We start from the raw sequence: 57,671 nt of genomic DNA, 5'->3' as shown, positions 1-57,671 counted from the left end.
AACATAGGACTATTATAAACTTCCCAAATTTTTAATATGTTAGATTGGCCTTTTAGGGTTTTTACATCCAATTGGTTTCTTTTTATCATACGATCTATCTCTTTTTTAGTTGCCATTTTTCTTATTGTTTTTGAATAGTGACCACTATTAACCTTACTATATACCCAGTAATTGTACTTACGTTTTCTTTCTTTTCTCTTTTTAACTGTTTTTTTGATAATAGGCCGCTTGTAATTAAGTAAATCGTTTATGCTTTTAGAATCAAAGTGTGTATCATCTTTTCTATCTTCTATTTCAATTTCATCGTACTTAGAATTATCTATACCAGCTACTTCTTTTTCGTTTTCTTCAACAATATCACTGGTATCATTGTCTCCTAATGATATTTCAGTTATATATGGGTCTAGTAAAGGTTCATTACGAAATAGTACAATAATTATACGCTTGTCAAGAAGAACGACCTCTATTACATACCTGCCAATATCTAAGTCATAAAGAGGTATTGTTATTTTTTTGTCTTTTACTTCTATAGTTTCATCATAGTCCTTATTAAAAAGATTAACCTTATAGATGGTTCGTTTTGCCTCAAGAATAAGACTGTCTTCTGCTTTGTTTAAGTAGTGCTTAAGTTCTTTTGCTCTAAAATTGACGTTTTGTATCAATGTAGATTTTTGACCATAAACCATGGTCGATAAGAATAGTAAAGGCAGTATAATTTTTAAATTAAACAAGAGGTTTTTTAATTATTAGCTCAATATTATATTACTTTCGTAAGAGCGCGTAAAATTAAATTCTTTTAATTTAAATGATGAACTTTTATGCTATATAGTATTGTTTTTCAGTTAATCTGCTTTAATTTATCGTTTAAATAAAAATTAACTGAAAAGTTATGCTTCTGACTAATTATTAAAATTTATGTATGAGAAAATTTTTATTTGGCGTATTACTAACCGTAACAATTTTGCTTGTTTATAGAGAATGTACGCATGAATCTACTGTGGTTATAAACAACTCATCAGATATACTTCAAGAGCAGCTTAAAAATGTAAGCAAACTTGTGGTTACTGAGGGGCATTTTTCTGAAGTGTTCAACTATGAAAACTCTAAAGAGATATTAGGAGATTATCTTACTGCTGAGAAAAAAGCTATAGTTGTTGTTAATGCTAAAGTGTCAATTGCTTATGATTTAAGTCAGCTAGAATATAATATTGATGAAGAAACAAAAACCCTTAAAATATTGTCAATACCAGAACACGAAATTTCAATAAATCCAGATTTAGAATATTATGATATTCAAGATGATTTTTTAAACCAATTTGAAGCTGAAGATTATAATAGTATTAAGGAAAGTGTAAATACATCTTTACAAACAAAAATTAATAAGTCTAATCTGGTATCTAATGCAAAAAATAGATTAGTTAGCGAACTTGCCAAGTTCTACATTCTTACAAATTCCTTAGGTTGGAAGTTAGAATATAATGGTGAGCAATTAGATGCAGAAGCTGATTTTGAAAAACTCCTACTTTAACGCAGCTTTCATTGTAGAAATGCCACCACCATTAATTGCATCTATGCCGTTTGAGTTTAATATTTGAGAAGCTTGGGTAGAACGAATACCGCTTTTACAATGCGCAATAACAGGCTTGTTTAAATCTTTCACTTCTTTTAATCTAGATTTTAATTCTGAAATAGGAATTAGGACAGCACCTTCAATGTGGTCAGCATCGTATTCTTTTTGTGTACGAACATCCAGAATTACAGCATCTTTTTCTAGATATTCTTTAATTTGATTTGACTTCTTTCCAAATAAAAAACTAAATAATCCCATGTTTAATGCATTTCGTTTATAATCTCTAACCCATCATCAATTAAGTGTGCAATGTTGGGTTGACTAATCTTTTGTTCGTTTAAGTATAGCTGAACTTTCACTTTCAAATCTAAAACATCAAATTTATCAGCCAGTTCTAAAAGTTCTAAACTTAAAAGCCAATCCTGTTTATGATTCGACTTTAATGCAGTGAAAACAGATTTTAAATCACCTTCAGAAATAGTATCCTTTTCTCTTGAATCTCTTACGTTTTGGTATAATGCTTTGAGCTGAATTTTTGTTTTATCTGTTTCAGGTTGAATTGTTGTGTTCTCTGAAACATGATATAAATTTTCAAATGAGTGGTAGTCTGCACTACCTGCATAAGCCGAAACAATTGAAGAACCTACAGCCAAATCAAAAGTGCCATCTTCAGGTGTAAATAGAATCTCGTTATTGTATTTTACGGTACAATCTTCAAACTGTATTAATATCAATTTTCCTTGTAGATTTCTAATGCCTGTAATATTTAAACCTTCAACAGTAATACCACTTTCGTACTCAAATGCTATACGTTTGTTGTCATAAAAGTTATAGGCTTTTAAGTCGCGAGGCCCCATATCTTCGATAGCAAGGTTAATCCCTTTTAATTTTCCAATAGGTGAGCTAAATCCCTTAGGATGCGTTTCTGTACCATGGCCAATCAATTCTTTTTCACGATTAGCTAAAGCTGTTGGTCCTTCGGTTTTAAAGAATACGACTTGATTATCTTCATCACGAATCATTTTTGTAAATACGCCAGAAATTTGTAATCCAGTATTCAACTCAATGGTGCCTACTTTTTTAGACTCTATTAATTTGCTCAAACCACGCCAACCACCTTTTCTGAGAGCCATGGTATTTGCAAACTCATCTAGGACTTGCATTAAATACGAGAAATCTGGTGTCACAAAAAGCTGAGGTTGCGGTTTTGTAATATCAAACTCAGTTTCTGCAGCTTTTATAGAGTATGGAATTTTTTTCACCTCTTCAGACAAGCACCATTTGCTTTCGCCTATTGAAGATAGTAGTCCGGCACCATAGAGTCTTGGTTTATCAGTATCACCAATTAATCCGTATTCAACAGTCCACCAATGTAAGTTTCGTATTTGTGCCATTTCGGATAGTGGTACTTTTTTATTTTGAAGTTTGTAGACTTCTGCTTCTGCATTATCAATATCTTCTTGCTTGGAAACTTTAGCTTCTTTTAATATAGAAAGCCTTCGCACAGCTTCGTACATATCATTATCATGCGACGATAAAATGGCTTTAGCGCCTATTTCTCCAAAACGTCTTAGGTATTCAGCATAGTCAGGATTGGCTATAATTGGTGCATGTCCTGCAGCTTCATGAATGATATCCGGAGCTGGTGTGTATTCTATATTTTCAAGCTGACGAATATCTGATGCAATCACTAAGACTTTATAAGCTTGAAACTCCATAAAAGCATTAGGTGGTATAAAACCATCTACTGCAACTGCAGCCCATCCTATTCCTTTTAGGATACGGTTCATGCCGTACATACTCGGAATTTTATCTTTAGAAATTCCTGTTAAATCTAGGCCTTTGAGATAAGATTCATGCGCAACTTTACCTAAGTACGAAATATTTTTTCGCATAACAAAACGCCATACAGCTTGGTTTATTGGCGAATAGCTATCGTAATTTTGAGGTTTGATAAATTGCTTTAAATGTGGAGGCAATCGATCAATTAAAGGGTTGGTTTCAAAATTCTTGTTCATGCGTATATTTGTACAAAACGTAAAATTATTGTTTTAGAGTCAAGTTTTAAAGTAATAACTTACCAAATAACACATTTATTCTCGATTGTTAATGCAAAAAGAAACCCGAAAAGAAGAAATACTTAGAGTAGCGGCTCGATTATTTAAAAACAAAGGGTATAGCGCGGTAACCATGCGCGATTTGGCTACAGAAATGGGTATAAAAGCTGCTAGTCTCTATAATCATATTTCATCTAAGCAAGCCATATTGCAAGATATTGTTTTAGCTATTGCTGAAGATTTTACAGCCGGAATGCATAAAATAATTGAAGACGATTCTAATAGTATTCAAAAGCTAGAGCAGATTATAGATTTACATGTGAAGATTGCTATTGAAAACACTGATGGTTTAGCAGCATTGAATTCTGATTGGATGCATCTTGAAAGTAAGCTAGATTATTATTTAAAACTCCGACAAGATTATGAGAATAATTATAGAAGTATCATCGAGTCTGGTATAGAAAATAAAGAAATTAAGGCAGTAAAACCAGATGTGCTAATGTTTTCAATGTTATCGACACTTCGGTCATTGTACTTATGGATACCAAAAAAAGGCAATGTGAATCCTGAAGAATTGTCTGCATCATTAGCTCAAATTCTTATTAAAGGAATTAACACCTAGTTAAGAATATTATTTATTAACTTTGTATCGTTAACTAACAGTTGTTAGTTTTATGTATTCAAATTTTAAAATGGTAGAATTTCATAAATTAAAAGTTGAGGATATTTACAAAGAAACCGAAGATACATCGGTCATCACTTTTAATGTTCCAACAGAATTGCATAACGAATTTGACTTTCAGCAAGGGCAACACCTTACATTAAAGGCTAATATCAAAGGTGAAGATTTAAGGAGGTCATACTCTTTATGTTCAAGTCCTATTGATAAAAAATGGCAAGTTGCCGTAAAGCAGATTCCAGGAGGTAAGTTTTCTACTTATGTAAACGAAGAGCTTAAGCAAGGTGAGATGCTAGAAGTTATGGCACCAAGTGGGGCTTTCGGAGTAGAAGTAAATTCAAAAGAAGCAAAAAATTATTTGTTCTTTGCAGCTGGTAGCGGAATTACTCCAGTTTTATCAATGATAAAAACACATTTGGCTTTAGAGCCAAATTCTACCTGTAAATTGTTCTACGTCAATAAGACAGCAAAATCTATTATCTTTAAGGAGGAACTAGAACAACTACGAAACACCTATTTTGGAAGATTAGAAATCTACTATTTCCTAACTAAAGAGCGTCGGGATATCGAATTGTTCAATGGGCGCTTTGATGATGAAAAAATGAAAGTACTCACGGGTACCTTCATAGATATACCAGATACAAACGAAGTGTTTTTATGTGGGCCTGAACAGATGGTAAAGTATGTGAGTCAATATCTAATTGATGCAGGATTGCCTAAAGAACTCGTGCATTACGAATTGTTTGTTACGGGACTTTCAGAAGAGGATATTAAACGTGCTGAGCGTTTAGCACAGCAAAATGTTGAGGGTACTGAAGTAACAATAGTCGATGGCGGAAAAGAATTCTTATTCACCATGACAAAAGAGTACGACAATATTTTGGATGCTGCCCTTGGTGCCGGAGCCGATTTGCCATTTGCTTGTAAAGGTGGTGTTTGTAGTACCTGTAAGTGCGAAGTAAAAGAGGGTTCAGTAGAAATGAAAATTAACTATGCTTTAGACGAAAAAGAAGTATCACAAAACTTGGTATTAAGTTGTCAAGCTGTGCCAACCTCAGATAAAGTAGTTGTAGACTTTGATGTGTAAAAAATATTATCAGTCATTATGCGAAAATGGATTTTTATAATATCAATTATAATTGCTGGGCAATTACATTGTTTTGCAAAGACAACAGATATTTATTTGACTAAAGAAATAGTATTCACTTGGGATAATGAAAAGTATCAAATTATTGAGAATGAAAATTTTGATAATATCAAAAGAAATATTGTAAAATATCAACCAATCATTATTAGCAATATTAGTAATATTGAAGAAATCGATGTTCAGGTTTGTGGTAGCGAATCTGTCAAAATTACTTCTGGGATAATGGCTTTTTTACTATTAGAAAAGCTTAAAAATATCCCTTGGTATAAGGTTTTTAATATGCAATTTGATACATTTATTTTGCCCTGTCGAATTCCGAGTGGTTTATTAGAGTACATTTCAAAAAACCCCAATGAAGTAACACGTAAATTGAATGCATATTATGAAGAATGAGTAATATCTCGTAGCATTTTAAGCATTTAAACTGATAAATAATATATAGAAAAAGAAAAATTAACTCGCTTGTGGCCAACAGCCAACAGCTAAAAGCTAAAGAAAATGAGTGAAGAACAAATTAGAAGTTTGGAGCGTGAATTTGATGCAAAAATTGCACGTGATGAAAAGATTGAGCCTAAAGACTGGATGCCGGAGAAGTATCGTAAAACGCACATTAGACAGATGTCTCAGCATGCCCACTCTGAAATCGTTGGTATGCTTCCTGAAGGTAACTGGATTACAAGAGCGCCTTCTCTGAGGAGAAAAGTAGCGCTGTTGGCAAAGGTTCAAGATGAGGCTGGTCATGGATTGTATTTGTACTCAGCAACAGAAACATTAGGTATTTCTCGTGAAGAAATGTATGAGCAATTGCATACAGGTAAAGCTAAATATTCGAGTATCTTCAATTACCCAACAATCACGTGGGCAGATATGGGAGCTATTGGTTGGCTAGTCGATGGTGCTGCCATTATTAATCAAGTGCCATTATGTAATACCTCTTATGGACCTTATGCTAGGGCAATGATTCGCGTTTGTAAGGAAGAAAGCTTTCACCAACGTCAAGGTTTCGAGATTATGATGAAATTAGCCAATGGAACACCAGAACAAAAAGAAATGGCACAAGATGCTTTAAATCGATGGTGGTGGCCAAGTCTAATGATGTTAGGCCCAACAGATGATGTATCTGTTCATACAGAGCAATCCATGAAATGGAAACTGAAGCGTAAGTCTAATGACGATTTACGTCAGCAATTTATTGACCAAACAGTTCCTCAAGCAGACTTAATTGGATTGACTGTTCCAGACCCAGATTTAAAATGGAATGAAGAACGTGGTAGTTATGATTTTGGTGAAATTGATTGGGATGAATTTTGGCAAGTGGTTAAAGGTCATGGACCAATGAATAAAGAAAGAATGAAAGCTAGAGTTGGTGCATGGGAACGTGGAGAATGGGTTCGTGATGCAGCAATGGCACATGCAGAGAAAAAACAAGCAAGAAAAGAAAAACAAGTAGTTTAAACGATATAAATTATGTCAGCTAAAAATTGGCCCTTATGGGAAATCTTCGTAAGAAGTAAAAACGGATTAGAACACAGGCATTGTGGTAGTTTGCACGCTGCAGATTCTGATATGGCACTAGAGAATGCACGAGATGTATATACAAGACGAAATGAAGGTGTGAGTATTTGGGTTGTAGAATCTAAACATATTACAGCATCAAATCCAGAAAACAATGGCGAGTTATTTGAGCCTGCTCAAGATAAAGTATATCGTCATCCTACATTTTATGATTTACCAGACGAAGTAAAACATATGTAATAAATCTTTGATTTGTCATTCTGAAGTGTCACACTGAGCTTGTCGAAGTGTTGTTTCAGAATCTTATCAAGAAATGAATTAACATGAAAAACGAAAACTTATATAATTGCATTCTCGGCATTGCAGACAACAGCCTAATTCTTGGGCAACGCATGGGAGAGCTATGTGGCCATGGACCAAGTCTAGAAACAGACATTGCATGTACCAATATTTCTTTAGATTTATTTGGTCAAGTTCGTAGCTATTTTCAATATGCGGCTAAGCTTGCTGGAGATGGCAGAACAGAGGATGATATTGCAATGCTTCGTAAAGAGCGTGAGTATAAGAATGTACTGTTAGTAGAACAGCCAAATACTGACTTTGCATATACCTTAGGAAGACAATTTTTATTCGATGTATATCATTTAATGTTTCTTTCAGAATTGCAAAAAAGTACAGATTTAACGCTTGCAGCAATAGCGAATAAATGTATCAAAGAAGTAAGTTATCACGAGCGTTTTTCTTCGGATTGGGTAAAACGGTTAGGCGATGGTACTGAAGAAAGTCATCAAAAAATGCAAAACGCAATTGACGATTTATGGACGTATACAGACGAATTATTCCATCAAACAGAAGCAGATAAAGCAATGGTAGAAGAAGGAATTGGTGTTGATGTAACTAAACTGAAAGATAATTATTATAAAAATGTAAAGTCGCTTTTAGACGAAGCTACACTTAAGGTACCAGAATCTAAATATTTTCAAAAAGGCGGAAAAGAAGGTGTCCATACAGAACATTTAGGGTATTTACTTAGCGATTTGCAATATATGCAACGTACCTATCCAAATATGGAATGGTAGAATGACAAGTATAGAACAAAATATAGAACATAGATTAATTTCAATACTGGAACAGGTTTCAGACCCTGAAATTCCAGTTTTGTCTATTATGGATATGGGTGTTGTGCGTTCTGCAATTATTGAGGAGGGTGTTGTTAAAGTTGAAATTACGCCAACTTATAGCGGCTGTCCTGCAATGGATGTTATAGGTGATGATATAAAAAAAGCACTAAAAGATGCAGGCTACAAATCTGAAATTGATTTGATTTTGCATCCAGCTTGGACAACCGATTGGATTACACCAAGAGGACGTAAGGCATTAGAAGATTATGGTATAGCAGCGCCGTTGGAAGCCGATGCAGACAAAGATGCGCTGTTCAATGGAAAGCGAATTGTTAAGTGCACCAATTGCAGTTCGCAAAACACTAGACTAGTAAGCCAGTTTGGTTCCACGGCATGTAAAGCACAATTTCAGTGTGATGATTGCCAGGAACCTTTTGATTACTTCAAATGTTTGAAATAACAACTTGTTGTCGTCCTGAGTATATTTCAGGATTTCATCAAGAAAAAATAGTATTAAAAAAGAATTTAAGTCCAATTAAGGTATGAGCGACAAAAAATCTTTAATGTTAGGGTTACGAACTACCATTTATATGGTAAGCGATATTGTAGAAGGCACAGAATGGTATTCGAAAGCTTTTAATACCGAACCTTATTTTAATGAGCCTTTTTATGTAGGTTTTAATATTGGTGGATACGAATTAGGTTTGCAATCCGAAGAAAGAGATATCGATTCAAAAACGGAAAATGTATTTTCTTATTGGGGCGTTAACGATATGCAGGAAGTCTATCAACATTTAATAAATTTAGGTGCTACAGAGCACGAAGCACCTAATAATGTTGGCGATGATATTATGGTGGCTAGTCTATACGATCCATGGAAAAATATAATAGGAATAATTTACAATCCACATTTTAAACTTTAGTTTTCACGAAGGTGAGACTCTCATAAAAGACAATAGAGCATGAGTTCAATAGAACTAAAAATAGAAAATAAAGTAGCGCGTATTACTCTAAATCGGCCAGAAGTATTTAATAGCTTTAATCGTGAAATGGCTTTAAGTCTTCAAAATATTTTAGACGACTGCGAAGCAAATCCAGAAGTTAGAGCCATTGTGCTTACAGGAAATGGAAAAGCATTTTGTGCAGGTCAAGATCTAAAAGAAGTAACGGATCCAGAATTAAATCCTGGGTTTAAAAAGATTTTAGAAGAACACTATAATCCAATCATTACAAGATTACGCGCAATAAAGAAGCCAATCATTGGAGCTGTAAATGGGGTCGCAGCAGGCGCAGGAGCAAACATAGCTTTAGCATGTGATATTGTTGTTGCTCATGAGAAGGTAAGCTTTATTCAAGCGTTTAGTTTAATTGGTTTGGTGCCAGATAGTGCAGGAACCTTCTTTTTGCCAAGATTAATTGGTTTTCAAAAAGCTCAAGCCTTAGCAATGCTAGGTGATAAGATTTCCGCGGAAGAGGCAGAAAAAATGGGAATGATTTACAAGTCTGTATCGTTAGATGACTTTGAAGACACTATTAATCAACTAGCCAATAAGCTTGCTAATATGCCGACAAAAGCATTAGGCTTTATTAAGGAATTGTTTAATAAATCCATGACCAATACCTTAGAAGACCAATTGGCTTTAGAATCTAAATTGCAAATTGAAGCAGCGAGCAGTAATGATTATGCAGAAGGTGTTGCGGCATTTATAGAAAAGCGTAAACCGAATTTCAAAGGAAATTAATTGGATAAACAAACTCTCATAGAAGTCCATAACAGAATAAAACCATTTATTCATAAGACGCCAGTATTAAGCTCCAACTTGATAAATGAAATGGTTGGTGCAGATGTTGTATTTAAATGTGAGAATTTTCAAAAAATGGGAGCTTTTAAAATGAGAGGCGCAGCCAATGCTATTTTATCACTGTCGGATGACGAAAGGCAACGAGGTGTGGTAACACATTCTTCAGGAAATTTTGCTCAGGCAGTGTCATTAGCGGCACAAAAACTAGAAGTAAAAGCATATATCGTAATGCCGGAAAATGCACCTCAAGTCAAAAAAGATGGCGTAAAGACTTACCAAGGTGAGATTATAGAATGCGAATCTACACCTCAGGCTAGAGAAGCAACGGCGAATAAAATAAAGGAGGAAAAAGGAGCGTCTTTTTTACATCCATCAAATCAAGATGAGGTAATTTATGGCAATAGTACAGCTGCTATGGAGTTACTAGAGGAATATCCAGAATTAGATGTAATTTTAACTCCAGTTGGTGGTGGTGGATTGATTGCAGGTACAGCTTTGGCAGCACATTATTTTTCTGATAATTGTAAAATCATAGGTGGCGAGCCGATGGAAGCAGACGATGCATATCGTTCTTTAATTTCTGGTAAAATAGAAAAGAATGATAGTTTTCATACGGTTGCTGATGGCTTAAGAACACATTTGGGAGACCGCAATTTTCCGATTATTCAAAAGCATGTCGATAAGATTATCCGTGTTGAAGAAGATGAAATTGTAAACGCCATGCAGCTTATTTGGGAACGCATGAAGATAATTATTGAACCTTCGTGCGCTGTGCCTTTTGCTGCCGTATTGAAGAATAAAGAAGAATTTAAAAATAAAAACGTCGGTATCATTTTATCTGGCGGAAATGTAGATGTCAAAAATCTACCATTTTAATATAAAACTATGAACGTAGGAATTATAGGTTCTGGAACCATGGGAAGTGGCATTGCACAAGTTGCTGCAACTGCTGGTTGTCAAGTAAAGTTATACGACACTAATCAAGCTGCTTTGGATAAAGCTAAAGCGGTATTAGAAAAAGTACTAAGTCGTCTTATTGAAAAAGGTCGAATTGATGCAGACGAAAAAGAGAGGATTCAATCAAATATCTCTTATGTAGATAGTCTGAAAGATTTATCAGATGCTAACTTAACGATTGAAGCCATTATTGAAAACCTAGATATTAAAAAGAAAGTCTTTTCAGAATTGGAAGGCTATGTGGCAGACGATTGTATTATCGCCTCCAATACGTCAAGTTTATCTATAGCGTCAATAGCTGCATCATTGCAAAACCCAGAACGCTGCGTTGGAATTCACTTTTTCAATCCAGCACCTTTAATGAAATTGGTAGAGGTGATTCCTGCTATTCAAACATCTGAGGTTGTACTTCAGAAGTCAATTGAAACCATTTCTGATTGGAAAAAAGTAGTAGCAGTAGCAAAAGACACACCTGGTTTTATAGTCAATAGAGTAGCCAGACCTTTTTATGGTGAAGCATTAAGAATCTATGAAGAAGGTATTGCAGATTTTGCAACCATTGATTGGAGTTTAAAAACCATTGGAGGATTCAGAATGGGACCATTTGAATTAATGGATTTCATTGGCAACGATGTTAATTATACGGTGACTGAAACTGTGTTTACGGCATTTTATTTCGACCCAAGATATAAACCAGCATTTACACAAAAGCGATTTTCTGAAGCGGGTTATTTAGGGCGTAAATCGGGTAGAGGCTATTACGATTATTCTGAAGGTGCGACTAAACCAAGCCCAATAGAAGATAAAGGTTTAGCAGAAAAAATATGTAATCGTGTTTTAGTTATGCTAATTAACGAAGCAGCAGATGCATTGTTTTTAAATATAGCATCTGCTGAAGATATTGATAATGCCATGACCAAAGGTGTTAATTATCCGAAAGGTTTATTGGCTTGGGCCGACGAGATAGGCATCGATAAATGTGTGACTGCATTAGATAGATTGTATGATGAATACCACGAAGATCGATACCGTTGCAGTCTACTATTACGTAAAATGAATAGAGAACATAAAACATTCTTTTAATGCAAGGCGATAAAATTCCATATAAGATGCTATCACTAGACCCATTTAGCACCTGGATGGGGATTGAAATATTGGAATGTGAAGTTGGACGCTGTAAGGTGGGTATGAAAGTGAGAGGTGATATGCTAAATAGTATGGGTAAAGCACATGGTGGCATTAGCTATACCTTGGCAGATACAGCCTTTGGGTTTACGGCAAATACGCATGGTAAATATGCAGTGTCTATTGAGACCAGTATTAACCACATTGAAGCCCTTGAAGAAGGTGATTATTTAGTTGCAGATTGCACTATTGAAAAAGTAAATAACAAACTAGGTTTTAATATTATAGAAGTTAAACGAGAAGACGAATTAGTAGCACTTTTTAAAGGAGTGGTTTACAGGACTCAAAAAGATTGGACATGAAAAAAATCATTTTTGCATTATTAATATTCAACTTGACTTTTGCGCAAGAAAAATCAGGAAAAATTTCAAGAAGGATTCAACTTCAGGAGAGTTTTTCGATTCCAGGCTTCAAAGTACCAAGTAAAGTTTTGGTTTATTCTGGAGGAAATTTTGATTTAGCAACTAATTACAATAACCTTTTCAAGAAAATTGAAAAGAGAGCAAATAAGCCTAAGGATGATTTTAAATATTTATATAATGTAAAGGCAGATTTTCCAAAAAATTTAAAATCTTTTGATGAATTAGACATAAAGTTCAATAATGAAAAATATGATGCAATTTGTATACTTTTATTAGGTGAAGTGCAAATGTCAGAACCAGACAAAACTTCTGATGGAATTCATATGTATTATTCTAAAAGTCCGGAATACTATTATGATTTTTATGTACTAATGGTGGAGGCCAATACACATAAAATACTTTTAAAAAGAAAATATAATGTAAGGAGTATGGACCTTTTTAATAAAGATAGTAAAGAATTAGCCAAAGCAATAAGTAAAATTTTTACAGATTAGAATGAAACAAGCATATATAGTTGACGGTATTAGAACACCAATAGGAAATTATAAAGGAACCTTATCTGCTGTCCGCACAGATGATTTGGGAGCAATAGTTATTGAAGAAATCGTGAAACGAAATCCAAGCATTCCTAAAGAAGCTTATGATGATGTCATTATGGGTTGCGCTAACCAAGCAGGCGAAGACAATCGTAATGTCGCACGGATGTCCTCACTATTAGCGGGATTACCATTTACGGTTCCGGGCGAAACAGTCAACAGATTATGTAGCTCTGGTTTATCTGCAATCATTCATGCTAATCGTGCGATTAAAGCAGGTGATGGAGACCTTTTTATTTCCGGAGGAGTTGAGAATATGACACGTGGTCCTTATGTGATGGCAAAACCATCAAGTGCATTTGGTGGAGACTCTAAAATGTATGATTCAACCTTTGGTTGGAGGTTCATCAATCCGAAAATGCACAAACTATATGGAACTGATGGTATGGGAATGACTGCAGAAAACTTGGTTGAGAAGTATAATATTTCGAGAGAAGATCAAGATAAGTTTGCCTATTGGAGTCAGATGAAGGCCTCTAAAGCTCAAGAAAATGGGAGACTAGCCAAAGAAATAGTAACAGTTGAAATTCCGCAACGTAAAAAAGACCCAATTCAATTTTCAAAAGACGAATTTGTAAAACCAAGCACATCCCTTGAAGTATTAGGAAAATTAAGAGCAGCCTTTAAAAAAGAGGGTGGAAGTGTTACTGCTGGAAATGCATCAGGATTAAATGACGGTGCAGCTGCAACCATTATTGCTTCAGAAGATGCAGTTAAAAAATATGATTTAAAACCCTTAGCGAGAATTGTTAGTTCAGCAGTGGTTGGTGTAGAACCAAGAATTATGGGAATAGGTCCTGTCCAAGCATCTAATAAAGCTTTAGAAAAGGCAGGTTTAACTATGGAGGATATGGATATTATTGAACTTAACGAAGCATTCGCAGCTCAAGCATTGGCATGTACAAGAGCTTGGGGATTAGCAGATGATGACCCAAGATTAAACCCAAATGGAGGTTCAATTGCCATTGGCCACCCATTAGGAGTAACAGGAGCAAGAATAGCCTATTCAGCAGCTTTAGAATTACATGAGCAAAATAAAAAGTATGCTTTAATCACCATGTGCATTGGTGTAGGCCAAGGTTATGCAGCAATAATAGAACGTGTATAGATGAAGATTTTAGTTATAGGAGGAAACGGAACTATCGGAAAAAAAGTCAGTGAACGATTGACTCAAAAACATGAGGTGCTCATCGCTGGACGAAATTCTGGAGATGTGACTGTTGATTTTTCAGATTCAAGTTCTATTAAATCAATGTTTGAATCCGTTGGTAAACTAGATGCTATTGTTGCCATTGCTGGTGACGCGAAATGGGATAAGTTTGATAATTTGTCTGAAGACGATTTTTATATAGGTATAAAAAGTAAAATGATGGGTCAGGTTAATGTGGTTAGAATAGGAAAAGACTATCTAAATTCTGGAGGCTCAATAACATTGTCTACCGGAATATTAGCTGATGATCCAGTAGATATGACAACAAGTGCTGCTATGGTAAATGGTGCAATCAATAGTTTTGTAAAAGCCGTGGCTTTAGAGTTGGAAGATGGAAAGCGTATCAATGTCGTTTGCTCTGATTTGGTAGAGGACTCTTTTGAAAAATATAAGGACTATTTCCCTGGGAATACACCAGTACCAATGCACAAAATTGTAGATGGTTATGTGAAATCCATCGAAGGGAAAATTACAGGAAGAATTTTAAGAATAATGGCTTAAGTTATTATGGAAAAAATACAACATTACGTTCAAGGGAGTTGGACAACAGGAAAAGAAGAAGGGATACCAATTTTGGATGCCATTACTGGTGAAGCATTTACGAGTGTAGCCATTGAAGGTTTAGATATTCCTGAAATTCTTAACTACGGAAGAACAAAAGGAGGAGAGCAACTTCGTAAGATGACCTTTCAAGAGCGAGGGAACATGCTTAAGAAATTAGCATTATATCTTACAAAAAGAAAGGATGCGTTTTATGAATTGAGTTATAGAACTGGTGCTACCAAAGTAGATAGTTGGATAGATATCGAAGGTGGTTTCGGTAACCTATTTGCTAACGCTTCATTAAGAAAACTATTTCCCAATCAACCCTTTCATGTAGAAGGTGATGCCATTGATTTATCACGCGGTGGACGCTTTATGGCACATCATATTATGGTGCCTAAGAAAGGTGTAGCTGTGCATATTAATGCGTTTAACTTCCCGGTTTGGGGTATGTTAGAAAAATGTGCCGTGAATTGGATGGCTGGCATGCCTGCTGTGGTATTACCAGCGCCTTCGTCATCATATTTAGCAGAAGCTGTTGCAAGAACAATTATCGACTCAGGTATTTTACCAGAAGGAGCGCTTCAAATTATAAACGGAACGGTTAGAACAATATTAGACACTGTAGAATCTCAAGATGTGGTTACATTTACGGGCTCTGCTCAAACGGGTCGTTTATTAAAAGCGCATCCAAGATTGATACAAGAATCTGTGCCATTTACCATGGAAGCAGATTCCTTAAATGCTTCTATTTTAGGAGAAGATGCAGTTCCAGAAACGCCAGAATTCGATTTATTTATAAAAGAAGTTCGTAAAGAAATGACTGTAAAAGCTGGACAAAAATGTACAGCAATCCGGCGAATTATTGTACCAGAGAGTTTGGTAGAAGACGTTCAAATAGCTTTAGGCAAAGCATTAGATAAAGTTACGATTGGAGATCCAAGATTAAAAGAAGTGAGAATGGGTTCTTTAGTAAGCCATCAACAAGTTCAAGCGGTTAAAGACTCGGTAAACGATTTAGCAAAAGAGGCACAAATCGTCTATGGTGATTTAGATAAAATTGAAACCATAGGTGCAGATGCGAAAAAAGGCGCATTTATAAGTCCAATTCTATTACGTGCAGACCATCCATTCCAAAACACAGTCATTCACAAACGAGAGGCTTTTGGTCCTGTAAGTACAATCATGCCTTACAAGAGTTTAGATGAAGCAGTGAAACTAGCACAAATGGGTAAAGGATCTTTAGTATCTTCTATTGCGACGTTTGATGATAAAATTGCAAGAGATTATGTAGTCAATGCAGCTAGTCATCATGGTAGAATTTTAGTCATGAATCGCGAAATGGCTAAAGAAAGTACAGGTCACGGTTCACCATTACCATATTTAGTTCATGGAGGTCCAGGACGTGCAGGCGGAGGCGAAGAAATGGGAGGTATGCGAGGTATAAAGCACTATTTGCAACGTACCGCGATTCAAGGGTCGCCAACAACGATTACTGAGATTACAGGAATATATCAGCAAAAAGCAAAATATAAAGAGGCAGAACAGCATCCGTTTAAGTACCATTGGGAAGATATTCAACCCGGTATGTCTATGAAAACGCATAAACGTACCATTACAGATTCAGATATTATAAGCTTTGCTAACGTGACTTGGGACCATTTCTATGCGCATACAGATATCACATCTTTGGACGGAAGTATTTTTGAAAAGCGGACAGCTCATGGGTATTTTATAATATCTGCAGCAGCAGGTTTATTTGTGTATCCAAATAAAGGACCCGTATCAGCAAACTATGGATTGGAAGAATGTCGATTTTTACGTCCATTATATCACAACGATACGATTTATGTACGTTTAACTTGTAAGCAGAAAATAGATAGAGACGTCGCTTCAGCAGAACATCCAAGTGGTATCGTAAAATGGTTTGCAGAGATTTTTGATGCTGAAGATGAACTAGTGGCTTTAGCAACGGTGCTAACAATGGTTCAGAAAAAGCAAGAAGTTTTTGTTGAAATGACTGACGACAAGATTGATGAGTGTTTATCAAAACTTTCAGAAGATACAAAACCAAAATGGGGAATCATGACACCTCAGCATATGTTAGAACATTTAGAGTATACCTATAAAATTGCTGCTGGGGAAATTCAGGATTTTGAAATTTCAACCCCTGAAAAGATTTTAGAAAAAGTAAAAAACAGCCTTTGGAATTATAATAAGTTTCCTCAGAATTCACAATTTCCATTGTTAGAAAAGGATACACTTGATGACTTAAAGCATGCTGATTTTGCTACTGCCGTTGAAAGTTTCAAAGCGCAACGTGAAGCTTATTTAGAATATTTTAAAGCAAATCCAGATGCTACATTAAGTAATATGGTATTTGGAGAGTTAAATAAATATGAGTGGTATTTAATGGAACGTAAGCACTTGAACCACCATTTTGAACAATTTGGATTAATATAATATGACACAACCATACGTAAAACAAACTATAGAAAACGAAGTAGGATACATAGAATTCTTTCATCCTGCACACAACTCCTTGCCAGGCAATGTATTAGCGGAATTAGCTCAAACCATAAAAGATGCTGGAACTAATGACGCTATAAAAGTAATCGTTCTTAAAAGTGGAAAAGACAGAACGTTTTGCGCTGGAGCAAGCTTTAAAGAATTAATAAACATTAATGACGAAGCTACAGGAAAAGTTTTCTTTTCTGGCTTTGCAAATGTAATAAACGCCATGCGTAAATGTCCAAAATTTATTATTGGGCGCATACAAGGAAAGACCGTTGGCGGAGGTGTTGGTTTAGCTGCATCAACCGATTATTGTATGGCATCAAAATATGCGGCTATCAAGTTAAGTGAGTTGAATATTGGTATTGGACCATTTGTTGTCGGACCAGCTATTGAGCGTAAAATAGGCTTAAGCGGAATGTCGCAAATCGCAATCGATGCCAATTCATTTTATCCGGCAGAATGGGCAAAGCAAAAAGGTTTGTTTACGCATGTTTATGAGACTAATGAAGAGCTAGATGAAGCAGTTAAAGCAACAGCAGAACATTTATGCACATACAATACTGAAGCCATGCGTGAGATGAAAAAAGTCTTTTGGCAAGGCACAGACCATTGGGATGACTTATTAGCAGAACGTGCTGCAACTAGCGGTAGATTAGTATTATCTGATTTTACAAAAGAGAAATTGAAAGGGTTTAAATAATGTTTAGCTATAACAATAAAAAATTTAAAGCTACAGAAAACACTATTAATGGGGAAACCTCAGAAGAGACCATATTTCATTATAAACAAGAAGGAAATATATTAACATCGGTATATTCTGGTGGTAAAATTGTTGAAGGACACCTTATAGGACTAGTTTCATCTAATGGTGCTATAGATATGAGATATCATCAGGTTAATGATAAAGGAGTTTTAATGACAGGAAGATGTAAATCTGTTCCTGAGATTTTAGCTAATGGAAAAATTAGACTACATGAAGAATGGGAATGGACTTCTGGAGATAAAAGTAAGGGGCGTTCAATAATAGAAGAGTTATGATTTACGAATTTCAAGGCTATATACCAGTAGTTCACGAAAGTAGTTTTGTGCATCCTTTGGCAGCTGTGACTGGAAATGTGATTATAGGCAAAAACTGTTATATAGGTCCAGGTGCTGCCATTCGTGGAGATTGGGGACAAATTATTTTAGAAGATGGTGTTAATGTTCAAGAGAATTGTACGGTTCATATGTTTCCTGGGAAATCTATCGTATTAAAAGAAAGTGCGCATGTAGGTCACGGCGCTATAATTCATGGCGCTAATTTGGGTAGAAACTGCTTGATAGGCATGAATACCGTTATTATGGACGACGCCGATATTGGTGATGAATCCATCGTAGGAGCCATGGCATTTGTAAAAGCGGAAACAATAATCCCAAAACGAAGTTTGGTTGTTGGTAACCCTGCTAAAATAATTAAGGAAGTTACAGACGATATGATTGCATGGAAAACAAAAGGCACAGAGCTTTATCAACAATTGCCGGCAGATTGTCATGAATCATTACGAGAAGTAGAACCACTTAGAGAAGTGCCAGAAAACAGAAAGCTTCAAGATGATGTCTATAAAACACTTCGAGAGACTTTTAAAAAGAAGTGATTTAAACTCGACTCAAATCAATTTCATTAGTTTCTTTTCCAGTAGACAATGTAATCAAACTCTGTACATTTCCTAAATAGGGTAGAAGTGTCAATTTTGAAATGATAAACGTTTCATACGCTTCAATGTCTTCTACAACAAGTTTCAGTAAATAATCAAAATTTCCACTAACGCGATGGCACTCTACTATTTCGGGGAAATTGTTTATCTCTTTAACAAATTTTTCGAGATAGCTTCTTGTATGACCTTGAAGCGTAATGCCAATAAAAACAGTAAGCTTTAAACCAATTTTTTTATTGTCTAATACAGCTACATATTTTTTAATATAACCTTCTTTTTCAAGCTTTTTAATCCGTTCAAAAATTGGTGAAGTCGTCATTCCTAATTCTTCGGCAATACTTTTAGTTGTACGATTACTATTTTCTTGAAGAATAGATAATATATGGGTGTCAATCTTGTCTAGTGTATAAGCCATAAGAAAAAATGAATAGTTGAAATTAAAAATAATTATTTCAAAAGTAAAAAAATCTAATTTATTATTATAAAAAAGAATAAAATTCTGAATTAAGATAATATAGAAGTTTTTAACATTGGTAAGATTTAGTATTTATTATTTTTAATCCTTGTTTAAAAATAACGATAAATTGAAAAGTTTTGAACTGAAAATGCCCAAAATGGGCGAGAGTATTACAGAAGGTACCATTATAAATTGGCTGGTAAATGAAGGAGATACTTTTGATGAAGGCGATATTATCCTGGAAGTAGCGACTGATAAAGTTGATAATGAAGTTCCGGCTCCAGCTTCAGGTGTGTTAATAAAAACCTTATTTGGAGCTAAAGATGTAGTTCCTGTTAGTGAGGTTATTGCTTTACTTGAGGTTTCTGACACAGTTAAATCTTCAGAGAAAGAAACAGCTATTAAAAACGAAAAGCCTCAGTCTAAAAAGAAGGAGCAAAAAAGAAAAACTGTTCAGGCGGTTTCTGCTTCAACTTCGAATTCATTTTCAGTTAATAATGCCAATACGTTTTTTTCACCTTTAATTATTGAAATTGCAAAAGAACAGCATATCAGTTTTGAAGAACTAGCAAGGATACCTGCAACTGGTCATGAAGGAAGGTTAAGAAAGAGTGATTTGTTTCAGTATATAGAAGATGGTCGACCTTATAAATTTGCCCAACCTATCACTCAAGACCCAACAGCTTATAGAATACCACAATTAACGTTTGATAAAGGAAAAGGGAAAATTGTAGAAATGGACCGTATGCGTCAGATGATTGCAGACCATATGGTGTATTCAAAACACACATCACCACACGTTACAGCTTATGTGGAAGCTGATTTAACAAATATGGTAAATTGGAGAAATACAAATAAAGTATCGTTTCAAGAAAAGTATGGCGAACGATTAACATTTACACCATTATTTGTTGAAGCAGTAGCAAAAGCGGTTAAAGATTTTCCAAATATCAATGCTTCCGTCGATGGCAATACTATTATTGTAAAAGAAGATATTAATATAGGTATGGCAACGGCATTGCCAAGTGGAAACCTCATTGTACCTGTCGTGAAAAATGCCGACACAAAAGATTTAAAAACACTTGCTGAAAATGTTAATGAATTGGCTGAAAAAGCTAGAGGGAATAAATTGGCTGGTGATGACATAAAAGGCAGCACTTTTACCATTTCTAATGTGGGAACCTTTGGAAGTGTAATGGGAACACCAATTATCAATCAACCAGAAGTTGCGATTCTGGCCCTAGGAATTATTAAAAAACGTCCCGAAGTTATAGAAACAGAAAACGGAGATGAAATTGCCATTCGTAGTATGATGTACTTATCCTTGTCTTTTGATCATCGCGTTGTTGATGGTTTCCTCGGAGGAAGTTTTCTACGCAGAGTAGCTGATTATTTTGAACAGTTTGATGTAAACAGAAAAATATAAACCATTTGTCATTCTGAACTTGTTTCAGAATCTCATAAATCATTAAAATTATGAGTTACAATATTCCAATAACCAAAGTAGAACAATCTAGAGTTGATACTTTAGATTTCAATAATATTCCATTAGGAACAACCTTTACAGATCACATGTTTATCTGTGATTATGAAAATGGTGCATGGGTGAACCCAAGAATAGTTCCTATGGGACTAATTCCAACTCATCCAGCAGCAATGGCTTTGCATTATGGACAAGCCATATTTGAAGGAATGAAAGCCTATAAGGATACGGAAGGTGAGCCTATGTTGTTTAGACCAGAGCAGAATGCTAAACGTTTAAATTTGAGTGCTGACCGTATGGGAATGCCAAATGTTCCTGAAGATTTATTTGTAGATGGGTTAAAAGAATTAGTGAGTTTAGAACATAATTGGATTCCGCCAAAAGAAGGAAGTGCTTTATACTTGAGACCTTTTATGTATGCAGATGAGCCATTTATTGGTATGCGTGCAGCTACACATTATAAGTTTATTATTATGGCATCACCTGCTGGTCCATTTTTTAGTAAGCGTATAAAACTTTGGGCAGAAAAGCAATTTATCAGAGCTGCATTAGGAGGCACAGGTGAAGCAAAAGCTGCTGGAAATTATGCAGCGGCAATTAGACCAACTGAACTAGCTAAAGCTAAAGGTTATGACCAAGTTTTGTGGTTGGATGCGGCTGAGCATAAATACATTCAAGAAGTTGGAACGATGAATATCTTCTTTAAGATAGATGGAGAATTTATTACACCAGAGTTAGATGGTTCTGTACTTCACGGTATTACAAGAGCTAGCGTTATTGATATGCTTAGAGCTATGAATTATAAGGTGATAGAACGAAAAATCACCTTAGACGAAATAAAGATTGCCTCAGAAAACGGAACATTAGAAGAAGCATTTGGTACAGGTACAGCAGTTGGTATTGCATATATTCAAGAGATAGGATTAGAAGGTGAAACAATTCATGTATCAGACCAAAGCCCAGTTGGCTTAGAAGTTAATGATACTTTAAATGCCATCAAGACCGGACAGCTAGAAGATAAATTTGGTTGGATGTTAAAAACAAGAAAGCAATTGGCTTAGATGAAAAAAGATATACTAAAAAAGGGGTTTTCTAAACTCTGCACTGCAAAAGCTATGGCGGAGTTGTACGAAGAGAATTTTAAACAAGTTTCAAAATATGTGCATGCAACATCTCGGGGGCATGAAGCTGTTCAGGTTGCTTTAGGAATGCAATTATTACCTCAAGATTATGCATTTCCTTACTATAGGGATGATGCCATGTTATTGTCATTTGGTTTAGAGCCCTATGATTTAATGTTACAGTTGTTAGCTAAAAAAGATGACCCGTTTTCAGGTGGAAGAACGTATTATTCGCATCCAAGTTTAAAAGACGATGATAAGCCTAAAATTCCGCACCAGTCTTCAGCAACTGGTATGCAAGCTATTCCAGCAACAGGTGTTGCTATGGGAATGCAATACAAAGAATTACAAGGTTTAAATGACAATTCGGTTGAAAACCCTATTTCAGTGTGTTCACTTGGTGATGCGTCTGTGACTGAAGGTGAGATAGCTGAAGCGTTCCAAATGGCTGCCTTGAAACAAATGCCTATTTTATACTTGGTACAGGACAATGGATGGGATATTTCGGCGAATGCTGCAGAAACAAGAGCGCAAAACGCATTTGAATACGCTCAAGGATTTCATGGTTTAGATGCGATTTCAATTGATGGCGCTAATTTTATAGAAAGCTATGAAGCTATCGAAAAAGTGATTGAGATTATACGTAAAGAGCGTCGCCCATTTTTAGTACATGCCAAAGTTCCGTTGTTAAATCATCATACATCTGGTGTGCGAATGGAATGGTATCGTGATGATTTAGACGAAGCACGTTCACGTGACCCATATCCGGTTTTAAAACAACAATTATTAGATAATGGGTTTACTGAATCTGAGGTCAATGTGATAGAAGATGAAGCTAAAGAAAAAGTAACATCAGACTTCGAAAAAGCCTTAGAAGCTGAAAATCCAAAACCTGAAGATTTATTTACGCATGATTTTGTAACAACGCCAATAACAGAAGAAAAAGGAACACGTGAACCAGAAGGAGCTGATAAAGTGGTAATGGTCGACTGTGCTTTATTTGCTGTTGAAGAATTAATGAGAGAGCATAAAGAATGCTTGCTATATGGTCAAGATGTTGGAGGACGACTAGGCGGTGTGTTTAGGGAAGCAGCAACATTAGCTCAAAAATTTGGTGACGACCGTGTATTTAATACGCCAATACAAGAAGCTTTTATTGTTGGGAGCACAGTCGGAATGTCTGCAGTTGGATTAAAACCAATTGTTGAGGTGCAATTTGCCGATTACATCTGGCCAGGACTCAATCAGTTATTTACAGAAGTAAGTCGTAGCTGCTATCTATCTAATGGTAAATGGCCTGTGAGTATGATTCTTCGTGTGCCCATTGGTGCATATGGCAGTGGTGGGCCATACCATTCGTCTTCAGTAGAAAGTGTAATTACAAATATTCGTGGTATTAAAATCGCCTATCCAAGTAATGGAGCTGACTTAAAAGGCTTAATGAAAGCGGCTTATCACGACCCAAATCCTGTGGTTATTTTAGAACACAAAGGTTTGTATTGGTCTAAAGTACCAGGAACAAATGGTGCAACATCTGTTGAACCTTCTGAAGATTATATATTACCATTTGGCAAAGCTTGGGTACTTCAAGAGATTTGGAAACAAGATGATGTTGAAACGCTGACTATAATAACTTATGGAATGGGTGTTCATTGGGCTTATAATGCGTCAGGAGAACTCGATATGCGAGATCAAATAGAAATCATTGATTTACGAACATTATATCCGCTTGATGAAGACACAATTATGAAGTCAGTTAAGAAAACAGGTAAATGTTTAGTGGTAACTGAAGAGCCTTCTAATAATAGTTTTGCCAGAGCATTAGCTGGAAAAATTCAAGAAGAATGTTTCAAATATTTAGATGCGCCAGTAATGACAATTGGAAGCGAAAATATGCCAGCAATCCCATTAAATTCTACTTTAGAACAAACCATGATTCCTTCAACCGAAAAGGTAAAAGCTAAAATAGAAGTCTTGCTTAATTATTAGTCTTTTGTATATTACATGATATAACATAATTTCATGTATACAAGACGAATATTTCCTGTAAAAGGGGTCATTAAATGGACGCGAAGGTATCTATTCCTTTTTTTTATTTTAGCTACAATACCAGTTATTCTATTTGATATTGTTGGCTTAAAATGGTTACATGTCCCTTGGTTGCCTTTAGGTGTTTTAGGTACAGCTGTAGCCTTTTTGGTCAGTTTTAAGAATAACGCCTCATACGATAGGCTTTGGGAAGCTCGTAAAATTTGGGGTGGTATTGTTAATGCATCGAGATCTTGGACTATTCAAGTTAAAGATTTTATTACAAATCAATTTGCAAAAAATCCTATCTCTGAAGCTGAACTTCATCATATACACAAGGAACTAGTACATCGACATGTGGCTTGGCTTACGGCTTTGCGATATCAATTGCGAAAGGATAAACCTTGGGAAATGCATTTAAAAAATAAGAAATCTAATAAGGAATTTCGTGAATCGCAATATTTGGTTTGCGAAGACACAATTCCTATCAAAGAAGCTATTAGTCCATATGTTTCAGATAAAGAGTATGATGAGTTATTTGCTAAAGTGAATCAAGCATCACAAATTTTAGGGATTCAATCTAGGCGATTAAAAGAATTAAAAACCTTAGGCCTTATAGATGATTTTAGGCATATGGAAATGGAGAATATGTTGGTTGAATTCTACACGCTTCAAGGAAAGAGTGAGCGTATTAAGAATTTCCCGTATCCAAGGCAGTATGCCACCATGAATTATATTTTTGTTTGGCTATTTATTTTGATGATTCCTTATGGAATTATGGAGGAGTTTGAATCGATTGGAAAGCATATTATGAGTGAGTTAACAGTTCATCAATCAAGGACATCTTGGGGGCATTTAATTCAGGAATTTATTGCAAAACATTTTGTGTGGTTTTCGATACCTTTTAGTGCTTTGTTAGCATGGGTGTTTCACACGATGGAAGCTATTGGAGAAAATACAGAAAACCCATTTGAAGGTGGTCCTAATGATGTGCCTATCACTAACATGAGTAGAGGTATAGAAATAGATATTAGACAATTAATTGATGATACTGATATTCCTGAACCTTACGAATGGAAAAATGATATAGTTATGTAGTAAAAAAAGCCATCTTAATTAAGATGGCTTTTTCTTTAAAAAGATTTAAGGTATATAATTATATAACTTTTACATTTACTGCGTTTAATCCCTTTTTTCCTTCTGTTAAATCGAATTCTACATTGTCACCTTCTTTTACTTCATCAACTAAACCGGAAATGTGTACAAAATGATCTTTGTCGCTTCCTTCTTCTGTTATGAATCCAAAACCTTTAGAATCATTAAAAAATTTTACTGTACCAGTACTCATATTAAAATATATTAAATTGAGTACGAAAGTAGTCTAATTAATTGATTTTCAATTATTTTCGCTCTTTTATTTTAGTGAACTGAAGAAAATAGTTAGCTAATCACTTAATACTTAATTAGTAAGCAGTAAATAAAGAATGTAAAGTTGGCTTAAATTTTATATTCAGATAAGGATTTTGTAAACTTCTCGGGATTTGCGGCCAAGTGATATCTCGGATCATCAATATCTTCAATGATGACTTCTTCAAATTTAGGACTTGCTTTTCGTAGCAATACTTTACAATCTTGGCTAAGATGCTTTAGCTTGATGGACTTTCCTTCAGCCTCATATTTATTGACTAAATTAAAAATAGCTTCTAATGCAGAATGATCACTTACGCGAGATTCTACAAAATCAATTTCAATATTTTGAGGGTCATTTTTCACATCAAATTTTGAATTGAAATTCTGAATAGAACCAAAGAATAATGGTCCCCAAATTTCATAAGTTTTGGTGCCATCTGGCTGCATACGTTTACGTGCTCTAATCATGGTAGCATTTTTCCATGCAAAGACTAATGCCGAAATAATAACACCCGCAATTACCGCTACGGCTAAATCTTTCCAAACCGTAATGGCAGATACAGCAATTAAAACAATGGCATCTGATAAAGGAATTTTTCTTATAATTCTGAAACTAGACCAAGCAAATGTTCCGATAACTACCATAAACATAACGCCTACCAAAGCTGCAATAGGAATTTGTTCAATTAAAGGCGCGCCAAATAATACAAAGCATAATAAAGCTATTGCTGCAACAGCTCCAGATAAACGACCACGTCCACCGGAATCTACATTAATTATAGATTGACCAATCATAGCACAACCGCCCATTCCGCCAAATAAACCATTCAATATATTAGCACCACCTTGTGCAACACATTCGCGGTTTCCATTACCACGAGTTTCGGTCATTTCATCAATAAGGTTCAAGGTCATCAAAGATTCAATTAAACCAATAGCTGCTAATATAAATGCGGTAGGTAAAATAGTTTTTAGAAAGTGACCATCTAGGGTGTTGAATAATCCAAAAATTTGATCTTGAAATGTTGGTAAGCTTCCTTGTAATCCTTCACCGCCACCATCTCTGATAAATGAACCTACGGTACTCATTTCTATGCCACCAAATATAGTAATGCTTGCAACCACAATTATTGCGATTAATGCAGCTGGTATTTTTTTAGTGAGTTTAGGTAAACCATACATAATGCCCATAGTTAATCCAATAAAGCCCATCATTTTCCAAAAAGCAGCATTTGTAAATAAAGCCGAAAACCACTCTGAAGTATTACTCCAAATAGAAATGTCTTTAGGTACTGCATTAGGAAATAAACCTAACTGAGATAAGAAAATAACAATTGCAAGACCATTAACAAATCCCATCATTACTGGATGTGGAATTAAACGTACAAATTTTCCAAGTTTAAAAACACCGGCTAAAATTTGAATCCCTCCGACGAATAGTAAGGTAATAAATAGCCACTGTAAGCCAAGATTTTCGATTGGAGTTTCAAGAGTTAAGCCAACTTCATTTCCTTTTTGAATTAAGTGAACCATAACCACAGCCATAGCGCCAGTTGCTCCAGAAATCATACCAGGTCTTCCACCAAAAAGTGCCGTTACAATTCCCATCATAAAAGCACCATACAAGCCAACAAGCGGGTCAACACCAGCGACAAAAGCAAAAGCTACAGCTTCTGGAACTAAAGCCAATGCTACCGTTAATCCAGAAAGAATATCATTCTTGGGATTTTGCGTGAAATTTTTTCGAGTTGTTTGGCCTAATATCATAATGCTTCATCTTAAAAGTGCGCAAAGATAAACTTTTATGGGAGATGACTTGTAAGACTATATTCAAAAAAAGAGCACCCAAATAGTGGGTGCTCTTGATTAGATAAGTATTATATCTTTTATTTTGTACTAGCTTCTGGCGGATATTTTGTCATCATTGCAGAAACAAATTCTTTAATTCTAGCTTCTTTCTTTTCAACATTTTTGGTGGCTAGATAACCAGTTCCGGATCCTTGCCATATAAGTTGTTTCTTATTTGCATCAATAAAATCTACAAAGAGAATACCTTCGGTTCTTGTAGAGACGTTATTTCCGCCCCAGCCAAAACCAGGCCCCCAGGCACCCCAACCAGGTACCCAGCCCCATCTTCCAAATCCACCCCAGCCCCAAGCGCCAACACCCCAAGCATTGTTGTATATGTCTACGCGTTGGTTTGATTTGGTGAAAATGCTAACTAGCATATCAGGATTTTCTGATTTAGTCATGCCTTTTGCCATCAATTCTGCTTCAACAGCTTTAAGTATTCGGCGTTTATCCAAGTCGCTGATTTCTGCTTTGTCAATTCCTGGCTTGAAAAAAGCAAAAGTTTTGTAATCGTTAAATTGAGTTTCTTTATCATAGTCTGATGCTACACGCACAGAACTACAAGAGCTCATTAATACTGCTAAAAATAATACAGGAAGAAATTTAATTGTCTTTTTCATAATCTGAGTAGTTTTATTTGAGTTCGAGTCCGTTTAAAAGTTTATCGTCTACAGTATTTGGTAATGTAACTTTTAGATTAGGCTCACTTTCCATAGCACGTTTTATAGCAAAAACTGCACCTTCATTTCTAGCCCAACTTCGTCTTGAAATACCGTTGTTAACATCCCAAAACAACATCTGTTTCAAACGTTTAGATGCTTCTTTACTACCATCAAGAACCATACCAAAACCACCATTTATAACTTCGCCCCATCCAACACCACCACCATTGTGTATACTTACCCATGTTGCGCCTCTAAAACTGTCACCTATAACATTGTGTATGGCCATATCTGCCGTATATCTTGAGCCGTCGTATATGTTACTTGTTTCTCGATAAGGAGAGTCCGTACCAGAGACATCGTGGTGGTCGCGTCCTAAAATTACATATCCTATTTCTTTATTTTGTATAGCTTTATTAAAAGCTTCGGCAATTTTCATACGGCCCTCAGCATCTGCATATAATATTCTAGCTTGAGAGCCTACAACTAGTTTATTTTCTTTCGCGCCTTTTATCCACTGAATATTATCAGCCATTTGTTGCTGAATTTCGACTGGAGCTTCTTTCATTAATTCCTCAAGGACTTCACAAGCAATTTCATCAGTTTTTTGCAAATCTTCAGGTTTTCCGGATGCGCATACCCAACGGAAAGGACCAAAACCGTAATCAAAACACATTGGCCCCATAATATCTTGAACGTAACTTGGGTATTTAAACTCTCTTCCTAATGACGGATTTTCATTCATTATATCCGCACCAGCACGTGAAGCTTCAAGTAAAAAGGCATTGCCATAATCGAAGAAATACGTGCCTTTTTTAGTATGTTTATTTATAGCATTGGCATGACGACGAAGTGTTTCTTGTACTTTGGTTTTAAATAATTCAGGATTATTAGCCATCATGCCATTGGCGTCTTCGAAAGAGATTCCGACAGGATAATAACCACCGGCCCAAGGATTGTGAAGTGAGGTTTGGTCACTTCCTAAGTCGATATAAATATTTGCTTCGTCAAATTTTTCCCAGACATCAACAATATTGCCTAAATAGGCAATAGATATTGTCTCTTTTTCAATTTTAGCTTTATTAACTCTAGAAACAAGTTCTCCTAAATCCGTAATTTTTTCATCAATCCAGCCTTGGTCTAATCGTACTTGAGTAATTTTTGGATTTACCTCTGCACAAACTGTAATACAACCTGCAATATTACCAGCTTTTGGTTGTGCGCCAGACATACCACCCAATCCTGATGTTACAAACAAATTGCCTTTAGGTTCTTTTCCTATTTTTCTAAATCCATTTAATACTGTGATTGTTGTTCCATGGACAATACCTTGTGGGCCAATGTACATGTAACTACCCGCAGTCATTTGTCCATACTGTGTCACACCAAGTGCATTAAACTTTTCCCAATCATCGGGTTTAGAGTAATTAGGTATCATCATGCCGTTAGTAACCACAACTCTAGGCGCTTCTTTATGACTTGGGAATAAGCCCATTGGATGACCAGAATACATAACAAGTGTTTGCTCATCATTCATTTCGGCCAAATACTTCATAGTCAATAGATATTGTGCCCAGTTAGAAAACACACCTCCATTACCACCATAAGTAATGAGTTCATGAGGATGTTGTGCTACTGCATAATCCAAATTATTTTGAATCATAAGCATTATAGCTGCTGCTTGCTTAGATTTTGCTGGATACTCATCAATTGATCTAGCATACATTTTGTAATCAGGTCGATACCGATACATGTATATACGCCCATAAGTTTCGAGCTCTTTTTTAAACTCTTCTAATAAAACTTTATGATGTTTTTTATCAAAGTATCTCAATGCATTTTGTAATGCCAGCTTTTTTTCTTCAGGAGATAGAATATCCTTTCTAAAAGGTGCATGATTTATAGCTTTGTCATAAGGTTTTGAATCAGGTAATTGCTCGGGTATACCTTGTAGTATCTGGTCTTTGAATTTTGCAAGCGTTGTCTGCATTACTTTTTTTTTAATGTTTCTTTTGAAAATCCGTAAGGACAATGTCTACATCCGCTTTCACAACAATATCCTCTTTTTAAATGGTATTGCTCAGTAAAACAGCGATAGCCTTCAGGTGTTAAGTAATAATCACCATCTTCTATTGGGACATATTTTTTCATAGATAACAAAGATAGCTTATTTTGGAGTGATTTTTGAATATGATTAAGCGTGATATTGATTTCAAAATATATAGTGCCTAAAGGCTATTTAGGCTTGACTTTGTTTCCGTTTATTTTTTTAAAACGAAAGAGTTTGGCTCTAAATAAGATTTTAATTAGTCACGAGAAGATTCATCTTCGGCAACAAATAGAACTATTGGTTATACTATTTTACTTGTTTTATATAGTTGAGTTTATAATTAGGTATGTTAAATTGAAAAATTGGAAACTAGCTTATAAGTCTATTTCTTTTGAAAAAGAGGCTTATGAAAATGAAGGCAATCCGAAGTTTCTGAAAAAGCGACCATTTTGGAATTTTATACATTATTTTTGATATAGAAAATGAAGTCGAAAACCCAACAGATTCATATTGAAAATGATAAGAATATTCAGCTTTATATAAAGCGTGAAGATTTGATTCATCCGTTTGTTTCTGGTAATAAATTCCGAAAACTTAAGTATAATTTAATTGAAGCAAAACGGCTTCATAAGGATACACTTTTGACTTTCGGAGGTGCATTTTCTAACCACATAGCAGCTGTCGCTTATGCAGGATATAATAATGGTTTTAAGACTATTGGCGTTATTAGAGGAGAAGAGATAGGATCACAAATTAATACAAATCCTACATTACGTTTTGCTCAAGAAAATGGGATGAAATTTCATTTTATTTCTCGAGAGAATTATAGGAAAAAAACTTCAGAAAATTTTATAAATGGATTAAGAAACCAATTTGGGGAGTTTTATTTAATCCCAGAAGGCGGAACCAATGAATTGGCTGTAAAAGGATGCGAAGAGATACTAGATTTTGAAGATGTTAAATACGATTATATATGCACTTGTGTTGGAACAGGAGGAACAATATCTGGAATAATAAACGCTTCAGAAAAGTATCAAAAGATATTAGGTTTTCCTGCCTTAAAAGGTGATTTTTTAAGAGAAGAAATTATTAAATTTGCAAACAGTAAAAATTGGCAATTAATCAATGATTACCATTTTGGAGGATATGCTAAAATAAACATACAATTAGTAGCGTTTATTAATGATTTTAAATCCAAATATAGCATACAGTTAGACCCAATATATACAGGTAAAATGCTATTTGGGATTGTAGATATGATTGCTAAAGATGAGTTTGAAAGTAATTCAAAAATTTTAGTAATTCATACAGGTGGACTTCAGGGTATTGAAGGTATGAACCAGCGATTAAAAAACAAATCAATGCCTTTAATCAGAGTGTAAATGAGAAAAAGAGTTCTATTAATAATTTTAGTATCCTTTGTTTTTGCTTGTGGACCTAAAAAAGGTATTGTCACTAAAAAAGAGAAGACGGATACTAAGACAGAAGAGGTTGAGGTTAAAGATGCTCCAGAGGATACATCTACTAAAATGCCAACTAAAACTGTAGAAAAGCCTCCAAGAAAGAGGACATCAGTCGACACTTACATTGATACCTATGCAGATATTGCAATGGCGGAAATGCGTACTTCAAAAATCCCAGCGAGCATTACTTTAGCACAAGGCATTTTAGAATCGGGGTCGGGTAATGGTCGTTTGGCAAAAGAAGCTAATAATCATTTTGGTATTAAATGTCATGGGTGGAAAGGCGCAAAAATCTATCATGATGATGACCGTTCTCAAGAATGTTTTAGAAAGTACAAGGCTGCTTCTACATCTTATAAAGATCATTCAGAATTTTTGACCGGTAGAAAGCGTTATGCAAGCTTATTTAAACTAAAGCTTAATGATTACAAAGGATGGGCTAGAGGTTTGAGGGCTGCGGGCTATGCTACAGATAGAAAGTATCCTCAAAAATTGATTAGCCTTATTGAACGCTATGAGCTTTATAAATATGATAAGCAGGTTTTAGGAAGTGTAACTAAAAGAAAAAATAAAAATAAAACCACAGAGTCTTTATCTCATACGGTCATCAAAGGTGATACTTTATATTCTTTGAGTCGGAAATATGGTTTAACGGTAGAAGCTATAAAACAAAAAAATAGTTTAACATCTAATGACTTAACCGTTGGTCAAGTCTTGATTATAAAATCAGAATAATTTTATGTTATATCAAAGAAGCAGTGCGCTTTTTAAAGAAGCTCAAGAGGTGATTCCTGGAGGCGTAAATTCGCCAGTTAGAGCTTTTAAAGGTGTTGGTGGTACTCCTATCTTTGCAAAATCGGCTAAAGGGGCTTACGTTTATGACGAAGATGGGAATCGTTATATCGATTATATAAACTCTTGGGGTCCGATGTTGTTGGGTCATGCTTTTAAACCAGTTGTTGAAGCAGTAAAGGCTAAAGCCGAATCCGGTACATCTTTTGGAATGCCAACAGCTATCGAAACGGAGATTGCGGAATTAGCAGTGTCAATGGTACCTAATATTGACAAAATAAGATTTGTAAATTCAGGAACAGAAGCTTGTATGAGTGCCATAAGACTTGCTCGAGGATTTACAGGTAGAGATAAGATTATAAAATTTTCTGGTTGTTATCACGGACATAGTGATGCTTTTTTAATTGCTGCTGGAAGTGGTGGTGCAACATTTGGTACTCCCAACAGTCCAGGAGTTACTCAAGGTACTGCAAAAGACACATTGTTAGCGAATTATAATAATCTAGAGAATGTGAAACAGCTTATTGAAGCTAATACAGATGAAATTGCGGCAATTATTATTGAGCCTGTAGCAGGAAATATGGGTTGTATTCCGCCTAAAGAGGATTTTTTAAATGGGTTGAGATTACTTTGCGATTCTAATGGTATACTATTAATTTTTGATGAGGTTATGACTGGCTTTAGGCTCGCTAAAGGTGGTGCGCAAGAATTATATGGCGTAAATGCTGATATTGTTTGTTTTGGTAAAGTAATTGGAGGTGGACTGCCAGTTGGTGCATTTGCTGCTAGAAATGAAATAATGAATTATTTGGCGCCTTTAGGTCCAGTGTATCAAGCTGGAACTTTAAGTGGTAATCCTTTAGCGATGGCAGCTGGATTGGCAATGTTAAAGGCTATTAATTCTGATAAAGATTTATTTAAACGCCTTGAAGAAAAAACAGTGTATTTACATAAAGGTATTGCTGAAGTCTTAGATAAATCTAATATTCATTATACAATTAATAGAGTAGGCTCTATGATTTCTGTTCATTTTGATGAAGGAGAAGTCTTTGATTTTGATACAGCTGCAAAAGGAAATAACAAAACGTTTAAAGCTTTTTTTCATAGCATGCTTAATCAGGGTATTTACATAGCGCCAAGTGCATTTGAAACTTGGTTTATAACAGATGCTTTATCTTATAATGATTTAGATGAGACTATTAAGGCTGTCAAAAAATTTGTAAAAGAATAGCATAAAAAAGAGCGCTATCGGCGCTCTTTTTACTCTTTTAAAAGAATTATTTTCTTCTTTTTCCTCTCCTTTTTCCTTTATGCATTTTGCGTTCCATCATTTGAGAAAATTTGGCATATTGCTCATCATCAAGGATAGTTTTCATTTTTGCTTTTAGTGCTATTTGAGCATCAAGTCTTTCAGATCTCATTTTCTTAAGCTCTTCATCACTCATCTCTTTACGAGACTTTTTGTCCATATCCATTTTACCTTGACCTTCTTTATAATGTGCAAGCAATACTTCTTGAACTTGTGTTTGTTGTTTTTGCGACAAATCTAATCTTAAAGCCATTTGCTTTGTTTGCATTTCTGCACGTTCTTCAGGAGATGAATTCTTAGTTAAGCGCTCCATTAAAGCTTTTTTCTTCTCTGATTTGTCTTTCTGTGCAAAGCCTGTAAATGTACATAGAGCTAATGCGAGTACTAATAATTTTTTCATGGGTTTAATTTTATTGTTTTTTAATCGATTGATTGGGATTTCTTTAGTAAAAATCCCTTCGTTAAACATTTTGTTCTTCTCTATGACTTCTTAAAGCCAAAAGCGTTTAAATGTACTGCTTTTTTTAACACATTATTTAACACTTATCTATTTTTTAACAAGTTTTAATGTGGTTTTATATAGAGGTTTGTTCTCTAGTTTGCTTTTTAGCCAGGCATAAAAGCTTATTACAAAAATATCTTCTTCGTAGGCTTGTTTCCATATAAGAGTTTCCTCGACTTTGCTTTTAAAACTTTTAGTTGCTGCTATTTGAGGATTTTTATAGTAAACTTCAGCAAAGTTTATAAAGGCAAGGATACGGGTTTGATTTGTGTCTTTAAGATGCTTTGTATATAGTCGTCTAAAACTTTTTAATCTTGAGTAGAAAAGGTCTTCATCACCTAATTCGATGTATAATAATAATTCTGAAAGATTTTTTTTAATTACCCAATCGATTCCTGCTTTTTCAATATACCAATTATCAGTATGGTAAAATTTTGAGAGTATAGATTTAGCATTGTTTAATTCATTTTGCTGAAAATAAAACATGAGTAATGATAGCTGGAGGTCAAGTGAAGCTTCAATATCATTGTGCTTTTTTGTAATAATATTAAGGGTAATATTTATGGCATCTTTTGAGGCATTATTGTAATTAAGATTTAAAGCTTTTACTAAGGTCAATTTTAGAATAAAAGTTTTGTAATATGTATTTTTTTTGAGCATCATTAACTGATGCATTTCATGGATGTACTTTAAAGATTCTTCAAATTTTTTATTTCTAAAAAGTGTATTCGCTATAATGTAAACAATTTGTATCTGGTAATAGAGCTGCTTATTTGTGTCTTTCTTTTTTTTGAGTATCGCGTAGCTTTTTAAAACAAAATCTTCGATTTCAAAATAGCGTGTTGTGATAAAAGCAGATATGTTGGCTATTGCCAAAATTTGATAAAGTGATTTAAAGGAAAGTGACTCGTTTAATTTAATGTCAGATTCTTTCAGAGTTTGCTCTAAAATTGTTTCGAAATCGACAATTTTTCTTTCATAGCTTATAAGGTTTAATACTGATTTTAATTTTGAATAGACTGTATTTAGTTGGTCTTCTAAATGATGCTTTTTTCGATTTTCATTTTGTTGTCTTATAAGGTCTTCTAAGTTTACTTTAGGATAGTCTGGCGCGTATTGAATCTTAGTATGATAGATTTCATTCAGAATTGGGAATAATGAATTTTGATCAGCTAACTGCTCAGCTTTATCTAAAAGTTTGTAGGCTGTAGAAAAGTTTTTTTGAAGTAAGAATGTGCGAGATGCTAGTATGTGTTTTATAATCTGAATGTCTATAGAGTTTTCATCCTCTAGACTTTTGTTTGCAGTAAAATCTATTAAGCTGTCAAATAATCGCTTTCTCAAGGCGTGATATGCATTTTTATTATCAGAGTTGTAAAGCTTTTTACATATTATATTAGAGTTAGTTTCTCCCTCGGCTAATAGTCTAAATAACTGAATGTTTTTAGTGTCCGTACGTTTGTTTTTACGCTCTAAATAGATAGTGAAATCATATCTACCTCTACTGTTTAAAGTATTTATTATAGCATTTATGTCTATCATTTAGTCGTAATTAAATATTTATTTGTTTCAATAAATATAGTACTTAATCTATTATTATATTAAAATATATCATAAGTTTTATATGAAAATTGATTTTCATTATACTGGTTTTGATTGCACTTTTGTCCTGTAATCATTAAAACAAAATATTATGAATTATCAAACCACCGTCTCATTAAAAGATGATGACAAAGTGACCTCGAAGAAGAAGGAGAAAAAAGTTTATAACCAAAAACCAACTCCATCATTCATTGGGGCATCATGGACAGCTTTAATTATTGGCATGGTAGCCTATTGTATTGGGCTATGGAATGCAGATATGATGCTTAATGAAAAGGGTTATTATTTTACCATTTTGCTTTTTGGTCTATTCTCTGTGATATCTGTACAAAAAGCTGTAAGAGATAAGCTCGAAGATATCCAAGTAACAGATATGTATTATGGCATAAGCTGGTTTACTTCTGTTGCGTCAATTGTTTTACTAGTTATAGGTTTATGGAATGCAGATTTAGAGCTTAGTGAAAAAGGATTTTATGGTATGTCTTTTACTTTAAGTCTTTTCTCTGCAATTGCAGTACAAAAAAATACCAGAGATGTAGCTTATATAGATAAAGAACTAGAAACTAACAGCGAACTATAGTTAGTTTTGATGATTGGTAGTTAGCAACCAAAAACCTCGTAGCAATTTGATTGAATGTTACGAGGTTTTAAATTAATATTTATGAAGAATAGATTAACAAAACATCTTTTAAGTTTTTCAGCATTAAAACTTACTAGATCTGTTTCTGATAAAGCAAGACTATTAGAAATATTGGGAGTAGTAATGACTGGAATTGGAAAGTTCATTTTTATGGATTATTTAAATTGGAGATTGCCATTTGTTATAACAGCTATAGTGTATTGGGGTCTTTACGTTTTATTTCGATATAAAAAGAATAGACAGGTTTTAAAAGATTGGGGATTCAGATTTGATAATTTCAAACAAGTATTAATATTAATATTGCCTTTTACTATAATCTCTATTTTGTCTTTTTTTGTAATTGGATTTTTCCAAGGGACAATAAATATAACATGGCATATTTTACCTTTATTAATAACTTATCCTATTTGGGGAGTTATACAGCAGTTCCTTATTATCGGTTTGTTAGCAGGGAACCTTAATGATTCAAAAAGTATAAAATTAAACAAGCATCTAATAATAATTATAACAGCTTTATTCTTTTCTATTGTGCATTATCCTTCATATTGGCTAATCATAGGAACATTTATTTTGGCGCTATTTTATGGTTATATATATCTTAAAGCTAAAAACATCTATGTACTAGGTTTGCTTCATGGATGGCTTGGAGCTCTTTTTTATTACACAGTAGTTAACCAAGATCCTTTTGCTGATGTGTTTTTAAAATATTTGTAATCCTCTTTTTTCACTATATTGTTAAATAATCCTACAAAGAGAAATGCAGTATTGGGTATCAACATTAGTTACAATTTTTGTTATTTATGCTATTATTAGTATAGTGCTGTATTATGTACAAGACTACGTTTTATTTAAACCCGAAAAGTTACCTGAGGATTTTCAGTTTGATTATGAGAATCAAGAAACAAAAGAGTACAATTTAGAAACTCGTGATGGCGCTATTATCAATGGGCTTCGATTTTATCCAAAAGGTGATAGTAAAGGTGTTGTCATCTATCTTAAAGGAAACTCTAAGAGTATTAAAGGCTGGGGTAAGTTTGCCGTAGACTTCACCAGACATGGCTATAATGTTTTGATGGTAGATTATCGTGGCTTTGGCAAAAGCACAGGGAAACGCTCTCAAAAAGCCATTAAAAGAGATTTACAGTTGATTTATAATAAGGTGAAAGAGAAGACCACTGAAGACAGAATAATACTTTATGGACGTTCTTTGGGTTCAGGATTTGCAGCAAAATTGGCGTCTATGAATAGTCCCAAAAAGCTAATTTTGGATGCGCCCTATTATAGTCTTACTAAAGTTACAGGAAGATATATGCCATTTATGCCGCTTTCTATTTTACTTAAATATCCTTTGCCAACCTACAAATGGTTAAAATATGTGCAATGCCCAATACATATTATTCATGGTACGCACGACAAATTGATTCCTTATAAATCGAGTGTAAAACTATCTCAGGTCAATGCAAAACTCACCAAGCTGTATACGGTTATTGGAGGAGGACATAAGAATCTAAATAATTTTGAATCGTATCATAAAATGTTAGATGATATCCTCAATAGCGAACCTAAAACCATTGATTTAGGAACTACAAGTATTAACGTTATTCATAGTGCAAAAAAGACTAAAAAGAAAGCTTAAAAGAACATCACTTGTACTTTTGACATTATACCTTATGATTGGAGCATCATTATATTTCTTTCAAGAAAAATTATTGTTTTTACCAACAAAGCTGAGTCAAGATTATCAGTATCAATTTAACTACCCTTTCGAAGAGTTATTTCTTAAAACAGATGAAGACACTGTTATTAATGCGCTACATTTTAAGGCTGAAAATTCCAAGGGAGTTTTATTGTATTTTCATGGTAATGCTGGAGATTTAAGCCGTTGGGGAAGAATTACAGAGTATTTTACAGCAATGAACTATGATGTTTTGGTAATGGATTATAGAGCATATGGAAAAAGTGTAGGCCCATTAAGTGAAAGCGCTTTTTACAAGGATGGTCAGTATTGTTATGATTATTTATTGAAGCAATATTCTGAAGAAAATATTACACTTTACGGGAGATCTTTAGGTACGGGGATAGCATCGTATTTGGCTGCAAAAAATAATCCGAAACAACTTATTTTGGAGACACCATATTACAGTATTGAAGATGTTGCAAAAAGCAGATTTCCAATTTTCCCCGTGAAGTATTTGTTGAAATATAAATTTCCGACATATAAATACCTGCCCGAAGTGAGTTGTAATATTTCAATAATTCATGGTACAGATGATACTATTGTGCCGTATCATTCAGGGAAAAAACTTTCGGAATTAGATATTGAAAACTTAAACTTTATTACTGTTGTTGGAGGTAGTCATAACAACCTCGTAAAATTTGACGTATATCGTGATGCTATTACTAATATTTTAGAATAAATAGCCTACAAACTTCTGGTGATTGGAACACTTACATTAATTCCTGTTTGAATATCTGGAGCATTATTTACAGAGAAATCTTGTTTTAAATACATAGATAATTTAAAATCTTTTCGTCCATAAGTGTAAATAAGTGACCAATTAGATAATGGCACGTATAAACGTGTAACACCATTATGCCATCCAGCATTAATGGCACTATAATTACCTAACAATCTATAATAATCTGTTTCTTGTTTTTTATTGTATCGCGATTGAATTTGATAGTTTAGACCAAGTGCATTATAGTTACCTTTACGAGTATACTTAGTAAACTCTACATTCCCTTCTAAACTTGCAATAAAAGGATTGTTGCCTAAATCTATGACTTCATCAAAATCAATAATATTCTTCCTCAATAGACTTGTGCCAGCTGCAATATCAAGCTCATTTTTATTTTCAAATTGTATTTGTTTTAAAGCGTTTGCAGAAATACCAATATCTACTGAAGGATTAAATTTTGACATGTTAATCCCTATATGACTTCCAAAATTAAAACTTAGGTTTTTTGCTTTACTAAATTCAAAATCGGGATAATAGTGATGATTAATCTCTAAGCCACCAATAAAAAAATCATTATTATCTAGTTGTAATGTATTCCCATTTCTATCTGTGTAACTGAAGTTTACTTGGTTCAACCCATAGAAACGTCTGCCAAAAGGGTCTTCGCCACCCGCAATATTACTATGAAACCATTCTATAGTCTCATCACTTGTAAAAAACGAAAAAGGGTAGCTGCCATCAGTAATTAAATAAGACCTTAGGTTAATTCCTAATTCATGTTTTTTTGCAATAGGAAAAGTGATATCTAATCTAAATTCTTTAATTACGGCATCTATGACAATATTATAATAATCTGCAGGTGTAGTTTCCTGATCTATAAAATCGAATCCTCTTTGAAACCAAATTAGTTGACTAAGCGCCTCTCTAACATCTGGATCTCTTGGTAAGTGAGTTTCTACAAATGGCTGAAAATTATTACCACTAGCATAATTAAATGTAAGCTTAGTTTTCTGATAAGGTTTTAATTTGAAATTTTGTTGAATGCGCGAACTGAATATACCAAAGTGATGCGTTGTTTGCATGTTAGGATTATCAATACCGTTTTTGATGGATAAGCTATCTTTTGACTGTGAAAGACCAGTAAAGGAAATAACTAAGAATAGCTTAAGAATAGTTTTTTGCATGGCGCAAAAATAGTATTTGGTTTAAAATAAAAAAAGCTTCAAACACTGTTTGAAGCTTTTTTGAAATATTTGGAACTAATTACTTAGACTATTTTGGATCTAAAATATTATTTACACGTTCTAAAGCATCAGCGATATGAATCCTACTCATAGAATCTGCACCTCGTGCATTTCTTAATTGAGAACGTAGGGACTTTAGTTCTGCTCGGACAACAGCTCTAATATCTGATTGGCTTACATCTACATTTGTAGCTCTAATAAATCGTCTAAAAGCTGCGGGAACTGGAGGCTGCTCATTTTTCATAACAAACTCCATACGTTCAATATATGCGCGTTGTAAATTACGTCTGTAAATGCCTATTTTCTTACCAGTACGTAACTCTCTAAACAATCCACGACGTAAATCTTTCATCATGTCGTATAATCCATAAGCACTATCTCCATTGACAGATTCATTTTCTAAAAGACGTTGCATTCTTCCAAAATCCATCATGTTGTTTAAAGTACGCGTTTGGATGCCTCTCACACGCTCTATATGGCCAGCACTTTCAATTTTATTAAAGATATTATTGTCTAACATCCAATCTGGTGTTGTAAATAATTGGTCTTGTAAAAATTGCATTGCCTTTTTCTGATGGTCGTCTGCTACATGAGTGTAGACAGCACCTTCTTGGTCATAGGTTTTGTAATATTCATAAACACCACCAATATTAGATGCAACATGCCCCATGTAACGATTAAATTGCCCTAAGACTTGTCCGTACATGGTGCCTAAATCGTCATAATTTTTACCATCTTCAGCGGTCCATTCTATTAAGTTAGGAACAATACGTTTTAAGTTTTTAATTCCATACTCACTTGCTAAAACAGCATCATCGCCTAAATCTTCAGTCTGAGAACTTGGGTCAATTACGCCAAATTGTTGTCTTCCAAAACGGTACATTGGGTCACCTGCTTTTTCAAGAATCCAGCTATCTAAAGTTTTCTTTTCTTCTTCTGCAGAATTAGCTTCTAAAATAGGTCTGTATCCCCAATTGATAGCATACTTATCATAAGGTCCAATGTTTGGCATTAATGCAACACCTTCATCTCCAGGTTGTGCAACATAATTAAAACGTGCATAATCCATAATTGACGGTGCAGTACCATATTTTTGAGTAAAAGCAGGGTCACGTAATTTTTCAACAGGATATGCAACACTGCTTCCCATGTTATGTGGTAACCCTAAAGTATGTCCAACTTCGTGAGCAGATACAAAACGAATTAAACGCCCCATAACTTCATCTTTAAAAGCAACACCACGAGCATCTGGATTGATAGCTGCAGTTTGTACAAAGAACCAATTACGCAGTAATGTCATTACGTTATGATACCAGTTGATATCACTCTCTAAAATCTCACCAGAACGCGGATCACTTACGTGAGGTCCATTAGCATTTGGTATTGGAGATGCTAAATAACGTACTACAGAATAACGTACATCTTCAGGAGACCATTCTGGGTCTTCTTCTACAGTTGGAGGGTCTTTTGCAATAATCGCATTTTTAAAACCAGCGGCTTCAAAAGCTACTTGCCAATCTTCAATACCTTGTTTGATGTATTTTTTCCATTGGTCTGGAGTAGCACGATCTATGTAATAAACGATTTGTTTTTTAGGCTCAACAAGTTCGCCACGCTTGAATTTTTCGATGTCTTCATCTTTTACTTCTAATCTCCAGCGGTCTAAATAACGTACTGTTTTACTTTCTTGGGCATCTAAACCATAATCTGTCTGACCTCTTCCAAACCATCCTACACGTTGGTCAAAATTACGACGCTGCATAGGCACTTTAGGTAAAAGAATCATAGAGTTATTAATCTCTAATGAAATTGTTCCTGTACTTGAGTTTGAAGGTGGTCGACCAGCAGCGTATGTTTTTACATGTCGTGCTTCAATATTTTCAGGATAACTTTTTAAAGATTCTATATAAGACTTTTCAGAATCTAATCGTGTAATTCTATAAGCCTGACGTCTTCCTTGTGGGAAACCTAATGCCTTAACATCTTTACTAAACATCGGCGTTACATCAATTACTGTTTTTGTAGAGTCTTTACTAAATGCTTTGATAGGAAAAGCATAAAGTATAGGTTCGAAATTTGAATTTACAACAGCTTCATGTACCGGTAAAGAATCTGCAGCTACCACTTGATGCGATACAACTCTAACTAATACTTTTTTATCTTTCTTTTGCCAGCGTAAAACTTGTGTGTTTTGTTTTCCTCCACCAAAACCAATACCGTTTGCCGTTTTAGCAATACGCGTAACCATTAACATTTCTCTTTCGAAAAGTGAGTCTGGGATTTCATAGAAGAATTTATCGTCAATCTTATGAACGTCAAATAGACCTTTGTCTGTTTTTGCGTCTTTAGTAATAACCTTGTTATAAGGTTTAATAGCGTTTTTGCCAGGTTTTTTTCCTGGAGGTTTTGCCATTGCGGTTGCGCCAGTTTTTTTTGATTTACTTGCTTTTTTTGCAGTATCACAAGAGAAAACCAAAAACGCGCAAGCTACAAATAGTAGTTTAATGCGTAAATGTTTCAAAATAAGTTGGTTTTAAATTTCGCATGAAAATACACAAACAGATACTTTTTGGATAATTAGAAATGTTATTTAGTATTTATTTAACGCCGTATTTTTTAAGTATAGGTAAAATTTAAAACGATTTGTAAGTTTTAATAAGCACTTCTCGACATAATGTAGAAATTGATAAAAATGAAAAAAATAATCAGCCTTTTGATAGTAATATTAGCTCTTAATTCATTTAGTTACTCTCAAGAGTTAAATGTTATAGTGCCTGGAACGGCAAAAAATATTCCTGATGGATGGCATAAATTCACTTTTCAAGGCGCAAAATTCGATGTAGAAGTTAAAGCAGAAACCCTAACAGAAGGTAACATAGTATGGTTTGACCAATCAATATATTCAGGGACTCTAAGAGGTTATGATATCTCAGGAAAAGGGACATATGTATGGCCAAATAGAGAGCGTTATGAAGGAATGTTTAGAAACAATATGCGTCACGGAAAGGGCACGATGTTTTATAAAGATGGTTCTCGTCATTATGGCAAATGGAAAAACAATAAGAAGAATGGTAAAGGCCAAGAATATAATAAAGCTGGAGAATTAGTAAAAGATGGTGTTTGGGAGAACGATGTCTTTGTAAAATCAGCAAAAACTAAGAAAAAGAAAAAGAAAAGTTAAGTTAAAGTTGATTGTTAGTAAAAAGGCGCTGTTGGTTTACCAATAGCGCCTTTTTTATTTATTCTATTTGAGTTTATACAAGCTCTACAAAAAGACCATCATCTGTCTTTTCGACCTTAGTGACACCAAGTTTTCCAAGTCCTTTAATGCCTTTGTCCCAGGCTTTATTGCTTAAACCAGATTTAGATTTTAAATCGTTTAAAATCATTCGGTTTTCAGATTTTAGAATTTCGAAAATAGCTTTTTCGTTATCATTCATTTCTACAGCCTTTTTCTCTGGTTTCATCTGTGGAAAGAATAACACCTCTTGTATAGATTGGTTGTTGGTTAAGAACATAATTAGTCTGTCCATACCAATTCCCATACCAGATGTTGGGGGCATACCATATTCCAAAGCACGTAAGAAGTCAAAATCTATAAATTCTGTAGCTTCGTCATCACCCTTTTGAGCTAGTTTTAATTGATGTTCAAAACGTTCGCGTTGATCAATTGGATCGTTAAGCTCAGAATATGCATTTGCTATTTCTTTACCACAAACCATCAACTCAAAACGTTCAGTTAATTCAGGATTATCACGATGTTCCTTGCATAACGGACTCATCTCTTTTGGATAGTCAGTAATGAAAGTTGGTTGAATGTAGTTGCCTTCGCATTTTTCACCAAAAATTTCATCAATAAGCTTCCCTTTACCCATGGTTTCATCTACATCAATATTCATACTTTTTGCTGCAGCTCTAATTTCATCTTCAGATTTATCATTGATATCAAAACCAGTGAATTCTAATATAGAATCACGCATGGTAATACGTTTGTAAGGTGCTTTAAAATCCACTTTGTATTCGCCAAATGTGGCTTCTGTAGTTCCGTTTACTGCTATTGCACAATGTTCTAAAAGTTTCTCACAGAAATCCATCATCCAGTTATAGTCTTTGTAAGCAACATAGATTTCCATGGCAGTAAATTCTGGATTATGCGTACGGTCCATGCCTTCGTTACGGAAGTTTTTAGAGAACTCGTAAACACCATCAAAACCACCTACAATAAGACGCTTTAGATATAATTCGTTAGCAATACGCATATAAAGCGGAATGTCTAAACTGTTGTGATGTGTAATAAATGGACGTGCCGCTGCACCACCAGGAATTGGTTGCAAGATTGGCGTTTCCACCTCAAAATAACCAGAGTCATTAAAGAAGTTGCGCATTGCGTTAAATAACTTTGTGCGCTTAACAAATACTTCTTTTACATGAGGATTTACCGCTAAATCTGCATAACGTTGACGGTAACGCATCTCAGGGTCGTTAAACTCATCAAATGTATTTCCCTCTGCGTCTTGCTTTGGTAGTGGTAAAGGTTTTAAAGCTTTACTTAATAAAGTAAAATTTTTAACCATGACAGTTTTTTCACCAACTTGAGTTGTAAATAATTCACCTTCAATACCGATAAAATCGCCAATATCTAAAAGCTTTTTATAAACATCATTGTATAATGTTTTGTCATCACCAGTGCAGATTTCATCTCTATTAAAATACACTTGTACACGACCTTCACTATCTTGAAGTTCTGCAAAAGACGCCTTCCCTTGTATACGTCTAGACATTAAACGACCAGCAATAATAACCTGTTTGCCTTCACTAAAATCATGTTTTATGTCTTTAGATGTATTATTTACAGGGTATAAGTCTGCTGGATATGGATTAATATCCATAGCTCTTAATTTTGCTAATTTGTCGCGTCTAACTAATTCTTGTTCTGAAAGCTGCATGTAGTATTTCTAATAAATTTTTAGACTGCAAAATTAAGCTATTTATAGAAAGAAAAAAACAAAGACCCGCTATGAATATCTATAATCATAGCGGGTCTTAAATATTTTGAAATTCTCTTATTTTCTAGCAACTACATTGCCTTTGATTTTCAAAATTTTGTTACCATTTTTTGCATTAGACATTACCGTTATGGTTTTTGTAAAATTGCCTAATTTTTTTGTGTCGTACTGTATCGTTAACTCACCAGATTCTCCAGGAGCAATTGCTTCTTTAGAATACTTTGGTACTGTACAACCACAGCTTGTTTTTACTTTTGAAATGATTAATGGTGCATCTCCAGTGTTTTTAAACTTAAAGATTTTTTCACCATTCTCATTCTGAAATACTGTACCGTAATCGATAATTTCAGATTCAAAAGCAATTGCTGCATAAGCAAATTCATTACTGTTTTTTGTTGGTGCCATACTTAAAAGACCAACTACTAATAATACTAAGAACGATGTGTTTAATGTTCGTTTCATGATAAAATGTTTTTAAATTAATACTGAAGCAAACATCAATTTTAATTTTGAAAAATTTTAAAAACAATAGGTTGAAATCGGTACTAGTACCCGGTTGAAATTATTGAACTACTTATTAAACAGTGAGTTAACTTCGTCTCTGGATTGTACATTTAGCTTTTTGTAAATGTTATTTGTATGCGTTTTTATAGTGCTAACGCTTAAAAAAAGTGCTTCAGCAATATCTTTATTACTTTTTTCTTGAAGTAAATGTTCTAAAACAACTTGTTCTTGTTTTGAGAGTTTATCCTTTAATTCTGTTTTTTTATGTCGTTTAGATTTGATAAATCTCGATATAAAAATAAGATTCACTATAACTGAAAATAGAAGTAGGCCAACGATAAGATATATCCAATTGAAATCTGTTTTATCATCACTTACCGAAGAATTAATCATAAAGGTATCTGAGGCTAATTCGTTATTATATTGTTTTGTATACGAAGCTTCAGGATAATTTTCTAGAAGTCTAGATTTTAAGTTTTCGTAATAAGTGTTAGACTTTAGGTCTTCAACATAATAAGAATGAAGGTCACTAGTTCTATCTGATAAATAAGAATAGATATAAAGTTCTGCTAAAGGTTCGTTGAGAGATTTTCCAAAATCTTGCAGGGTTTTAAACCATTTTTTGTTATTCAGTTTACGATTAGCTTCACTTCTAAACTCACCATAAGCAAAACGCATATCTGCTTTTAAGGAGTCTACTCTTACAAAAGCATTTGCCTTATCATTTGTGGAATTTATATCACAGAACACTTGATTTTCAAACGAAAATGGGAGCTTAAGAGTATCCTTATTATTTGCAATAAAAATAACTTCTTTGCTGTCACTACAATGACCGTTAAAATGGTTGGCATCTTGAGTTGCGTCAGAGCATTTGTCTACATGAATACGATAGATTCGATTGTCAGAATCCAGCATATTGCCTTTAAACTCAAAATAACCACTAGAATCTGCTGTAGTCTTTGCAATAATCTGCTCGGAATACACACCAGAAATTTTTCTATAGTCTTCAACAATAGAAAGGTAAACTGAGTTTTGCCACTCGTTAGGTTCTATATAACCCGAAAACGAATATTGTGCCTTGGCAAAAGACCATAAACATAAAAGTAGTACTGTGAGTTTTAATCTCATAGGACGAAACTAATGATTTTTTCAGAAATAATGATGCTGAATGTCGGCTGTAACAATTTTAATCAAGTAGCGTCATACAAGTACATCAAATCAAAAAACAAAATTATGAGTTTCTGGAGAGTTCTTCTCGCTATTATTTGCCCACCTTTGTCTGTTATTGGTAAAGGCTGTGGGTCTATTCTTATTGTATTTTTATTATGGCTATGTGGTTGGGTGCCAGGCGTCATCGCAGCACTTGTTATTTTAAATAATCCTGAGCGATAATATCGTATCTTTGTAACACTAATTTAATCTACATAAAAATGAAAAAAATTATTGCATGCATAGTGTTTCTGAGTTTATTAACTAGTTGTAATGTCACTGAAACAGTTGTATTTACTGAAGATGGTTCGGGTGAGTTTTTAGTGAGTTATGATATGACAGAAATGATGGCTAAAATGAAAGAAGCTATGGGTGGCGATACAGACATGTCTGAAGAGAAAAAGTCAGGAGAAGTTATGGATACAACTATGGTTTTTGCTGATATCATGGAGACTTATAAGGATAGTGTTGCGGCTTTGCCTGAAGAACAACGCCTAGCTATGGAATATGTAAAAGACATGTATATGACCATGCACATGGATGAAAATTCAGGTGAAATGAATATGGGTATTGGTATGAAATTTAATTCTATTGATGATTTAAAAGATATTCAAGACAAAATCAAAAAAGCACAAAGTTTAAATTCTCAGAGTGGGCAAGTAGATATGATGAAAAGTCAGACACCTTTAGGAGCTTTATCCGGAAGTGATGATAATGTAGATTATAGTTATTCAAATACCATGTTTTCTAGAACAACAACAATTGCTGAAAAAACTGAAGAAGAATTAGAGGAATTGAATACTCTTTTTGAGGGAGAAGATGAAACCGATAAAGAGTTTATGGAATATTTTGAAGCATCTTACTATACCGTAAAATTGGTGTTTCCAAAGCGTGTAAAATCTGTAGATATTGAAGGTGCTGTTATTTCTGAAGATGGAAAAATCGTGACCTACAAAACCAGTTGGATGAATTACATTAAAAATCCGAAATCTTTGGATGTCGCTGTAACGTTCTATGAATAAAACCATAAAACTTGAAGATTTAGGTTCTAAAGATTTTAAAGCTACTTGGGACTATCAAGAGCAGCTTTTTAAAGCAATTTTAGATACCAAGATTAAAAATAGGCGTGAAGATGCAGGATTGCAAACAGATAATCATTTTTTGTTTGTAGAGCATCCTCACGTTTATACTTTAGGCAAAAGTGGAGATTTGTCTAACTTATTACTTTCTGAAGCTCAACTCACTGAAAAAGGAGCGACTTTTTATAAGATAAATCGTGGTGGTGATATTACGTATCATGGGCCTGGTCAGATAGTCGGTTATCCTATTTTAGATTTGGATAATTTTTTTACGGACATTCATAAATATCTCCGTTTTCTGGAAGAATGTATGATTCTTACACTCGCAGAATATGGTTTAAAAACAGGACGAAGCCCCGGAGAAACAGGTGTTTGGCTAGATGTAGGTACACCATTTGCTCGTAAGATTTGTGCTTTAGGTGTTCGTGCTAGTCGATGGGTAACCATGCATGGTTTTGCACTAAATGTCAATGCAGATTTGGGTTATTTTGACAATATTATACCATGCGGAATTAGAGGTAAAGCTGTGACATCTCTAAACGTTGAATTAGGTATAGATAAAGTTGATGAAGCAGAAGTTAAGCAGAAGATTCTTAAACACTTTAAGGTGCTTTTTGAAGCAGAATTTACAAGTGATTAATGTTATTTACAAGCATTATTATATGTGTCAATGGTTCTTGTAATGTCTTCTAATTTATATGCGTTACTCTCTATGTCTTTTAGCAAAGCAGGACATTTACTAAAGTGTTTTAGTTTTAATTCTTGATGATTTTTTTTGAACAGATATTTTGATGGTCTTAGTTTTCTAACAACATCACTTTCTTTGTCGCTAAAGTAATAGAGCTTTAAATCATGAAAAAGATACGGATTAAAAGCTTTTTTTTTATATATCTGCGCTTTCCTTTTTGGAAAATTTGTACTTCTTTCTGTAGTAATGGGGTTAGTATTTAAGCTTTTTCTTTTTGTAGAATTTGATACTAGGTAAAGATTAATTTTTCCGGTACTTACTAACCTTAATAGTCTTGCACGTTTATCTTCTTTATTAAGAAGTTTATAATCAAAATGAACAATACTTCCATTTTCTTTAATGTCTACAGCAGTAATTGATAGGTCGTTATAGGTTTTGGTATGTTTATCGCCATCTCTTGTAAAATACACATCATTGTCTTTTATATAGCCATTACCTCTAAAGATTGAGCCATTTTTAAGATGTACAAGCATTGGAATTTTTTCTGATTCAATGTCATTCAGAAAATCATTACTCATTTGGGCATCAACCACAAAAGATGAACTCAAAATAAATGTAAGAATCAAACACTTTGCTAATGTTTTCATTGGTTTTAAGTAACAGGTTAACTAATTAGAGAGTAATGTAATAATTAATTCAAATTATTAATTACAAATTAGATGAGTGACAAATTTTCTAGTTTGAATAACTTAATTTACAGCAATAAACTAGTTTAAACCTACTTTTTCTGTATGGTTTATAAGGCCTACGTCGATATTAAGTTTTCCGTTATCTCGATTTGCAGCATAAATAAATTTTTCACCCCAAAATAACTCATCTGCTTTATAAGATGTCCTCGAATATACAGGTAAAGAAGAGGATTCATCAAATGCCTTTAGCATGACAATAAATTCTGCGTCTTTAATTAGTAAATCTTCTTTAGATAAATTATGCATTGGACTTTCTTTATCAATAGGGTGAACTATTGTCCACATTGAGGGGAAAAACATGACTTTTTTTCGCTCTAATTCAAGATTGTAAAAGTTTCGTAAGTCTGAATCATTTCGCTTTACAGATAAGCTTACATTAATTTCGACTTCTAGTAGTTGATTTTTTTGCGGATTTACAACCCTAAACATAAAACCGTTGATGTTTTGATAAGGTGCAATCACTGCTTTATCGCTATACCTAATTTTTGTATTCGGTTTTGAGAAACGGCCGTAAAGTAAACCTGTTGCTAAGGCAAATGACAATAATCCCAGCATAGATTCTATAGCAGCAACAATATTAGCGGCCAAGCCCAATGGAGCTACACGACCGTAACCTAGAGTGGTTATGGTTTGTGCACTAAAAAAGAAAGCTTCCATGTATTGCTCAAAAGGAGTCATGCCTTTTGTGCCTGTAAGGTGTTCTACACCAATCATACTATAAATAGTGGCAAAAAAAAGATTAACAATAAAATAACCAATTATTATAAGTCCAAAGAAGCGTGACCACTTCATGGTTACTAAAGTGTGGAAAAAATTTAGACGTTCAAAAAATGGGATATTGGTCTTTGTGATATTAAAAGTACCGTCCTTATTTAGAGCTCGATATCCGTCAGAAGAGGATTTCTCACCTAAACCAAAATCATTAAATTTCTCTTTTTCCTTTTTTGCCATTGTTTCCCGAAAATACAGAAAAAGAATGACATTTGGCCTCTAATTTTCGGCATTAAAAAACACTTTGTAGAAGTGCATTTTTTTCTCGTCGTCATAACCGCGTTCTAGATATTCTGCTGAGGCATCTGGGGCATCAACGTCTAGTTTTATTTGAATATTAGTGTCGAGTTTAATCTCAGTTTTTATTTTCTGCTTTTGTTTTTTTAAGGCAATTTCAGAAACATCAAATTGATTTCTGATTAAAACATGTTTATCAGTTTCGTAGGTTTTTTTATAATCTTCGAACTGTCTGATTTGGTCTTCAGATTCAAAAACTTCTTCTTTAAAAGTTTCAATATTTACGATTTCATTTTCTTTAAAAAAGTCTACAGTTTTTGCTAAAAAATTACTCTGTTCTTGGCCGCCAAAATTGGGGTGTAAAACTTCTTTAGAAAACTCCCTGCAGAGTTCAATATAGTTTTTGGTGTGCTGGTTGCTATCATCAGGATATTTAATATTTAGAAAACTATTAATCCAGTATTGTGCATCGTAATTATTGTTGTCTACACTAAGCACAATTTTGCCTTCCATGTCGGAAGTATTTAAAATTAAACAACCCTTATCTACCTTTTTTGCTTGTATGCCTTTTTGCACCAAAATATCATAACTATTTTGCTCTAAATAAGTCTGAAAAAACTCCGTTTTATTTTCAATTTTAAAGACACCAATTGCATCAGTAAAGTAGTCTTGATATTGTATGTTTTCAAAGTGGCAAACGATAACATCACCAGTTTTTATTTGCGCAGAATTACTTTGCTCAAACAAATGAGTTACTATATGCTTTGATAGGTCAATAAAATCACCTTCTTCAGAAAATAATTGCTCACTGTAAGTGTTAATTTCATTGAGGTTAACGTCTGAATGATGATTAAAACGATAAGTCTCAGCTACACTAACAAAAGGCTTTAATAGATAGGGTAAAATTAGCTGATATGTGGCTTCATCAAAATGAACAGCAGCATCAGAAAATGCATTTTTTGTGTCATTAAATTTGTTTCCAACCTTATGGATAATTAAGCTTTTTATTGAAGCTTTTTGGCGTTTAATCATGAGCGTAATTCGTCTAAAAATTTACGGATTACAATAGTACAAAATTAGACGTCAAATTATTGATAAAAAATCAATTCATTTTATAAACTGTAATCGTTTTTTCATCACTTTGTGTAATGAGTTCCAAGCCACGTTTATTGTCTAAATTTTGTAATTCTGCAGATGTTGTTCCAAATATTGGAAAGTTAGGTAAAAGCTTTGCTTGGCTATCAAAAACATATACCTTTTTGGATTGTAAATCTGTAGTTATAATATAAATTTTATCTTGTAAATAAAAGATTTTTGGAGCTGTATAATCACCAAAGTCTAAATCTACGACTTGGCTTTTGATTTTTAGTTTATTTTCTTTTAAAGCTACTAGAGTTTTACTTGTAGTTTCAAATTTTGTATTTGAGCCCAAACCAAGAGATTTTATATTAATACGTCCTTTGGGGTCAACTTGTACCAACTGCCCTTTTTTATTAAGTGATGTAAATTTGTTTTGATAGAGAAAAATAGAATTTTCTGAAAAATCTATTTTACCATTAACCTTTACACGTTCTTGACCTTGACGATTTAATATTTCTAGTTTTTGACCTTGAGAAAAAACAATATAATCCTTACTGCCAATCCTAAAATGTTTTGGTTGTGTGCTTATAGAGTTTGATGCTTTTTTGTACTTAAATCCATTGACGCGTTTTGCATTAACATCATACATTAGCAATGATTTATCTTGTGTGACTAATAGCCGATAATTTTTACGATTATCATAATCAAATATTGATAATGGTTGGGTTATGACGTCATTGAACTTCATAGGAAAAGGTCCAACATCTTTGCCATTTCTGTCTATGACATAAACTCGATTTTCGGTTGCAAATACTAATTGTAGTCTTCCGTTTTTATAAATGTCAATTTGTTCTACTCTTCCAAGAATAGGAGCATCGAGTTGTTTTTTCCAAAGAATACGTCCACCACTCGAAATAAGGTATAGGTTATTAGATACGTCTTGTGCAACAATTTCGTGAGTATTATTTCTGTGATTTTTTACTGTTTGTGGTTTAGTTAGTATTTCTAATGGTAATTTGGTGGTAAAGTCTTCTGTTACAGAATTGCTTGCAGCACGTTTTTTATATTTTGATAGTATACCGTTAATATGTGCAAAATCTGTATCGTATACATACTGTACAACATTTGCATTATAGCCTTTTGCACCTCGGTCTAAAAATTCATATAAGCCTTCTCCATCTTTATAAATTAAGTAAGAAGATTCATTTGCTAAACTATTACTTATGCTTTTGTACTTTTCAGAGCTAGATAAAGTTTGGTTGTTCAATTTATTTGAAATGATATGTTGAAGAGTTTCAATATTATCTGCGAAGACTACAAAGCTTTCGTAAATAAATCCAAAAGAAGTGTTTTTTAAACTTATAAAAGGAGATAGACAATTATTAAAAATATTTGGTGAGTCAAAATTAAAAATTGCAACACCTTTATAGGTTTCTTTGATTGAGTTAGTGTTTAGCGATTCTTTAATCAAGCTTCCGTCAAGAGCATTTATAACAATTGCGTTACCGGTTTTAGAATTGAGTAATGCAATTTCGTTTGATGAACTTAAAAAATTAGGGACTGAATCTTTAGGAGAGCCATTTATATTTGAGAGATTTTCTGAGAAGATTGTAAAATCATCAAAAGCAATTCTGGTTAGAGTTTTTGTGTTTGCAGGAATTATCTCAGAAAGTTTAAACTCTTGTGGAGTAGTGTTTTTGAAAGCGTTTATATGAAAAAGACTATCGCTACTTTTGGTAATACCATTATATGTAATTGTATTTGGTTCTGCATTAATATCAATGATGTCATATGTAGACAAAAGACCATGCTTTAATAGAAATGTGTTTTTCTGTTTGTTTTTAAAAACTATAGATCCTAGATTTTCATCATCAGTAGTTAGGAGTAAGTTTTTCAATTCAAGATTATCATCTCTTTTAGCTTTTTTAACAGATTTTATATTATAAGATCCAAAGAATAGGTTGTCTATTATTCTATAATAAAGTGTGTCCTTATTATATATGGTATTATAAATCTCTTTTTTGAGATTCTTTTGAGTAATACTATTTAATGTAGAATCTTTTGTTATAAGTGATTCAGAATATTTTGTGATATAAGTAGAACTGCTATCGGATATACATATATATAAAGGAGTAGAAATATTTAAAGCACTAGTTTTGTTTAGTAGTGAATCTATTTGTATTTCAGCAAAAGGAGAATTACTACTTGAAAGTGTTTTAAAATCGTTAAGTGCATTTACCTTTATAATAGTATGACTTGATTCAGGAATAATATCAGGAATAGTCGTTTCGGTTTTATAGCGACCGGAACATGAAAAGAAAACAGAAACAAGAATAATATAAAGGAAGGGCTTTTTCATTCAAGGATTAATTTTCTACAAATATATAAGACTCATAAATCTAATTGGTATTGTTCGGGAAGTAAACGAAAAGATTTACGATGGTATTTTGTGATGCCGTATTTTTTTATGGCTTCTCTATGTTCTTTAGTCGGGTAACCTTTATTTTTTTTCCAATTATACATTGGAAACTCTTCATGTATAGTATCCATATACAAATCTCTATGTGTTTTTGCTAAAACGGATGCAGCAGCAATACTAAGATATTTGCTGTCACCTTTAATTATAGTTTGGTGAGGAATACGTTTATATGGTTTGAATCGATTTCCATCAACAATTATAAAGTCTGGTTGTGGTTTTAATTTAGCTATGGATTTTTGCATAGCTTTAATTGAGGCGTTCAATATATTAATAGTATCAATCTCTTCTTGGAATATATGAGTAATACCAAAAGATAATGCTTCAGATTCAATAATTGGTTTTAGTAGAAAGCGTTTTTTCTCTGATAATTGTTTAGAATCATTAAGTATGTTATTTTGAAAACTAGGCTTCAATATAATCGCAGCAGCAGTTACTGGACCTGCAAGACAACCTCGACCAGCCTCGTCTGTTCCGCACTCTAATTTCTCTTTTGAATATTGAATTATTAAATTCATAATTATCGGATTTGAAAAATACATTCAATTATTAAAAAATCAATATATACTGTAAGTATTTTTTTATTCTTTAATAGAATAAATTGAATATTGCCGTATTATTAAGTTTTATGCACCTTCCTTTAACATTTTTTTATGCTATTCCCTTGGATTTTTAATATTTTATTATGATGTTTGCGGAAGACTAACTCAAATAATTGTTTTATGAAATTAAAGTTAACATGGTTATTAACGCTGTTTATGGCGTTTGTAATGCAGCTTTCTTTTGGACAAGAGAAAGACATTACGGGTACAGTTACTGCAGCTTCGGATGGTTTACCATTGCCAGGAGTAAATGTAATTGTTAAAGGTACTGCAAGAGGTACACAAACAGACTTCGATGGAAAATATTCTATCAAAGCAAAATCAGGAGAAGTTATTGTCTTCTCATTCGTTAGTATGAAGACTACCGAAAGAACAGTTGGTGCTGGAAATGTGATTGACTTGGCTATGGCTGATGATGTTGCTTCTTTAGACGAGGTTGTTATTACTGGATATTCAACAACAACAAAAGCAAAATCAAGTGTTGCTACTGTTAGAGTATCAAGTGAAACAATTGAGAATAGACCAAATGCAAGTTTTGTTCAGACACTATCAGGACAGGTTCCAGGTCTGAATATTACAACTAGTAGTGGTCAGCCAGGTGGTAACTCATTAGTGCAGTTACGTGGTGTATCTTCTATTAATGGTAATACTGAACCTTTATTCATTATAGATGGTGCTCCAGTAGATGAAGACAACTTTCGTTCTTTAAACCCTCAGGATATCCAAACTATTGATGTACTTAAAGATGCTGGTGCAACTGCTATATATGGTAACAGAGGTGCAAATGGTGTAATCGTTATTAAAACCAGACAAGGTAATTTTGGTCAAGGACTAAAGATTAACTACAATGGTTTTGTTTCGTACAGTACATTACAGGACAACGATTATAATGCAATGACATCTCAACAGTTATTAGCTTATGAAAGAGATAGAGGTAACGGTGCTGGTGCTGGTAACAGTTCTAGTGTGTTTAACCCAGGTAATGGTACGCCATTAACTGATGCTCAAATTGCAGCTGCTCCTAACTTTAGTTGGAGAGACTTCTTTTTCCGTACAGGTGTAACACAAAGTCATACAGTTTCATTATCTAGTGGTAGTGAAAACGCAACTCAGTTTACATCATTTGGTTTTCAAGATACTGAAGGTATCTTACAGCAGAGTGATTTGAAACGTTTCAATATTCGTTCTAATGTTAGTGGTAAGTCAAGTAACGAGAAATTTACTTATGGGACTAACTTAACTATTAACTATTCTAAGTCAAATGAGCCTAACAGTATTGGTTCTGGAGCAATTAACCGTAACTATGTCTTAGGGGCATTTACATCTGTTCCTTATGTTACTGCAGATGATTATACAACTGGAGCAGCTTTATTGTCTCCGTTATCATTTACTAACACTCCACTTTTCTTATTAGATCGTTTGAATACTTATACAAGATTTGATGAAGAAGTTAAGATTGTTGCAAGTGCAAACTTTAACTACAAGTTAACGGATTGGTTAAGTGCAAATGTAGTAATGGCAGGTGATTACCAAGCAGAATCTTTTACTAGAGCTGAAGGGCCAACTTCTTTTAATGCTTTGTTATTTGGTGGAGCAGAGAATCCAACATCAGGATTCCAACAGCAAGCATCAAATAGAGCGTTTACATACAACCAAGTTACATCTTTGAATGCTAATAAGTCATTTGGAAAGCATACAGTAGATTTAGGTTTATATACAGAGTATTTTAAAGGTCACTTTAGAACTTTTGGATATTTTGCTAACGGTTTAAACCCTGCAACTTTCTCTCCAGGAGATGGTAGTGGATTAGTACCACAAGCAAACGGATTATTTAATGATGAAGCTACTGCTAATATCTTAAACTCTGGTTTATTCTCTTATTTTGGTTCTGCTGATTGGGATTATGATACTAAGTATGGTGTTAGTGCTACACTTAGACGTGATGCATCTTTCCGTTTCGCAGGCTCTAACAGATGGGCAACTTTTTATTCTGTTTCTGGTCGTTGGAATATTTCAAACGAAAGTTTCATGGATGGTTCTGCATTTAATAATTTAAAATTAAGAGCTTCATATGGTACAGCAGGTAATCAAGATATCCAAGGAACAGGTGTTTTTGGTTCTCCAGATTTAACATTAGACCTTTTTAATACACCATCAGGTTATGGTAACTTACCAGCTATTGCATTAGCTCAGGTTGGTAACAGAGATTTATCTTGGGAAACTGTAACTCAACTTAATGTTGGTGTAGATTTTGGAGTTTGGGATAACAAGTTAAGAGGTAGTATTGATTGGTATGAAAGAGAAACAAGTGATTTATTCCAAAACACTCCTCTTTCTGCTGTTACTGGTTTTACAAATTTGGCAGCAAATACCGGATTATTATATAATAGAGGTTTTGATTTTCAAATTAATTATGATGTGTTTAGACCTAAGTCTGAAGGAGGATTTGGTATGACAGTTGGAGTTGTAGGTAACTATAATGAGACTGAATTAGAAGAAATTCCAAATCCACAGGGTGAAATCATTGGATTAGGACGTAATGGAGGTATCCTTAGAGAGTATTTCACACTACGTTATGTAGGTATTAATCCAGCTACTGGTAACTTACTTTACTTAGATGCTAATGGTAATACTACTGAGAATCCGGATGCAGATAACGATAGAGTTTGGTTAGGTAAAAACATTGTTCCAGATTGGAATGGTAGTTTTAACTTAGATTTAGACTATAAAGGGTTTTTCTTAACTACTCAATGGAACTATGTAATTGGTGTTGACAGATTTGATAATGACTATGCAGATTTAGTTGACCCTACTGCAGTAGGACAGTTTAATTTATCTTCTGATATATTAAGAGCTTGGCAACAACCAGGTGACATCACGGATCAACCAAGATTTAATGCTTCTAACTTGAATTCATTTCCTAATTCAGATAGATTCTTGAGAAGTGCAGATTACTTAAGATTACGTTTTGCTAGTTTTGGGTATTCATTCTCTCAAGATGCACTTGAGAATACAGGCCTCACAAATGCTAGAGTATTCTTAAATGGTGAGAACTTATTAACATTTACTGAATGGAGAGGGTTTGATCCTGAAACAAGAAGTAATGGTTCTAGACAATATCCAACACCAAGAACAATATCTTTCGGATTAGAATTAGGATTTTAAAAAAAAATAATATGAAAAAAATAAATAAAATAATCTTTGTCGGTCTCTTAGCATTGCTAATGGGATGTAACGACGCA

General features: G+C 34.0%; 57 protein-coding genes (1 of these 57 running past the window's edge). 36 read left to right on the top strand and 21 right to left on the bottom strand.

Going from position 1 to position 57,671, the window contains the following annotated elements:
• Positions 1-731, bottom strand: partial view of a hypothetical protein gene (locus Q0770_RS12730; protein WP_299117600.1) — the 5' portion only. It extends 118 nt beyond the left edge of the window; the window shows 731 of its 849 coding nt (coding positions 1-731); it begins with the start codon at positions 729-731; its stop codon lies off the left edge, out of view.
• 188 nt (positions 732-919) lie between these two features.
• Here Q0770_RS12730 and Q0770_RS12725 point away from each other — a divergent pair, with 188 nt between their 5' ends.
• Entirely contained in the window at positions 920-1,528 is a 609-nt protein-coding gene (locus Q0770_RS12725; protein ID WP_299117599.1) for a DUF4230 domain-containing protein, read from the top strand.
• On the opposite strand, the gene Q0770_RS12720 is transcribed toward Q0770_RS12725, so the two are convergent.
• Together Q0770_RS12720 and Q0770_RS12715 are read right to left on the bottom strand one after the other, a co-directional pair.
• Complete coding sequence (locus Q0770_RS12720) at positions 1,520-1,828, bottom strand: rhodanese-like domain-containing protein (protein ID WP_299117597.1); 309 nt, start codon at positions 1,826-1,828, stop codon at positions 1,520-1,522. The two genes, Q0770_RS12725 and Q0770_RS12720, sit on opposite strands and share 9 nt — an antisense overlap.
• 2 nt (positions 1,829-1,830) lie before the next feature.
• The gene (locus Q0770_RS12715; protein ID WP_299117595.1) at positions 1,831-3,588 is read right to left on the bottom strand and encodes an aromatic amino acid hydroxylase; all 1,758 of its coding nucleotides are present in this window, start codon (positions 3,586-3,588) and stop codon (positions 1,831-1,833) included.
• A gap of 91 nt (positions 3,589-3,679) precedes the next feature.
• On the opposite strand from Q0770_RS12715, the gene Q0770_RS12710 reads away from it, so the two are divergent.
• The 19 genes from Q0770_RS12710 (at position 3,680) to Q0770_RS12620 (ending at position 18,895) form a co-directional block, all read left to right on the top strand.
• The gene (locus Q0770_RS12710; protein WP_299117593.1) at positions 3,680-4,249 is read left to right on the top strand and encodes a TetR/AcrR family transcriptional regulator; all 570 of its coding nucleotides are present in this window, start codon (positions 3,680-3,682) and stop codon (positions 4,247-4,249) included.
• A gap of 70 nt (positions 4,250-4,319) precedes the next feature.
• Positions 4,320-5,393: an FAD-binding oxidoreductase gene (locus Q0770_RS12705; protein ID WP_299117817.1), complete on the top strand. Its 1,074-nt coding sequence runs from the start codon at positions 4,320-4,322 to the stop codon at positions 5,391-5,393.
• 18 nt (positions 5,394-5,411) lie between these two features.
• On the top strand, positions 5,412-5,846 hold the full coding sequence (locus Q0770_RS12700) for a hypothetical protein (RefSeq protein WP_299117591.1): 435 nt from the start codon (positions 5,412-5,414) through the stop codon (positions 5,844-5,846).
• A 105-nt stretch (positions 5,847-5,951) separates the two neighbouring features.
• Positions 5,952-6,908 (top strand): 1,2-phenylacetyl-CoA epoxidase subunit PaaA, encoded by a 957-nt coding sequence (paaA, locus tag Q0770_RS12695; protein ID WP_299117590.1) that lies wholly within the window; start codon positions 5,952-5,954, stop codon positions 6,906-6,908.
• A gap of 12 nt (positions 6,909-6,920) precedes the next feature.
• A complete protein-coding gene (paaB, locus tag Q0770_RS12690; protein WP_185790154.1) occupies positions 6,921-7,208 on the top strand; it encodes a 1,2-phenylacetyl-CoA epoxidase subunit PaaB in 288 nt (95 codons plus the stop codon).
• An 83-nt stretch (positions 7,209-7,291) separates the two neighbouring features.
• The gene (paaC, locus tag Q0770_RS12685; RefSeq protein ID WP_299117587.1) at positions 7,292-8,047 is read left to right on the top strand and encodes a 1,2-phenylacetyl-CoA epoxidase subunit PaaC; all 756 of its coding nucleotides are present in this window, start codon (positions 7,292-7,294) and stop codon (positions 8,045-8,047) included.
• Position 8,048: 1 nt separating this feature from the next.
• Complete coding sequence (paaD, locus tag Q0770_RS12680) at positions 8,049-8,549, top strand: 1,2-phenylacetyl-CoA epoxidase subunit PaaD (RefSeq protein ID WP_299117586.1); 501 nt, start codon at positions 8,049-8,051, stop codon at positions 8,547-8,549.
• Between the two features lie 82 nt (positions 8,550-8,631).
• On the top strand, positions 8,632-9,012 hold the full coding sequence (locus Q0770_RS12675) for a VOC family protein (protein WP_299117585.1): 381 nt from the start codon (positions 8,632-8,634) through the stop codon (positions 9,010-9,012).
• 39 nt (positions 9,013-9,051) lie between these two features.
• Positions 9,052-9,831 carry an enoyl-CoA hydratase-related protein gene (locus Q0770_RS12670; protein WP_299110940.1) on the top strand — a complete coding sequence of 260 codons (780 nt, stop codon included), beginning with the start codon at positions 9,052-9,054 and terminating at the stop codon, positions 9,829-9,831.
• The gene (locus tag Q0770_RS12665) at positions 9,832-10,767 is read left to right on the top strand and encodes a pyridoxal-phosphate dependent enzyme (protein ID WP_299117584.1); all 936 of its coding nucleotides are present in this window, start codon (positions 9,832-9,834) and stop codon (positions 10,765-10,767) included. It abuts the gene before it with no gap.
• Between the two features lie 9 nt (positions 10,768-10,776).
• Positions 10,777-11,931 carry a 3-hydroxyacyl-CoA dehydrogenase NAD-binding domain-containing protein gene (locus Q0770_RS12660; RefSeq protein WP_299117582.1) on the top strand — a complete coding sequence of 385 codons (1,155 nt, stop codon included), beginning with the start codon at positions 10,777-10,779 and terminating at the stop codon, positions 11,929-11,931.
• Positions 11,931-12,335, top strand: coding sequence for a PaaI family thioesterase (locus tag Q0770_RS12655; RefSeq protein WP_299117580.1), 405 nt, complete (start codon positions 11,931-11,933; stop codon positions 12,333-12,335). The genes Q0770_RS12660 and Q0770_RS12655 overlap by 1 nt, the downstream gene beginning before the upstream one ends.
• A complete protein-coding gene (locus tag Q0770_RS12650; protein ID WP_299117578.1) occupies positions 12,332-12,889 on the top strand; it encodes a hypothetical protein in 558 nt (185 codons plus the stop codon). The genes Q0770_RS12655 and Q0770_RS12650 overlap by 4 nt, the downstream gene beginning before the upstream one ends.
• A gap of 1 nt (position 12,890) precedes the next feature.
• Complete coding sequence (gene pcaF, locus Q0770_RS12645; protein ID WP_299117577.1) at positions 12,891-14,099, top strand: 3-oxoadipyl-CoA thiolase; 1,209 nt, start codon at positions 12,891-12,893, stop codon at positions 14,097-14,099.
• Entirely contained in the window at positions 14,100-14,702 is a 603-nt protein-coding gene (locus Q0770_RS12640; RefSeq protein WP_299117576.1) for a short chain dehydrogenase, read from the top strand. It abuts the gene before it with no gap.
• A 6-nt stretch (positions 14,703-14,708) separates the two neighbouring features.
• Positions 14,709-17,207, top strand: coding sequence for a phenylacetic acid degradation bifunctional protein PaaZ (gene paaZ, locus Q0770_RS12635; protein WP_299117574.1), 2,499 nt, complete (start codon positions 14,709-14,711; stop codon positions 17,205-17,207).
• 1 nt (position 17,208) lies between these two features.
• Positions 17,209-17,961 (top strand): enoyl-CoA hydratase/isomerase family protein, encoded by a 753-nt coding sequence (locus tag Q0770_RS12630; RefSeq protein ID WP_299117572.1) that lies wholly within the window; start codon positions 17,209-17,211, stop codon positions 17,959-17,961.
• Complete coding sequence (locus Q0770_RS12625) at positions 17,961-18,299, top strand: n-acetylglutamate synthase (RefSeq protein ID WP_299117569.1); 339 nt, start codon at positions 17,961-17,963, stop codon at positions 18,297-18,299. Before Q0770_RS12630 ends, Q0770_RS12625 begins: the two co-directional genes overlap by 1 nt.
• Positions 18,296-18,895 carry a transferase hexapeptide repeat family protein gene (locus tag Q0770_RS12620; protein WP_299117566.1) on the top strand — a complete coding sequence of 200 codons (600 nt, stop codon included), beginning with the start codon at positions 18,296-18,298 and terminating at the stop codon, positions 18,893-18,895. The genes Q0770_RS12625 and Q0770_RS12620 overlap by 4 nt, the downstream gene beginning before the upstream one ends.
• A 1-nt stretch (position 18,896) precedes the next feature.
• Here the strand turns inward: Q0770_RS12620 and Q0770_RS12615 are convergent, their stop codons facing one another.
• Complete coding sequence (locus Q0770_RS12615) at positions 18,897-19,370, bottom strand: Lrp/AsnC family transcriptional regulator (protein ID WP_299117564.1); 474 nt, start codon at positions 19,368-19,370, stop codon at positions 18,897-18,899.
• A gap of 199 nt (positions 19,371-19,569) precedes the next feature.
• Between Q0770_RS12615 and Q0770_RS12610 the strand changes: the two genes are divergently transcribed.
• From Q0770_RS12610 to Q0770_RS12595, 4 genes are read left to right on the top strand one after another with little or no spacing between them, the layout of a single operon-like run.
• On the top strand, positions 19,570-20,838 hold the full coding sequence (locus Q0770_RS12610; protein ID WP_370454719.1) for a dihydrolipoamide acetyltransferase family protein: 1,269 nt from the start codon (positions 19,570-19,572) through the stop codon (positions 20,836-20,838).
• Positions 20,839-20,888: 50 nt separating this feature from the next.
• Entirely contained in the window at positions 20,889-21,956 is a 1,068-nt protein-coding gene (locus Q0770_RS12605; RefSeq protein WP_299117562.1) for a branched-chain amino acid aminotransferase, read from the top strand.
• Positions 21,957-24,005: a thiamine pyrophosphate-dependent enzyme gene (locus Q0770_RS12600; protein WP_299117560.1), complete on the top strand. Its 2,049-nt coding sequence runs from the start codon at positions 21,957-21,959 to the stop codon at positions 24,003-24,005. It begins immediately after the preceding gene.
• A 33-nt stretch (positions 24,006-24,038) separates the two neighbouring features.
• On the top strand, positions 24,039-25,142 hold the full coding sequence (locus Q0770_RS12595) for a bestrophin family protein (RefSeq protein WP_299117558.1): 1,104 nt from the start codon (positions 24,039-24,041) through the stop codon (positions 25,140-25,142).
• A gap of 58 nt (positions 25,143-25,200) precedes the next feature.
• On the opposite strand, the gene Q0770_RS12590 is transcribed toward Q0770_RS12595, so the two are convergent.
• The 5 genes from Q0770_RS12590 to Q0770_RS12570 form a co-directional block, all read right to left on the bottom strand.
• Positions 25,201-25,392, bottom strand: coding sequence for a cold-shock protein (locus tag Q0770_RS12590; protein ID WP_299117556.1), 192 nt, complete (start codon positions 25,390-25,392; stop codon positions 25,201-25,203).
• A gap of 149 nt (positions 25,393-25,541) precedes the next feature.
• Positions 25,542-27,221, bottom strand: coding sequence for a SulP family inorganic anion transporter (locus tag Q0770_RS12585; RefSeq protein ID WP_299117554.1), 1,680 nt, complete (start codon positions 27,219-27,221; stop codon positions 25,542-25,544).
• Between the two features lie 119 nt (positions 27,222-27,340).
• Positions 27,341-27,925 carry a DUF4136 domain-containing protein gene (locus tag Q0770_RS12580; protein WP_299117552.1) on the bottom strand — a complete coding sequence of 195 codons (585 nt, stop codon included), beginning with the start codon at positions 27,923-27,925 and terminating at the stop codon, positions 27,341-27,343.
• A gap of 13 nt (positions 27,926-27,938) precedes the next feature.
• A complete protein-coding gene (locus Q0770_RS12575; RefSeq protein WP_299117550.1) occupies positions 27,939-29,957 on the bottom strand; it encodes a urocanate hydratase in 2,019 nt (672 codons plus the stop codon).
• The gene (locus tag Q0770_RS12570; RefSeq protein WP_188372669.1) at positions 29,957-30,118 is read right to left on the bottom strand and encodes a DUF5522 domain-containing protein; all 162 of its coding nucleotides are present in this window, start codon (positions 30,116-30,118) and stop codon (positions 29,957-29,959) included. The genes Q0770_RS12575 and Q0770_RS12570 overlap by 1 nt, the downstream gene beginning before the upstream one ends.
• Before the next feature lie 381 nt (positions 30,119-30,499).
• On the opposite strand from Q0770_RS12570, the gene Q0770_RS12560 reads away from it, so the two are divergent.
• The 3 genes from Q0770_RS12560 to hemL are packed head-to-tail and all read left to right on the top strand — an operon-like array spanning position 30,500 to position 33,503.
• Positions 30,500-31,399: a 1-aminocyclopropane-1-carboxylate deaminase/D-cysteine desulfhydrase gene (locus Q0770_RS12560; RefSeq protein WP_299117541.1), complete on the top strand. Its 900-nt coding sequence runs from the start codon at positions 30,500-30,502 to the stop codon at positions 31,397-31,399.
• Positions 31,400-32,215, top strand: coding sequence for a glucosaminidase domain-containing protein (locus tag Q0770_RS12555; RefSeq protein WP_299117538.1), 816 nt, complete (start codon positions 31,400-31,402; stop codon positions 32,213-32,215).
• Positions 32,216-32,219: 4 nt separating this feature from the next.
• Positions 32,220-33,503, top strand: coding sequence for a glutamate-1-semialdehyde 2,1-aminomutase (gene hemL / locus Q0770_RS12550; protein ID WP_299117535.1), 1,284 nt, complete (start codon positions 32,220-32,222; stop codon positions 33,501-33,503).
• A gap of 46 nt (positions 33,504-33,549) precedes the next feature.
• Here hemL and Q0770_RS12545 read toward each other — a convergent pair whose 3' ends face one another.
• Both Q0770_RS12545 and Q0770_RS12540 read right to left on the bottom strand, forming a co-directional pair.
• On the bottom strand, positions 33,550-33,981 hold the full coding sequence (locus tag Q0770_RS12545) for a hypothetical protein (RefSeq protein ID WP_299117532.1): 432 nt from the start codon (positions 33,979-33,981) through the stop codon (positions 33,550-33,552).
• Positions 33,982-34,128: 147 nt separating this feature from the next.
• A complete protein-coding gene (locus Q0770_RS12540; RefSeq protein ID WP_299117529.1) occupies positions 34,129-35,625 on the bottom strand; it encodes a hypothetical protein in 1,497 nt (498 codons plus the stop codon).
• A gap of 151 nt (positions 35,626-35,776) precedes the next feature.
• Between Q0770_RS12540 and yiaA the strand changes: the two genes are divergently transcribed.
• The 4 genes from yiaA to Q0770_RS12520 all read left to right on the top strand — a co-directional run bounded on the left by yiaA (position 35,777) and on the right by Q0770_RS12520 (position 38,742).
• The gene (gene yiaA / locus Q0770_RS12535) at positions 35,777-36,265 is read left to right on the top strand and encodes an inner membrane protein YiaA (protein ID WP_299117527.1); all 489 of its coding nucleotides are present in this window, start codon (positions 35,777-35,779) and stop codon (positions 36,263-36,265) included.
• Positions 36,266-36,346: 81 nt separating this feature from the next.
• Complete coding sequence (locus tag Q0770_RS12530) at positions 36,347-37,039, top strand: CPBP family intramembrane glutamic endopeptidase (RefSeq protein WP_299117524.1); 693 nt, start codon at positions 36,347-36,349, stop codon at positions 37,037-37,039.
• A 43-nt stretch (positions 37,040-37,082) separates the two neighbouring features.
• Positions 37,083-37,961: an alpha/beta hydrolase gene (locus tag Q0770_RS12525; protein WP_299117521.1), complete on the top strand. Its 879-nt coding sequence runs from the start codon at positions 37,083-37,085 to the stop codon at positions 37,959-37,961.
• 34 nt (positions 37,962-37,995) lie between these two features.
• The gene (locus Q0770_RS12520; RefSeq protein WP_299117519.1) at positions 37,996-38,742 is read left to right on the top strand and encodes an alpha/beta hydrolase; all 747 of its coding nucleotides are present in this window, start codon (positions 37,996-37,998) and stop codon (positions 38,740-38,742) included.
• Between the two features lie 5 nt (positions 38,743-38,747).
• Here the strand turns inward: Q0770_RS12520 and Q0770_RS12515 are convergent, their stop codons facing one another.
• Positions 38,748-39,968, bottom strand: coding sequence for a hypothetical protein (locus Q0770_RS12515; protein ID WP_299117516.1), 1,221 nt, complete (start codon positions 39,966-39,968; stop codon positions 38,748-38,750).
• A gap of 88 nt (positions 39,969-40,056) precedes the next feature.
• Positions 40,057-42,441 (bottom strand): zinc-dependent metalloprotease, encoded by a 2,385-nt coding sequence (locus Q0770_RS12510; protein ID WP_299117815.1) that lies wholly within the window; start codon positions 42,439-42,441, stop codon positions 40,057-40,059.
• A gap of 279 nt (positions 42,442-42,720) precedes the next feature.
• Between Q0770_RS12510 and Q0770_RS12505 the strand changes: the two genes are divergently transcribed.
• Positions 42,721-43,209 carry a hypothetical protein gene (locus tag Q0770_RS12505; RefSeq protein WP_299117514.1) on the top strand — a complete coding sequence of 163 codons (489 nt, stop codon included), beginning with the start codon at positions 42,721-42,723 and terminating at the stop codon, positions 43,207-43,209.
• A 73-nt stretch (positions 43,210-43,282) separates the two neighbouring features.
• Here Q0770_RS12505 and lysS read toward each other — a convergent pair whose 3' ends face one another.
• The 3 genes from lysS to Q0770_RS12490 all read right to left on the bottom strand — a co-directional run bounded on the left by lysS (position 43,283) and on the right by Q0770_RS12490 (position 46,666).
• Positions 43,283-44,974 carry a lysine--tRNA ligase gene (gene lysS / locus Q0770_RS12500; protein WP_299117512.1) on the bottom strand — a complete coding sequence of 564 codons (1,692 nt, stop codon included), beginning with the start codon at positions 44,972-44,974 and terminating at the stop codon, positions 43,283-43,285.
• A gap of 117 nt (positions 44,975-45,091) precedes the next feature.
• Positions 45,092-45,496 carry a DUF1573 domain-containing protein gene (locus tag Q0770_RS12495; protein ID WP_299117509.1) on the bottom strand — a complete coding sequence of 135 codons (405 nt, stop codon included), beginning with the start codon at positions 45,494-45,496 and terminating at the stop codon, positions 45,092-45,094.
• 108 nt (positions 45,497-45,604) lie between these two features.
• Positions 45,605-46,666 carry a LuxR C-terminal-related transcriptional regulator gene (locus tag Q0770_RS12490; RefSeq protein WP_299117507.1) on the bottom strand — a complete coding sequence of 354 codons (1,062 nt, stop codon included), beginning with the start codon at positions 46,664-46,666 and terminating at the stop codon, positions 45,605-45,607.
• Positions 46,667-46,771: 105 nt separating this feature from the next.
• Between Q0770_RS12490 and Q0770_RS12485 the strand changes: the two genes are divergently transcribed.
• The 3 genes from Q0770_RS12485 to lipB are packed head-to-tail and all read left to right on the top strand — an operon-like array spanning position 46,772 to position 48,466.
• Complete coding sequence (locus Q0770_RS12485; RefSeq protein WP_087491852.1) at positions 46,772-46,930, top strand: YqaE/Pmp3 family membrane protein; 159 nt, start codon at positions 46,772-46,774, stop codon at positions 46,928-46,930.
• A gap of 38 nt (positions 46,931-46,968) precedes the next feature.
• Positions 46,969-47,769, top strand: a complete 801-nt coding sequence (locus Q0770_RS12480; RefSeq protein WP_299117504.1) for a hypothetical protein — start codon at positions 46,969-46,971, stop codon at positions 47,767-47,769.
• A complete protein-coding gene (gene lipB / locus Q0770_RS12475) occupies positions 47,762-48,466 on the top strand; it encodes a lipoyl(octanoyl) transferase LipB (RefSeq protein WP_299117501.1) in 705 nt (234 codons plus the stop codon). Before Q0770_RS12480 ends, lipB begins: the two co-directional genes overlap by 8 nt.
• A 2-nt stretch (positions 48,467-48,468) precedes the next feature.
• Here lipB and Q0770_RS12470 read toward each other — a convergent pair whose 3' ends face one another.
• The 5 genes from Q0770_RS12470 to Q0770_RS12450 form a co-directional block, all read right to left on the bottom strand.
• On the bottom strand, positions 48,469-49,161 hold the full coding sequence (locus tag Q0770_RS12470) for a hypothetical protein (protein WP_299117498.1): 693 nt from the start codon (positions 49,159-49,161) through the stop codon (positions 48,469-48,471).
• A 120-nt stretch (positions 49,162-49,281) separates the two neighbouring features.
• On the bottom strand, positions 49,282-50,214 hold the full coding sequence (locus Q0770_RS12465; RefSeq protein ID WP_299117496.1) for an ion channel: 933 nt from the start codon (positions 50,212-50,214) through the stop codon (positions 49,282-49,284).
• Positions 50,215-50,253: 39 nt separating this feature from the next.
• Complete coding sequence (locus tag Q0770_RS12460; RefSeq protein WP_299117493.1) at positions 50,254-51,303, bottom strand: nucleoid-associated protein; 1,050 nt, start codon at positions 51,301-51,303, stop codon at positions 50,254-50,256.
• A 70-nt stretch (positions 51,304-51,373) separates the two neighbouring features.
• Positions 51,374-53,710 (bottom strand): ribonuclease HII, encoded by a 2,337-nt coding sequence (locus Q0770_RS12455; protein WP_299117490.1) that lies wholly within the window; start codon positions 53,708-53,710, stop codon positions 51,374-51,376.
• Between the two features lie 32 nt (positions 53,711-53,742).
• Entirely contained in the window at positions 53,743-54,345 is a 603-nt protein-coding gene (locus Q0770_RS12450; RefSeq protein WP_299117487.1) for a ribonuclease HII, read from the bottom strand.
• A gap of 204 nt (positions 54,346-54,549) precedes the next feature.
• Between Q0770_RS12450 and Q0770_RS12445 the strand changes: the two genes are divergently transcribed.
• Positions 54,550-57,594: a SusC/RagA family TonB-linked outer membrane protein gene (locus tag Q0770_RS12445; RefSeq protein ID WP_299117485.1), complete on the top strand. Its 3,045-nt coding sequence runs from the start codon at positions 54,550-54,552 to the stop codon at positions 57,592-57,594.
• The last annotated feature ends 77 nt before the right edge of the window (positions 57,595-57,671 follow it).

This window comes from uncultured Winogradskyella sp. (assembly GCF_947501905.1).
Classification (GTDB): Bacteria; Bacteroidota; Bacteroidia; order Flavobacteriales; family Flavobacteriaceae; genus Winogradskyella.
This window is presented reverse-complemented; position numbering and strand designations above follow the sequence as displayed.

Excerpts from the sequence above, each read along its gene's own strand:
- Q0770_RS12505 (WP_299117514.1), top strand. The coding sequence starts at position 42,721 with ATGAAAAAAATAATCAGCCTTTTGATAGTAATATTAGCTCTTAATTCA.
- Q0770_RS12605 (WP_299117562.1), top strand. The coding sequence starts at position 20,889 with ATGAGTTACAATATTCCAATAACCAAAGTAGAACAATCTAGAGTTGAT.
- Q0770_RS12530 (WP_299117524.1), top strand. The coding sequence starts at position 36,347 with ATGAAGAATAGATTAACAAAACATCTTTTAAGTTTTTCAGCATTAAAA.
- paaB (WP_185790154.1), top strand. The coding sequence starts at position 6,921 with ATGTCAGCTAAAAATTGGCCCTTATGGGAAATCTTCGTAAGAAGTAAA.
- Q0770_RS12575 (WP_299117550.1), bottom strand. The coding sequence starts at position 29,957 with ATGCAGACAACGCTTGCAAAATTCAAAGACCAGATACTACAAGGTATA.
- Q0770_RS12560 (WP_299117541.1), top strand. The coding sequence starts at position 30,500 with ATGAAGTCGAAAACCCAACAGATTCATATTGAAAATGATAAGAATATT.
- Q0770_RS12650 (WP_299117578.1), top strand. The coding sequence starts at position 12,332 with ATGAAAAAAATCATTTTTGCATTATTAATATTCAACTTGACTTTTGCG.
- paaZ (WP_299117574.1), top strand. The coding sequence starts at position 14,709 with ATGGAAAAAATACAACATTACGTTCAAGGGAGTTGGACAACAGGAAAA.
- paaD (WP_299117586.1), top strand. The coding sequence starts at position 8,049 with ATGACAAGTATAGAACAAAATATAGAACATAGATTAATTTCAATACTG.
- Q0770_RS12555 (WP_299117538.1), top strand. The coding sequence starts at position 31,400 with ATGAGAAAAAGAGTTCTATTAATAATTTTAGTATCCTTTGTTTTTGCT.
- Q0770_RS12540 (WP_299117529.1), bottom strand. The coding sequence starts at position 35,625 with ATGATAGACATAAATGCTATAATAAATACTTTAAACAGTAGAGGTAGA.
- yiaA (WP_299117527.1), top strand. The coding sequence starts at position 35,777 with ATGAATTATCAAACCACCGTCTCATTAAAAGATGATGACAAAGTGACC.
- Q0770_RS12490 (WP_299117507.1), bottom strand. The coding sequence starts at position 46,666 with ATGAGATTAAAACTCACAGTACTACTTTTATGTTTATGGTCTTTTGCC.
- Q0770_RS12480 (WP_299117504.1), top strand. The coding sequence starts at position 46,969 with ATGAAAAAAATTATTGCATGCATAGTGTTTCTGAGTTTATTAACTAGT.
- Q0770_RS12510 (WP_299117815.1), bottom strand. The coding sequence starts at position 42,441 with ATGGCAAAACCTCCAGGAAAAAAACCTGGCAAAAACGCTATTAAACCT.
- lipB (WP_299117501.1), top strand. The coding sequence starts at position 47,762 with ATGAATAAAACCATAAAACTTGAAGATTTAGGTTCTAAAGATTTTAAA.
- Q0770_RS12670 (WP_299110940.1), top strand. The coding sequence starts at position 9,052 with ATGAGTTCAATAGAACTAAAAATAGAAAATAAAGTAGCGCGTATTACT.
- Q0770_RS12465 (WP_299117496.1), bottom strand. The coding sequence starts at position 50,214 with ATGGCAAAAAAGGAAAAAGAGAAATTTAATGATTTTGGTTTAGGTGAG.
- Q0770_RS12545 (WP_299117532.1), bottom strand. The coding sequence starts at position 33,981 with ATGAAAAAATTATTAGTACTCGCATTAGCTCTATGTACATTTACAGGC.
- Q0770_RS12470 (WP_299117498.1), bottom strand. The coding sequence starts at position 49,161 with ATGAAAACATTAGCAAAGTGTTTGATTCTTACATTTATTTTGAGTTCA.
- Q0770_RS12615 (WP_299117564.1), bottom strand. The coding sequence starts at position 19,370 with ATGGCTTATACACTAGACAAGATTGACACCCATATATTATCTATTCTT.
- Q0770_RS12570 (WP_188372669.1), bottom strand. The coding sequence starts at position 30,118 with ATGAAAAAATATGTCCCAATAGAAGATGGTGATTATTACTTAACACCT.
- Q0770_RS12580 (WP_299117552.1), bottom strand. The coding sequence starts at position 27,925 with ATGAAAAAGACAATTAAATTTCTTCCTGTATTATTTTTAGCAGTATTA.
- Q0770_RS12455 (WP_299117490.1), bottom strand. The coding sequence starts at position 53,710 with ATGAAAAAGCCCTTCCTTTATATTATTCTTGTTTCTGTTTTCTTTTCA.
- Q0770_RS12610 (WP_370454719.1), top strand. The coding sequence starts at position 19,570 with ATGGGCGAGAGTATTACAGAAGGTACCATTATAAATTGGCTGGTAAAT.
- Q0770_RS12585 (WP_299117554.1), bottom strand. The coding sequence starts at position 27,221 with ATGATATTAGGCCAAACAACTCGAAAAAATTTCACGCAAAATCCCAAG.
- Q0770_RS12630 (WP_299117572.1), top strand. The coding sequence starts at position 17,209 with ATGACACAACCATACGTAAAACAAACTATAGAAAACGAAGTAGGATAC.
- Q0770_RS12675 (WP_299117585.1), top strand. The coding sequence starts at position 8,632 with ATGAGCGACAAAAAATCTTTAATGTTAGGGTTACGAACTACCATTTAT.
- Q0770_RS12520 (WP_299117519.1), top strand. The coding sequence starts at position 37,996 with ATGATTGGAGCATCATTATATTTCTTTCAAGAAAAATTATTGTTTTTA.
- Q0770_RS12590 (WP_299117556.1), bottom strand. The coding sequence starts at position 25,392 with ATGAGTACTGGTACAGTAAAATTTTTTAATGATTCTAAAGGTTTTGGA.
- lysS (WP_299117512.1), bottom strand. The coding sequence starts at position 44,974 with ATGCAGCTTTCAGAACAAGAATTAGTTAGACGCGACAAATTAGCAAAA.
- pcaF (WP_299117577.1), top strand. The coding sequence starts at position 12,891 with ATGAAACAAGCATATATAGTTGACGGTATTAGAACACCAATAGGAAAT.
- Q0770_RS12625 (WP_299117569.1), top strand. The coding sequence starts at position 17,961 with ATGTTTAGCTATAACAATAAAAAATTTAAAGCTACAGAAAACACTATT.
- Q0770_RS12720 (WP_299117597.1), bottom strand. The coding sequence starts at position 1,828 with ATGGGATTATTTAGTTTTTTATTTGGAAAGAAGTCAAATCAAATTAAA.
- Q0770_RS12460 (WP_299117493.1), bottom strand. The coding sequence starts at position 51,303 with ATGATTAAACGCCAAAAAGCTTCAATAAAAAGCTTAATTATCCATAAG.
- paaA (WP_299117590.1), top strand. The coding sequence starts at position 5,952 with ATGAGTGAAGAACAAATTAGAAGTTTGGAGCGTGAATTTGATGCAAAA.
- Q0770_RS12445 (WP_299117485.1), top strand. The coding sequence starts at position 54,550 with ATGAAATTAAAGTTAACATGGTTATTAACGCTGTTTATGGCGTTTGTA.
- Q0770_RS12600 (WP_299117560.1), top strand. The coding sequence starts at position 21,957 with ATGAAAAAAGATATACTAAAAAAGGGGTTTTCTAAACTCTGCACTGCA.
- Q0770_RS12450 (WP_299117487.1), bottom strand. The coding sequence starts at position 54,345 with ATGAATTTAATAATTCAATATTCAAAAGAGAAATTAGAGTGCGGAACA.
- Q0770_RS12525 (WP_299117521.1), top strand. The coding sequence starts at position 37,083 with ATGCAGTATTGGGTATCAACATTAGTTACAATTTTTGTTATTTATGCT.
- Q0770_RS12515 (WP_299117516.1), bottom strand. The coding sequence starts at position 39,968 with ATGCAAAAAACTATTCTTAAGCTATTCTTAGTTATTTCCTTTACTGGT.
- Q0770_RS12595 (WP_299117558.1), top strand. The coding sequence starts at position 24,039 with ATGTATACAAGACGAATATTTCCTGTAAAAGGGGTCATTAAATGGACG.
- Q0770_RS12620 (WP_299117566.1), top strand. The coding sequence starts at position 18,296 with ATGATTTACGAATTTCAAGGCTATATACCAGTAGTTCACGAAAGTAGT.
- Q0770_RS12655 (WP_299117580.1), top strand. The coding sequence starts at position 11,931 with ATGCAAGGCGATAAAATTCCATATAAGATGCTATCACTAGACCCATTT.
- Q0770_RS12700 (WP_299117591.1), top strand. The coding sequence starts at position 5,412 with ATGCGAAAATGGATTTTTATAATATCAATTATAATTGCTGGGCAATTA.
- Q0770_RS12715 (WP_299117595.1), bottom strand. The coding sequence starts at position 3,588 with ATGAACAAGAATTTTGAAACCAACCCTTTAATTGATCGATTGCCTCCA.
- Q0770_RS12495 (WP_299117509.1), bottom strand. The coding sequence starts at position 45,496 with ATGAAACGAACATTAAACACATCGTTCTTAGTATTATTAGTAGTTGGT.
- Q0770_RS12705 (WP_299117817.1), top strand. The coding sequence starts at position 4,320 with ATGGTAGAATTTCATAAATTAAAAGTTGAGGATATTTACAAAGAAACC.
- Q0770_RS12710 (WP_299117593.1), top strand. The coding sequence starts at position 3,680 with ATGCAAAAAGAAACCCGAAAAGAAGAAATACTTAGAGTAGCGGCTCGA.
- Q0770_RS12485 (WP_087491852.1), top strand. The coding sequence starts at position 46,772 with ATGAGTTTCTGGAGAGTTCTTCTCGCTATTATTTGCCCACCTTTGTCT.
- Q0770_RS12640 (WP_299117576.1), top strand. The coding sequence starts at position 14,100 with ATGAAGATTTTAGTTATAGGAGGAAACGGAACTATCGGAAAAAAAGTC.
- paaC (WP_299117587.1), top strand. The coding sequence starts at position 7,292 with ATGAAAAACGAAAACTTATATAATTGCATTCTCGGCATTGCAGACAAC.
- Q0770_RS12725 (WP_299117599.1), top strand. The coding sequence starts at position 920 with ATGAGAAAATTTTTATTTGGCGTATTACTAACCGTAACAATTTTGCTT.
- Q0770_RS12660 (WP_299117582.1), top strand. The coding sequence starts at position 10,777 with ATGAACGTAGGAATTATAGGTTCTGGAACCATGGGAAGTGGCATTGCA.
- hemL (WP_299117535.1), top strand. The coding sequence starts at position 32,220 with ATGTTATATCAAAGAAGCAGTGCGCTTTTTAAAGAAGCTCAAGAGGTG.